The sequence below is a fragment of the Clostridium sp. UBA2485 genome (genome assembly GCF_002341865.1).
Taxonomy (GTDB): domain Bacteria; phylum Bacillota; class Clostridia; order Clostridiales; family Clostridiaceae; genus Clostridium_J.
Genome location: NZ_DDOV01000045.1, coordinates 1 through 57,671 on the forward strand (window position 1 = coordinate 1; position 57,671 = coordinate 57,671).

41 protein-coding genes, 1 pseudogene, 1 riboswitch and 2 other annotated features are annotated in these 57,671 nt (G+C 27.7%); of the genes and pseudogenes, 30 read left to right on the forward strand and 12 right to left on the reverse strand.

Annotated features, from left to right (window positions below):
* Positions 1–233 precede the first annotated feature (233 nt).
* Together B3603_RS08190 and truA are read left to right on the forward strand one after the other, a co-directional pair.
* Entirely contained in the window at positions 234–1,481 is a 1,248-nt protein-coding gene (locus B3603_RS08190; RefSeq protein ID WP_291563112.1) for an MFS transporter, read from the forward strand.
* A 41-nt stretch (positions 1,482–1,522) separates the two neighbouring features.
* Positions 1,523–2,251 carry a tRNA pseudouridine(38-40) synthase TruA gene (truA, locus tag B3603_RS08195; protein WP_291563116.1) on the forward strand — a complete coding sequence of 243 codons (729 nt, stop codon included), beginning with the start codon at positions 1,523–1,525 and terminating at the stop codon, positions 2,249–2,251.
* A gap of 49 nt (positions 2,252–2,300) precedes the next feature.
* On the opposite strand, the gene B3603_RS08200 is transcribed toward truA, so the two are convergent.
* Both B3603_RS08200 and B3603_RS08205 read right to left on the reverse strand, forming a co-directional pair.
* Positions 2,301–2,486, reverse strand: coding sequence for a hypothetical protein (locus tag B3603_RS08200; protein ID WP_039635019.1), 186 nt, complete (start codon positions 2,484–2,486; stop codon positions 2,301–2,303).
* A gap of 116 nt (positions 2,487–2,602) precedes the next feature.
* On the reverse strand, positions 2,603–2,791 hold the full coding sequence (locus B3603_RS08205; RefSeq protein ID WP_291563122.1) for an H-type small acid-soluble spore protein: 189 nt from the start codon (positions 2,789–2,791) through the stop codon (positions 2,603–2,605).
* Positions 2,792–3,086: 295 nt separating this feature from the next.
* Here B3603_RS08205 and B3603_RS08210 point away from each other — a divergent pair, with 295 nt between their 5' ends.
* Both B3603_RS08210 and B3603_RS08215 read left to right on the forward strand, forming a co-directional pair.
* Entirely contained in the window at positions 3,087–3,662 is a 576-nt protein-coding gene (locus tag B3603_RS08210) for a nucleoside recognition domain-containing protein (RefSeq protein WP_291563125.1), read from the forward strand.
* A gap of 63 nt (positions 3,663–3,725) precedes the next feature.
* On the forward strand, positions 3,726–4,247 hold the full coding sequence (locus B3603_RS08215; RefSeq protein WP_291563405.1) for a spore maturation protein: 522 nt from the start codon (positions 3,726–3,728) through the stop codon (positions 4,245–4,247).
* A gap of 226 nt (positions 4,248–4,473) precedes the next feature.
* On the opposite strand, the pseudogene B3603_RS08220 reads toward B3603_RS08215, so the two are convergent.
* Positions 4,474–5,839: pseudogene (locus tag B3603_RS08220) on the reverse strand (MATE family efflux transporter).
* Between the two features lie 215 nt (positions 5,840–6,054).
* On the opposite strand from B3603_RS08220, the gene B3603_RS08225 reads away from it, so the two are divergent.
* The 5 genes from B3603_RS08225 to rbr all read left to right on the forward strand — a co-directional run bounded on the left by B3603_RS08225 (position 6,055) and on the right by rbr (position 13,944).
* Positions 6,055–6,972 (forward strand): ABC transporter permease, encoded by a 918-nt coding sequence (locus B3603_RS08225; RefSeq protein WP_291563129.1) that lies wholly within the window; start codon positions 6,055–6,057, stop codon positions 6,970–6,972.
* Between the two features lie 15 nt (positions 6,973–6,987).
* Complete coding sequence (locus tag B3603_RS08230) at positions 6,988–8,619, forward strand: hypothetical protein (RefSeq protein ID WP_291563133.1); 1,632 nt, start codon at positions 6,988–6,990, stop codon at positions 8,617–8,619.
* A 143-nt stretch (positions 8,620–8,762) separates the two neighbouring features.
* On the forward strand, positions 8,763–10,385 hold the full coding sequence (locus B3603_RS08235; protein ID WP_291563136.1) for a hypothetical protein: 1,623 nt from the start codon (positions 8,763–8,765) through the stop codon (positions 10,383–10,385).
* A gap of 139 nt (positions 10,386–10,524) precedes the next feature.
* Positions 10,525–10,770: a binding site (T-box leader), on the forward strand.
* A gap of 133 nt (positions 10,771–10,903) precedes the next feature.
* Entirely contained in the window at positions 10,904–12,838 is a 1,935-nt protein-coding gene (gene metG, locus B3603_RS08240) for a methionine--tRNA ligase (RefSeq protein ID WP_291563140.1), read from the forward strand.
* Between the two features lie 518 nt (positions 12,839–13,356).
* Positions 13,357–13,944 carry a rubrerythrin gene (rbr, locus tag B3603_RS08245; protein ID WP_039635033.1) on the forward strand — a complete coding sequence of 196 codons (588 nt, stop codon included), beginning with the start codon at positions 13,357–13,359 and terminating at the stop codon, positions 13,942–13,944.
* 209 nt (positions 13,945–14,153) lie between these two features.
* On the opposite strand, the gene B3603_RS08250 is transcribed toward rbr, so the two are convergent.
* Positions 14,154–14,927, reverse strand: a complete 774-nt coding sequence (locus B3603_RS08250) for a histidinol phosphate phosphatase (RefSeq protein ID WP_291563145.1) — start codon at positions 14,925–14,927, stop codon at positions 14,154–14,156.
* 310 nt (positions 14,928–15,237) lie between these two features.
* Positions 15,238–16,422 (reverse strand): sodium/glutamate symporter, encoded by a 1,185-nt coding sequence (gene gltS / locus B3603_RS08255; RefSeq protein WP_291563148.1) that lies wholly within the window; start codon positions 16,420–16,422, stop codon positions 15,238–15,240.
* Positions 16,423–16,675: 253 nt separating this feature from the next.
* Here gltS and B3603_RS08260 point away from each other — a divergent pair, with 253 nt between their 5' ends.
* From B3603_RS08260 to B3603_RS08295, 8 genes are all read left to right on the forward strand, one after another.
* Complete coding sequence (locus tag B3603_RS08260; RefSeq protein WP_291563151.1) at positions 16,676–18,190, forward strand: DUF445 family protein; 1,515 nt, start codon at positions 16,676–16,678, stop codon at positions 18,188–18,190.
* 21 nt (positions 18,191–18,211) lie between these two features.
* Positions 18,212–18,976, forward strand: a complete 765-nt coding sequence (locus B3603_RS08265) for a TatD family hydrolase (RefSeq protein ID WP_291563154.1) — start codon at positions 18,212–18,214, stop codon at positions 18,974–18,976.
* A gap of 432 nt (positions 18,977–19,408) precedes the next feature.
* A complete protein-coding gene (locus tag B3603_RS08270; protein WP_291563157.1) occupies positions 19,409–20,425 on the forward strand; it encodes a 3D domain-containing protein in 1,017 nt (338 codons plus the stop codon).
* 610 nt (positions 20,426–21,035) lie between these two features.
* Positions 21,036–21,599, forward strand: a complete 564-nt coding sequence (rnmV, locus tag B3603_RS08275) for a ribonuclease M5 (RefSeq protein WP_291563160.1) — start codon at positions 21,036–21,038, stop codon at positions 21,597–21,599.
* Complete coding sequence (gene rsmA / locus B3603_RS08280; RefSeq protein WP_291563163.1) at positions 21,580–22,422, forward strand: 16S rRNA (adenine(1518)-N(6)/adenine(1519)-N(6))-dimethyltransferase RsmA; 843 nt, start codon at positions 21,580–21,582, stop codon at positions 22,420–22,422. Before rnmV ends, rsmA begins: the two co-directional genes overlap by 20 nt.
* Before the next feature lie 349 nt (positions 22,423–22,771).
* The gene (locus tag B3603_RS08285; RefSeq protein ID WP_291563166.1) at positions 22,772–24,568 is read left to right on the forward strand and encodes a hypothetical protein; all 1,797 of its coding nucleotides are present in this window, start codon (positions 22,772–22,774) and stop codon (positions 24,566–24,568) included.
* 347 nt (positions 24,569–24,915) lie between these two features.
* Positions 24,916–25,494, forward strand: coding sequence for a hypothetical protein (locus B3603_RS08290; RefSeq protein ID WP_291563169.1), 579 nt, complete (start codon positions 24,916–24,918; stop codon positions 25,492–25,494).
* A 104-nt stretch (positions 25,495–25,598) separates the two neighbouring features.
* Entirely contained in the window at positions 25,599–26,411 is an 813-nt protein-coding gene (locus B3603_RS08295) for a hypothetical protein (protein ID WP_291563172.1), read from the forward strand.
* A 22-nt stretch (positions 26,412–26,433) separates the two neighbouring features.
* Here B3603_RS08295 and thiT read toward each other — a convergent pair whose 3' ends face one another.
* Positions 26,434–27,063 carry an energy-coupled thiamine transporter ThiT gene (thiT, locus tag B3603_RS08300; RefSeq protein WP_291563175.1) on the reverse strand — a complete coding sequence of 210 codons (630 nt, stop codon included), beginning with the start codon at positions 27,061–27,063 and terminating at the stop codon, positions 26,434–26,436.
* A 187-nt stretch (positions 27,064–27,250) separates the two neighbouring features.
* Positions 27,251–27,351, reverse strand: a riboswitch (TPP riboswitch).
* A 55-nt stretch (positions 27,352–27,406) separates the two neighbouring features.
* Entirely contained in the window at positions 27,407–27,586 is a 180-nt protein-coding gene (locus B3603_RS08305) for a S1 RNA-binding domain-containing protein (RefSeq protein ID WP_291563178.1), read from the reverse strand.
* A gap of 230 nt (positions 27,587–27,816) precedes the next feature.
* Here B3603_RS08305 and B3603_RS08310 point away from each other — a divergent pair, with 230 nt between their 5' ends.
* Positions 27,817–28,917 (forward strand): GGDEF domain-containing protein, encoded by a 1,101-nt coding sequence (locus B3603_RS08310; RefSeq protein WP_291563181.1) that lies wholly within the window; start codon positions 27,817–27,819, stop codon positions 28,915–28,917.
* A 226-nt stretch (positions 28,918–29,143) separates the two neighbouring features.
* On the opposite strand, the gene B3603_RS08315 is transcribed toward B3603_RS08310, so the two are convergent.
* Positions 29,144–29,344 carry a cold-shock protein gene (locus tag B3603_RS08315; protein WP_291563184.1) on the reverse strand — a complete coding sequence of 67 codons (201 nt, stop codon included), beginning with the start codon at positions 29,342–29,344 and terminating at the stop codon, positions 29,144–29,146.
* Between the two features lie 338 nt (positions 29,345–29,682).
* Between B3603_RS08315 and nrdD the strand changes: the two genes are divergently transcribed.
* The 4 genes from nrdD (at position 29,683) to B3603_RS08335 (ending at position 33,590) form a co-directional block, all read left to right on the forward strand.
* Positions 29,683–31,806 (forward strand): anaerobic ribonucleoside-triphosphate reductase, encoded by a 2,124-nt coding sequence (nrdD, locus tag B3603_RS08320; protein ID WP_291563189.1) that lies wholly within the window; start codon positions 29,683–29,685, stop codon positions 31,804–31,806.
* A 295-nt stretch (positions 31,807–32,101) separates the two neighbouring features.
* Positions 32,102–32,614, forward strand: a complete 513-nt coding sequence (gene nrdG / locus B3603_RS08325; protein ID WP_291563192.1) for an anaerobic ribonucleoside-triphosphate reductase activating protein — start codon at positions 32,102–32,104, stop codon at positions 32,612–32,614.
* A gap of 266 nt (positions 32,615–32,880) precedes the next feature.
* A complete protein-coding gene (locus B3603_RS08330; RefSeq protein WP_291563195.1) occupies positions 32,881–33,282 on the forward strand; it encodes a nucleotidyltransferase substrate binding protein in 402 nt (133 codons plus the stop codon).
* Between the two features lie 2 nt (positions 33,283–33,284).
* Positions 33,285–33,590 carry a nucleotidyltransferase family protein gene (locus tag B3603_RS08335; protein ID WP_291563199.1) on the forward strand — a complete coding sequence of 102 codons (306 nt, stop codon included), beginning with the start codon at positions 33,285–33,287 and terminating at the stop codon, positions 33,588–33,590.
* 61 nt (positions 33,591–33,651) lie between these two features.
* Here the strand turns inward: B3603_RS08335 and B3603_RS08340 are convergent, their stop codons facing one another.
* Together B3603_RS08340 and B3603_RS08345 are read right to left on the reverse strand one after the other, a co-directional pair.
* The gene (locus tag B3603_RS08340) at positions 33,652–35,097 is read right to left on the reverse strand and encodes a UDP-N-acetylmuramoyl-L-alanyl-D-glutamate--2,6-diaminopimelate ligase (protein WP_291563204.1); all 1,446 of its coding nucleotides are present in this window, start codon (positions 35,095–35,097) and stop codon (positions 33,652–33,654) included.
* Between the two features lie 461 nt (positions 35,098–35,558).
* Positions 35,559–36,194, reverse strand: coding sequence for an MBL fold metallo-hydrolase (locus B3603_RS08345; RefSeq protein WP_291563208.1), 636 nt, complete (start codon positions 36,192–36,194; stop codon positions 35,559–35,561).
* Positions 36,195–36,622: 428 nt separating this feature from the next.
* Between B3603_RS08345 and B3603_RS08350 the strand changes: the two genes are divergently transcribed.
* The 4 genes from B3603_RS08350 to B3603_RS08365 all read left to right on the forward strand — a co-directional run bounded on the left by B3603_RS08350 (position 36,623) and on the right by B3603_RS08365 (position 45,472).
* Entirely contained in the window at positions 36,623–38,248 is a 1,626-nt protein-coding gene (locus tag B3603_RS08350; protein WP_291563210.1) for an exo-alpha-sialidase, read from the forward strand.
* Between the two features lie 277 nt (positions 38,249–38,525).
* Positions 38,526–38,744: a binding site (T-box leader), on the forward strand.
* Between the two features lie 142 nt (positions 38,745–38,886).
* A complete protein-coding gene (gene ileS / locus B3603_RS08355) occupies positions 38,887–41,991 on the forward strand; it encodes an isoleucine--tRNA ligase (RefSeq protein ID WP_291563213.1) in 3,105 nt (1,034 codons plus the stop codon).
* A gap of 1,204 nt (positions 41,992–43,195) precedes the next feature.
* A complete protein-coding gene (locus B3603_RS08360) occupies positions 43,196–44,191 on the forward strand; it encodes a LacI family DNA-binding transcriptional regulator (protein WP_291563217.1) in 996 nt (331 codons plus the stop codon).
* Positions 44,192–44,722: 531 nt separating this feature from the next.
* Positions 44,723–45,472, forward strand: a complete 750-nt coding sequence (locus tag B3603_RS08365; RefSeq protein WP_291563219.1) for a hypothetical protein — start codon at positions 44,723–44,725, stop codon at positions 45,470–45,472.
* A 137-nt stretch (positions 45,473–45,609) separates the two neighbouring features.
* On the opposite strand, the gene B3603_RS08370 is transcribed toward B3603_RS08365, so the two are convergent.
* Positions 45,610–47,097, reverse strand: a complete 1,488-nt coding sequence (locus tag B3603_RS08370) for a 4Fe-4S dicluster domain-containing protein (protein ID WP_291563222.1) — start codon at positions 47,095–47,097, stop codon at positions 45,610–45,612.
* Between the two features lie 981 nt (positions 47,098–48,078).
* On the opposite strand from B3603_RS08370, the gene B3603_RS08375 reads away from it, so the two are divergent.
* The 3 genes from B3603_RS08375 to B3603_RS08385 all read left to right on the forward strand — a co-directional run bounded on the left by B3603_RS08375 (position 48,079) and on the right by B3603_RS08385 (position 55,247).
* Positions 48,079–52,107 carry an AAA domain-containing protein gene (locus tag B3603_RS08375; RefSeq protein ID WP_291563226.1) on the forward strand — a complete coding sequence of 1,343 codons (4,029 nt, stop codon included), beginning with the start codon at positions 48,079–48,081 and terminating at the stop codon, positions 52,105–52,107.
* Positions 52,108–52,909: 802 nt separating this feature from the next.
* A complete protein-coding gene (locus B3603_RS08380; RefSeq protein ID WP_291563230.1) occupies positions 52,910–53,272 on the forward strand; it encodes a hypothetical protein in 363 nt (120 codons plus the stop codon).
* 271 nt (positions 53,273–53,543) lie between these two features.
* On the forward strand, positions 53,544–55,247 hold the full coding sequence (locus tag B3603_RS08385) for a phospho-sugar mutase (protein ID WP_291563233.1): 1,704 nt from the start codon (positions 53,544–53,546) through the stop codon (positions 55,245–55,247).
* Positions 55,248–55,405: 158 nt separating this feature from the next.
* Here B3603_RS08385 and B3603_RS08390 read toward each other — a convergent pair whose 3' ends face one another.
* Positions 55,406–55,672, reverse strand: coding sequence for a hypothetical protein (locus tag B3603_RS08390; protein ID WP_291563236.1), 267 nt, complete (start codon positions 55,670–55,672; stop codon positions 55,406–55,408).
* A 245-nt stretch (positions 55,673–55,917) separates the two neighbouring features.
* Between B3603_RS08390 and B3603_RS08395 the strand changes: the two genes are divergently transcribed.
* On the forward strand, positions 55,918–57,348 hold the full coding sequence (locus B3603_RS08395; protein WP_291563239.1) for a lipopolysaccharide biosynthesis protein: 1,431 nt from the start codon (positions 55,918–55,920) through the stop codon (positions 57,346–57,348).
* The last annotated feature ends 323 nt before the right edge of the window (positions 57,349–57,671 follow it).

Sequence of the window (57,671 nt, forward strand, 5' to 3'; positions counted from 1 at the left end):
TTGCATGATATTCGATAGGATTAGTATATGGATAAATTTGTGAATCAATTAAACCGCTTTTTTCATGTATCAATAGATTTGCCGAGTCCATCTATAATATTGCTCGGTTCAATTGTAAGTACCATAGTGGGATTTTTCCTTATTTTATTTGGTACGTTTAGGAAAATTGAGCTACTAATTTGTTTTGGTGTAGCAGTAATTCTATCAAATTTATGGGGGGGAAAGGGTCAAAAATGAAAATATTTAATAGAAATTTTAAATTAATGATTTTAGGGCAGATTATATCACTTTTTGGAGCGTCAATATTAAAGTTCTCTTTATCTCTATATATACTTGATTTAACAGGTAAAGCAGAAATTTTTGCTACAATCCTAGCTATTTCGACTATACCAATTATCATATTTTCACCAATCGGTGGCGCTATCGCTGATCGATTCAATCGCCGAAACCTAATGGTAATTTTTGATTTTTTAAGTAGCGCCATTGTTTTAGCTTTAATGCTGTCTTTATTCTATGGGAATAATTCGGTATTTTTCATAGGTGTGATAATGACGTTACTATCTGTTATAAGCACTATGTATCAACCTGCTGTTCAAGCCTCAATTCCAGTATTGGCTGACGAAGATAACCTGATAAAGGCAAATGGAATTGTATCCGGTGTAAGTGCACTAACGGGAATCATCGGTCCAATTTTAGGCGGTTTATTATATGGACTTATAGGGCTTGAAGCCATTGTAATTGTTAGCTGTAGTGCATTTTTCCTGTCAGCGGTAATGGAAATATTCATACAAATACCCTTTATAAAGAAGTCATATAGTGGACATATTGTAACGGCAATTTTTGTAGATATTAAAGAAGGTTTAGGCTATATATTGAATAAAAACCGTTTTGTCTTAAAAATCATGTTCATTGCTGCTGGGATAAACTTATTTTTATCTCCAATGATTTTAGTAGGTGTCCCTTATATTGTGAAGGTTGTAATGGGTGCTGATAGTACATTATTTGGTGTAACACAAGGTGCAATATCATTTAGTACGATTTTAGCAGCCATAGGAATTGGAGTTATTGGTAAAAAACTAAGAATAGATAATCTGTATTTGTGGTTTGTTGCTTGTGGACTTTTATTCATTCCAATGGCATTGTCAGTTAGCCTATTTGGATCAAATTTGGGATTTTGGATACCTTTTATCATTTTCACAGTATCAGCTATGCTAATACTTTTCGCAACAACAATTGCATCAATTTTCATTACCACAATCATACAAAAAGAAACGCCCAACGAATTACTTGGTAAGGTTATGGCAATTCTTTTTGCAGCAGCTACATGCGCAACTCCATTAGGTCAAATTATTTACGGTGCATTGCTGGACAGCTTTAATGATAGGGTTTACATAACTGTTTTAATTGCTGGAGCATTTACCTTGATTATGGCATTGGTTGCAAAGATAACATTAAGTTCTAAAAAAGCAAATTTTTTTTGAATTACATAAGAATATGTAGAGATCTAGCATAAAGGGGTTGTTTGAGAATTAACTTTTTAANNAGTAGATATAAAGGATGGCAAAGGCTTGGTGATAATGATAATACTATACAAGGAAAAATAGAAACAGTACTTTCTAAAATGACTAATGAAAAAATAGAGGTTATTGGTTGCGGAAGAACTGATGGAGGAGTACATGCGGAAAATTACATAGCAAATTTTCATACTAATTGTATGTTAAGCAAAGAAATGATGATTGATTATCTTTATGAATTTTTACCTGAAGATATAGTAGTTAAAGAGATAGAAGAAGTAGAAGAAAGATTTCATGCTAGATATAATGCTAAAGCTAAAACTTATATTTATAGGATAAATAATGGTAGATTTAGAAATGTTTTTAATAGAAAGTATGTTTACCATATAGATGAAAAATTAAATCTAGAAGATATGATAAAGGCAAGTAAAATATTAGTTGGAACTCATGATTTTCAAAGTTTTACTACACTAAAGCCAAAGAAAAAGTCTACAGTGAGAACTATAAATTATATTAATATAAACAAGAATGAAGATTTAATAGAGATAGAACTTAATGGAGATGGATTCTTATGGAATATGGTAAGAATTATAACAGGAACTCTTTTAGAAGTAGGAACTGGAAAAATATCAGTAGATGAGGTTGAAACTATATTAGATAAAAAGAAAAGAGAAGAAGCAGGTCCTATTGCACAAGCTAAAGGACTTTACTTAAAAGAAGTTATATATAATAACTAAAAAAAGGGGATAATTTTAAAAGTCGTGATTAAAAAATCACGACTTTTTATTATAATATTCCTTCTTCTTTTAATAGGTTTTCAATTTCTTGCATTTTTCTAGTTAGTTCTAAAAAGTTTTTCTTAACAAAATCTTCTGAAAGAGCATCTTCTTTTATACTTTTTTCTAGTTTTTCAATAGTATATAGCGCCTCATCGATATCTTTTTGAGCTAGTTGTAAATTGTTTTCCTTCATAAAAATCTCCTTTTAAATTAATCTTCTTGTTTTTTACGAATTATTTCTTAATAAAATGTTAGCATTGGATAGCATTAATTTCAAGTTAAAAATAAGTTTAATTAATAATTTATATACTATAAAATATTATTTTCTTCAGATAATTTACGAATAGGAACTACATAAGTTTCTAATATATCTAAATCTATAATTTTAGCTATTTCTTGCTTAGTATTTATATGATTTATCCAAACTATATGGTTATTAAAATATACAGGGATATTTTCATTAGATTCTTGAATTTCTAAAAGCCTACTAGTATCCATCTATGAATTCCTCCTATAAATTTAAAGTTTCATTTATAACTTAAACAACGGATATGTTTAGAATTTTAAATAAAAATTAATATTTAAAAATAAAAAAATTGTGGATGCTTCGTACTAAAGTTCACAATAGTATAATTTACATTAACTTTTTACATATTATAAAAGTTTGTACAAAGTGAAATTTTATAGTTCCATTCTTCATATATATTATTAATCTATTAATAAAAGTGTGCAGGTTATATGACTAAATGTTGCATTATAGATTAGAAAAATTAATTTTATGGAGGGAATTTGCATGATAAATGTAATATGGTTTCTTATACTAGCTATAGGTATAGGATTCGGCATATTAAATGGAGATGGAGAGATAGTTTCTAAAGCAATAGTATCAACTACTTCTTCAACAGTAGACTTAGTAATTGGACTTGTTGGAATGATGTGTCTGTGGTGTGGAGTTATGAAAATAGCAGAGAAAAGTGGACTAACCTCAAAACTTTCTAGAGTATTGACTCCTATATTAAAACTAATATTTAGAGATGCAGGTAAAGATGAAAAAGTAATGGGAGCTATAGCTATGAATCTTACTGCTAATATGTTTGGGCTTGGAAATGCTGCTACACCTTTTGGTATAAAAGCTATGGAGGAGATGGACAGACTAAATGTGGAGAAAGGTAGAGCCACCAATGACATGGTATTATTCCTAATTTTAAATGCCGCTTGTATTCAGTTTATTCCTACAACAGTGATATCTATAAGAGCAGCAGCAAACTCTCAAAATCCTGGAGCAATAATTTTGGCTGCTTTTACTACAACATTTTGTGCATCTATAATAGGGATAGTTCTTTGTAAATTATTACAAAAGCATTTTTAAAAAGTAGAATCAATTCTAGTTATCAATTAAAATAAGGAGAGTACTATGGATGTGAGAGTCTTAATTCAATATATAATAAAAGCTATTATTCCTATAATAATAATTTTAATTACAACCTATGGAATTTCTAAAAAGGTTAAAGTATATGAGTGTTTCATAGAAGGTGCAAAAGATGGAATAGGAATTTGCGTTAGAATATTTCCCTATCTTTTAGCAATGCTTTTAGCTATTAATGTATTTAGAGCATCAGGAGCTATGAATTTTTTAATTTCATTAATAAAGCCTGCAGTAGATGTAGTAGGAGTACCACCGGAGGTCGTACCTTTAGTTTTAATGAAACCTCTATCAGGAAGCGGAGCTATAGGAATTTTTACAGATATCGTAAAAGAGTATGGGCCAGATAGCTTTATAGGTACTTGTGCTTCTATAATTATGGGGTCTACAGAAACAATATTTTATACTTTAGCAGTTTATTATGGAGCAGTACAAATTAAAAAGATAAGACATACATTATGGGTGGCAGTATTAGTAGATATATGTGCAGTACTTATAGCAGTAAATGTAGCAAAGTTTATAATATACTAAAATCGTTCATTCTTAATTATTAGTCCTTAGTTTTATAAGTTGATATATTATTATAAGATCAAAATAAATTAAATAAGCACCTCTAAATATTTTAGAGGTGCACTGATTTAGACATCCTAAAAAATCTGTTTTGTATTATGACAATTAGCTCACAGCCTTGAAGGATTACTCTATTTCATATAACTTAAAAGGATTTAAGTTGATTAGGTGTGTCTATAAATTTTTATCAAATATTCTGCGTTGATTCAATAGGATATTCTTTTATTAGGCTATTAAATTTTCTTTTATAAGCAATATAAATTAGTACAGCATCAACTATCCATTGAATTACACAAATCCACCAAAAGTATGTTACTGAGCTTTGAGTTATATAAATGAAGTAAAATACTAATGGTAATCTAATACACCANNAGAGATACCTTAAATGGTATTTTTGTATTACCTATTCCTTTTAGAGCGCCTCCATATATCATGGAAATTGCCATACTAGGTTGTTGAAGTGCTGCTATCATTAAGCATTTAGCACCTAAGGAAATAACTTCAGCTTCACTACTATTTATAAATAGACCAATCAAAAATTTAGGCATAATTATAAACAACGAAGCTGTACAAATCATTGAAATTAATCCTAAAATTGCACAGTTATAAGCGTATTTCATGGCACCTTTGTAATCTTTTTCGCCATATTTATTTCCAACAATTGTCGTACATGCTACAGCAAATCCCCAGCCAGGCATATAAGATAGTGATTCTAGAGTTGAGGTTATTGTATTAGCAGAGAAAGCAACAGTTCCTAGCCTCATTATCATAAAAGTTGTAAATAACCTACTAATACTAAAAGCACCTTCTTGAAGTGATGCAGGTATAGACAACTTAAATAAGGTTTTAGTCTTTTCTATAGTTAAGGATTTTAAATATTTAAATTTAATTTTAATCTTAGACTTTTTAAAGGTATAGTATGTAGAAAATAAAAATCCACAAATTTGAGCAGTTATAGTTGCTAATGCAGCACCAGTAACTCCTAATTCAGGAGCACCAAACTTACCAAAAATTAGTATATAGTCTAAAGTCATGTTTATTAATATTACTATGAAGGATGTTATAAGAGGAATTTTTGTATTTCCATAAGCTCTTTGTATTGCTGAGTAAAGGCTAGTTATCATATTAAATACAATTCCAAAACAAACAATTCTTATATATCTCATAGCAATTTCTAAGACCTCAGGTTCACAACCGGCAGCAGTTAAGAGTTGTTTAGAAAAAATAAAAATTATAACAGTACAAATTATGCTAATTATAGTACCTACTACAAACCCAATAGTAGCATATTCCTCAGCAGTATCATATTCTTTAGCGCCATAACGTCTTGCTACAATAGAGGTTATGGCAACAGATACACCCATAGCTATAAAAATATTAGCAAAGGTATATAATATTTCTCCAGAAATACCAACAGTACTAACGGCTATTTGTCCTCCATATTGTCCAATCATAAGAGTATCTAAAACCCAAACCATCATGTACAAAACCATTTCTCCAACGGCAGGCAGTGCAATGGTAAGTACACTTTTAACTTCTTTTTTGTTTAACATATAATTACCTCCCCCCTTTAAATATCAACGTTATTTAATTATATCAGAAGCAAATTATACTGTTAATAACAAATGACAAAATAACAATATTTTTGTTATTATTATGAATATTATTAATAATTAGTAAATTAATTCTATATTTATTAAAAAATATGTAGAATATGGTATAACATATTTTAAAGAGGCGGGTATTTTAAACTTTAGGGGGAGAGTTTATGAAAGAATTAAAAAAGAAAGATTTTGAGGTTGTTGGTTGTAAGATTAAAGAAAAAGAAATAATGGGGGAGAGGAATTTAAGTTATTGGCAAAGTGTAAAAATAAAATTTTTTAAAAATAAATTTGCAATTTTAGCTACAATTATTTTATTAGCTGTAATTTTAATGACCATTTTTTCTCCGCTTTTTACAAAATTTGATTACTTCGAACCTGTTAAAGAGAAAAATTTAAGGCCAAATAGTATTCATTATTTTGGTACTACTGATGAAGGAAGAGATATTTTTGCAGGTGTATGGCAGGGAGCTAGAAGTTCATTAGGTATTAGTTTTATTATAGCATTTTTAAACTTATCTATAGGAATAGTTTATGGAGGTATTTGCAGCTTTTATGGTGGTATTATTGACGACATAATAATGAGAATACTAGAAATAGTAACCAGTGTGCCACTTATAGTAATAATAACGCTAATGTATCTTATTTTAGGACCTGGGCCTTTAAGTTTGATTCTTGCTATGACAATTAATGGATGGGGAAATGTTGCAAGGGTGATTAGAGGACAGCTATTACAAATAAAGGAACAGGAATATGTTTTAGCTGCAAAAGCATTAGGCGCTAGTACTTCTAGAATTATCTGTAATCATTTAATTAGAAATGTAATTAGCGTAGCAATAGTTACTATAACTATGGAAATTCCTAACGTAATTATACTAGAAGGATTATTAAGTTACGTTGGATTTGGTATGAGATATCCTCTATTAAGTTGGGGATCACTTATGTATAATACAGGGTTTTCACTTATGTTTTATCCATATCAAGTATTTATTCCAGCTTCTATTATGACCATAACTATAATTTGTTTTAATGTTATAGGGGATGTTTTAAGAGATGCATTAAATCCTCAAGAATCCATATTGTGATAGGGGGGATAAAGTATGAAAAGAAAGAGTTTCTATACTGCAGTTATATTAATATTTGTATGTATATTTGCATTTCATTATTATCTAAACTATAGGGAAGCAATTAAACCACCTTCAGAAGTATGGGCAAAGGAAGTATTAATATCTAAAGGAGATATTAAGCAATATCCTGCTTTAACTGGGTATAATGATAATTATATTGTTATTCATCAGAACGGAGATGATATAAAAGTAATAACAGTAGACAAGCTAGGTAAAGTGTTAAGGAAAAGTAATTTTAAAGCAGATGGGAAAGAACCTAGAGATTTAGGAGTGATTACTGATAATAAAAATATATATATTACTTATATGCTAACAGATATGTATTATAATACAGTAAAAATTTTAAAATTAAATGATAACTTAGAATTAATAGAAGAAAAACAAATTGATAAGATGAGAAGTAAACTTGATCTATCAGAAAATATATTATGTATTTTTTATGATGATCATATAGAATTTATTGATTTTCTTAAAAATTCTTCTTCTAAAATTAATTTAAATAATAAAGCAGAGATGCCTACAAGTATTCCTTATAAAGATAAATATTTAATAACATATATATCTGATAGAAGTGCATATAAGTATTTTTTTATAGATAAAAATGGACAAACAACTGAACCTAAAATTGCATTTGATGTACAGGGTGGATCCAATTCTTCTTTCATTTCAAATACTATTACTTATAAAGAAAATGATATATATGCAATTGTAGAGTATGTATATAAGAGTACAGAATATACTGTAAAAAACTTTAAATTTTCATTAGATAAAAATGATCTTTATATAAGTGATTTTAGGTTAATGGAAAATTTTAGTGATAATATAGATGAAATGAGGAAATTTAATGTAGATGTAACTAGTTTAGCTAATTATCCAAATCAAGAGGGAATGATTCTGGGGAGTTGTGGAAGAAAGGTTTTTAAGATGAAAGAACAACCTGATATAGTGGAAATTTCTATTGAAGATAATGAAAATTCAATAGGTGGACATTTTGATGATAAATATGGCGCTGTTATAAAAAATCCTGTATCAAATAGTAGGAATAACTCCATTTACCCTGTTAGCTATAAAAATGCAATAGTATTTTGTGAACCTATAGGAGATGATAGAAGCAATGTATATATTACTTCAAAAGATGAAGAATTTAAGTTAGTTAATAATAGGAGTAGACCAAGTGAAGCTATTTCTTCACTTATGAGTACTTCTGAAAGTATACTTTTTGGTGTTGCTTATGTAGTAATTTATGGCTCATTATGGATTATACCATCTCTTTCTTTAATTTCTCTTATTTCAATAATTGAATTTAAATTTAATAAAAATATAAGAAAGATATTATTTATATTTACTTATAGTTCAGCTTATCTATTAAAGCTTTATTTTATAAATAAACTATTCTATGTTAACCAAGCGATGCTTATACCATCTTTTTTTAGCTTAAATGTAGGAATAGCATGTACATTATTAATTAGCTTAGTTTGTTTAAGTTATGGATATAAAAGCTATAGTGAGAATTTAGATTATAATGTAATTGTATTAAGTTTCTCAAAACCAATATTAATAGACTCACTTTTAACTTTAATATTATTTGTTGGTTTTATTATGTAAAAACATAAGCTTTATATTGTAGGATATGACTTTTATATAAAGAAATTAAGATTGCTATTGAATATTAAGATAAAAGAAAAATTTTTATTAGAAATTTATATATAATTGTATACTTTAGAACTATAGAAAGTAGAGGGGTATATGTGAAGAGGGGAAAATTTTACACAATTGTAGTTGGGATAATTATAGCTATATTTTGTTTTCACTATAGTTTAAATTATAAAGAAGCTATAAAGCCACCAAGTGAAAAATGGGGTAAGGAAGTATTTTTGTCACAAGGAAACATAACAGAGTTTCCAGATATAATTGAATATAAGGGCAATTATGTGGTTGCCCATCAAGATAGTGATAGTATCAAGGTAATGCTAATAGATAAATTAGGGAAAAAAATTAAAGAGTCTCAATTTATAGCGTCTGATAGTGAACCAAGAGATATTGATATTATTACAGACAATAAGAATATTTATATAAACTTCTTATTAACAGGTGCTGATAAAAACACTATTGAAATATTAAAGTTAGATGATGATTTAAATCTAGTAGACAAAACAAGTATAAAAAATGTAATTAATAAAACAAAAGTTTCAGAAAATATAGTAGCAGTTTTTTATGATGGATATGTTGAAATAAGGGATTATTTAATAAATAAAGTTTCAAGAGTGAATATAGGTGATAATATAAGGTTACCGGTAAGTGCAAAATATAAGAATAAATATCTACTTGGTTATATAATGGAGTTAGATGAATTTTACTACATTTGGATAGAAGATGGTAAAGTTACAGAGCCTAAACTAGGTGGAAATTTAAATGAAATCTCAAAGGTAAAATTTAGAAATGCTACAATGGCAATTGATGAAGAAAATGTTTATGTTTTAATAGAGTATATATTTCAAGGTAAGGAATTTGGATTTAACCTTTTGAATTTTCCTGTCAACAGTGAAAAAGCTAGTCGTTATGGACCATTTGGAGTAAAAATAGGAACAGATAAAAATAAAATTGCTTCGGATTATGATGTTGATATAGGTACTGTAGCTACCTATGGTGAAGAGCTAGGTACATTTTTAGTTAGTACTAGTAGAACAGCAGAAAAATTAAAAAATCAAACAGATATAGTTAAGATGAAAATATCAAAAGATAAAAAGGATATGTCTGGTGAAGTTTTGTATAGAGGAGACTTTAAAGAACCATTATCAAGAAGTAAAAAAGTATCTATAAATCCAGTAAATTATAAAGATTCAGTAATTTTTATTGATTCTGTTGAAGAAGGTAAAGCAAAACTTTATATTACATCAAAAGATTCAGAGTTTATAAACGAAAATTCTGGAAATAGAAAAGAGGAGGCAATAAGTGCATTTATTCAAACTTTAGAGGGAATGTTTTTCGGAGCTGTTTATATAGTTTCTATGGGACTTATATGGATCATACCAGGTATGTCTATAGTATCTCTTGTAGCTCTCATAGAATATAGATTGAGTAAAAGGCTAAGAAAAATAATGTATTTTGTGATATATGGTATTATTTTTACTATAAAATTTTATTTTATAAATAAAGCTTTTCACATTAGTAGAGCAAATTTGTTACCTAATTATTATAATAGTGTTGTTGGCTTTTTATTTATGTTTACCATAAGCCTACTTTGTGCTCTATATGGATATGGCAAATATAAAAAAGATTTAGAACACAATGTTATAGCATTAAGAATTCCATCTGCATTGATTGTTGATAGTATTGTAACTTTAATGTTATATGTAAGTTTTATAAAATAGTAAATACATTTGCTATAATGTAGATATCTTTATTGGAGCAGTATCTATAGATAAAAAATGAATTACTTTAATAAAATACTTAGAAATTTTATTATATTGACATAAAAACTACTTTATCATATCATAATAGTAATAATAAGATAATGCTATGAAAAGAAGAGTAATAAAGTTAAGTGTTTTAAAGAGAGCTAGATTAGGTGAAAGCTAGTAGCATAAAGCTTTATGAATATGGCCTTGGAGCAGACCTTTTGAGCAAGAGTGAGGAAGGTACGGGAGCAACCGATATATTGCAGGGTGATAAAAGCTTTTTGCCAGTCACTTAATGAGGTACTTATTGCGAAATAAGTATAAAATAGGGTGGTAACACGTATATAACGTCTCTATATGGAAAAATTTCTATATAGAGACTTTTTTATTATGAAATTATAAAAAGAGATTAATAATTAATTTCTTTTTCAATTTGAATCTCTTAAAAGGTAGAGTGAAAGTTTATATTTTAAAATACAGGAGGAAAAAGCATGAGCAAAAAAACATATTATATTACTACACCAATTTATTATCCATCTGCAAATCTTCATATAGGAAATACTTATACAACTGTTGCAGCAGATGCTTTAGCACGATTTAAAAGATTAACAGGTCATGAGGTAATGTTTTTAACAGGAACAGATGAACATGGTCAAAAATTACAAAGAATAGCGGAGGAAAAAGGTGTTACACCAATAGAATATATTGATGAAATTGTAGCAGGGATAAAAGAACTGTGGAATATTATGGATATAAAATATGATAAATTTATAAGAACTACTGAGAATTATCATAAAAAAGCAGTTCAAAAAATATTTAATCAACTTCATGAGCAGGGAGATATTTATAAAAGCTCTTATGAGGGATGGTATTGTACTCCTTGTGAGTCTTTCTGGACAGAAACACAATTATCTAATGGAAACTGCCCAGACTGTGGAAGACCAGTTGAAAAAGCTAAGGAAGAGGCATATTTCTTTAAAATGTCTAAGTATGCGGATAAATTACTTGAGTATATAGAAGCTCATCCGGAATTTATTCAACCAGAATCAAGAAAAAATGAAATGGTTAATAACTTTTTAAAGCCAGGGTTACAAGACCTTTGTGTATCAAGAACTTCATTTACTTGGGGAATTCCAGTAGAGTTTGATCCAAGTCATGTTATATATGTATGGATTGATGCCCTTTCAAACTATATAACTGCATTAGGATATAATAGCGAAGACACAGAGCTTTATAATAAATTTTGGCCAGCGGATGTTCATTTAATCGGTAAGGATATATTAAGATTCCATACTATTTACTGGCCTATAATGCTTATGGCTTTAGGATTACCGTTACCTAAACAGGTATTTGGCCATGGATGGTTATTAGTTGATGGAGGCAAAATGTCTAAATCCAAAGGTAATGTAGTAGATCCAGTAGTACTTGTTAATCATTTTGGAGTAGATGCTGTTAGATATTATTTACTACATGAAATACCATTTGGTTCAGATGGCTTATTTAATAATGAAATATTTATTAAGAAAACAAATTCAGATTTAGCTAATGATCTTGGAAATCTAGTTTCAAGAACAGCTACAATGATAGAAAAATATTTCAATGGAGTAATACCTTCACCAGATATTAAAGAAGCTGTAGATGAAGAATTAATTTCATTAGCTCTTGAAACTCCTATATTAGTTGAGAAGGCTATAGATGAATTAAATATATCTAATGCTTTAGATCATGTATGGGCATTAATAAGAAGAACAAATAAATATATAGATGAAACAACTCCATGGATACTTGGAAAAGATGAAGAGCAAAAGCCAAGACTTGCAACAGTTTTATATAATTTAGTAGAGTCATTAAGAATAGTTTCTGTATTAATATCATCTTTTTTACCAAGTACAAGTGAAAAAATTAATAGCCAATTAAATATTGCAGAAACAACATGGGAAAGCTTATCATCATTTAATGGAACAAAATCAGGAGTTAAAGTTTCTAAGGGAGAAGTGATGTTCCCAAGAATAGATGTGGAAGCTAAAATAGCTGAACTAGATAAGATATCTGAAGAAGCTAAAAAAGCAACTGAAGCACCAGTAATGGAGCCTATAAAAGAAGAAATCACAATTGATGACTTTGATAAAATAGATTTAAGAGTTGTTAAGGTTATAGAGTGTGAACCTATTAAAAAAGCTAAAAAATTACTTAAACTAAAGGTAGATTTAGGTGGAGAAATTCGTCAAGTTGTATCAGGAATAGCAATGAACTATAAACCGGAAGAACTAATAGGTAAAAATGTGGTATTAGTTGCTAATCTAAAACCAGTAACTTTGAGAGGAGAATTATCTCAAGGTATGATATTATGTGCAGCAACTGATGATGATAGCAAGTTATTTACAGTAGATCCAGGTCAACTACCAACAGGTAGTATAGTAAGATAAGTTATCTGAAAGAAAATAAGAAGTTGAATATGTTAGTCTATTTTATATAAGATAAGGCACTAGGTTCCACTCATAGCGTTGCTATGGGTAAGCTCTGACAATTTATCATAATGTAAAACAAGATAACATGCTAACTTATTATTTTTTAAGATGTTTAAAATAAAAAGAGTGTAATAATTATTACGCTCTTATTATTTTATCTTGCACTATATTAATATGTCATTATTTTGAAAAAATTATGAATACGGAAAAGTACAGCATGCAAATATCATAACTCNNATAACTCTTATTTTATAAAAGTTTATTGACGTATAAAAGTAGATTATTTAGGGTAACACGTAATTGCTGAAGTACTTTGAAAAAAAAGTTTTTATAATATTTGGAAAATATAGAAAAAAATATATTTATTTGTTACACTTATTGTATAAAGGTTCAATTACCAAATTAATTCATTATGAATTAATTTTGAGCTTTTAGGTAAAAATATGAAATGAGAAATTTTGAAGGAGTGTTGTTTTATGAAAAGTTTAGTTGGAAGCAGAACGGCGGATAATTTAGCTAAAGCTTTTGCAGGAGAATCTCAAGCTAGAAATAGGTATACTTATTATGCTAACATAGCACGTAAAGAAGGACATATGCATATTGCTGCGATATTTGAAGAAACAGCAGATAATGAAAGAGCTCATGCTAAGGTTTTTTTCAATCTATTAACAGAAGGATTAGGAAAAGCTCACATAAAGGTTGATGCAGAATACCCTATAGGAGTGGGAAATACATTACAAAATCTTGAATATGCAGCAGAAGGTGAGAAAGAAGAGTGGGGTACAGCATATCCTGAGTTTGCTAAAATTGCTAAAGAAGAAGGATATCCTGAAGTTGAGTTTGCTTTTAACCATATAATAGAGGTTGAAAAAGCTCATGAACAAAGATATTTAGATTTAATGAATGCGTTAAGAGAAGGTAGATTATATAAGAGAGAAGAGAAACAATATTGGAAATGTAGAAATTGTGGATATATACATGAAGGGGATGAAGCGCCTAAAGTTTGTCCTGCTTGCAAACATCCACAGGGATATTTCGAAATTATGTATGATACTAAAGCTTAGATAAGGCATCTTCAAAAAAATANNCTATTTTCCATCATACTGCGTTAACAGAACTCACTCATAGCTTAAACTATGAGCGAAATTTGTTTCCTTGTCTGACACAAAATAGACGTCGCATTTTTGACTAGCTATTTTATTTCAGATGCCTAAATTTATAATTGAGATAGATATTTTTAATAATGTAAAATAACTTAGAAAAGGTGTGATTATTAGTCACACCTTTTTATGTATTCAGCTTTTCTTTCCTTATAATAAATAGGAGATAATCCTACATACTCACAAACTTGTAGAGCTTGTTTAAAATTTAAACCAATAGACGATGGAATATGAGCATCAGAACCTATAGTTACATATTTCCCTCCAAGTTCCTTATATCTCTTATAAATATCTATAAGATTTTTAGTACTTAGCGAATTATTTAACCGTCTTGTGTTTATTTCTAAAGAGATTTCATAAGATAAACACAATTTTATAATCTCATCTATATGATCACTATATTCATTATAATATAGCTCTTTATCTTCATAAGGACAATATCTTGAGATAAAGTCTATATGGGCTAAAGTATTTATATAGTTATGAGTTTTTATAGAGTTTATCATATCTTCAAAATAAAGTGAGAATATTTCTTTTTTACTTCTTTCTTTATATAATGACTGATCAAAAGCATCTATTCCATTTACTGAATGTTGAGAACCTATTATTTGGTCAAAGGGATGACAGGAAATTAGTTCATTTTCTTTTTTATAGTGCATATCCATTCCTAATTCTATGCCTATTAATATATTATTACTTCTATAAGAATTATAGCATTTAAAGTATTCTTTTAAGTCTACTTTAAATTTTGTTTTATCAGGATAATTTAAATCTATATGATCCGTTATAACTATTCCTAAGTTTAAATTTTTAGCTGAATTAATAGCATCCTTTATATTCATCTTTGAATCACTAGAAAAGTCAGTATGAATATGAGTATCAAACATATTTGCACCATCCTTAAAGCATATTAAGTACATTATATCAGTAAAAGTATAAGAAAAATATAGTACTACTAATCTATAACTTGTTTAATGCAGATAATATGCAATTTATTGTAGAAGATGATAAATTGTGATAGATTTATTGAAAACAATAATAATTTAATATCCTTGATTTAATATTTTTTAGATGGCTTATTTTAAATCTTCAGTTAAAAAGACATGATAAAAATCATGTCTTTTGCAAAGTACATTCAAAAATTTAAAAAAGTGAAAAATTAAAAAAATTTAAAAAATAAGCATATACTGGAATTAATTAACTAAAAAGGTTTACAAAGAGAGTTATTACCAATGAATTTGAAAAGTCTACAAGAAAAGCACCTACCACTGGGAGTATAAAAAATGCTTTTGGTGAAGCTCCATACTTTGAAGTTATAGCCTCCATATTTGCCACTCCATTTGGTGTAGCACCCATTCCAAATCCACAATGACCTGCTGCCATAACAGCTGCATCATAATCTTGTCCCATAAGCCTAAAGGTTATAAAGTAAGCAAATATAGCCATTAATATTGCTTGTCCAATGAGTAAAATTAGTAGTGGACCTGCTGTACTTTTTAATTCCCATAGTTGTAAATTTATAAGAGCCATTGATAGAAATACATTTAAACTTATATTGCCAATAATATCTGCACATTTTGAGTTGATTTTCCATTTTCCTGTACTTTCTCCTGTATTTAATATTATCGCTGCTACAATCATAGCATCAATGTATGCAGGTAAAGTAATACCTATTTTAGTGAAAATCATTTCTAAGATAGTTCCAAGACCCATAGATATAAAGACAATAGAAGTAGTTTTAAATAATTCTTCGTAATTTACTTTTTCTTTAATCTCTGTATCTGTTGCTACAAAAGCATCAGCATTGTTTTTTAGCTTATTTTTATTAATTAAATTTTTAGCAATAGGTCCACCAATTAAGCTACCACATATAAGTCCAAAAGTAGCAGCTGCCGCAGCTGTAGTTGTCGCACCAGCTAGACCATAGTTAGATTCAAATAATGCCCCCCAAGTTGCACCAGTACCATGTCCACCAGTCATTGTTATTGAGCCAGATATAAGTCCTAATAGTGGGCTTACTCCTATAGCTTTAGAAAGAAAAACACCAAGTATGTCCTGAAATATTACTAATGATAAAGCTGCAATAAAAAATAATCCAACTTGAATTCCACCTTGTTTTATAAGTTTAAAACTTGCTCCAAGACCTATAGTAGTGAAGAAAGCGAGCATAAAAGGATTTTGTAAAGTTGAATCTAAAGAGATGGTCATTATATTGCTTTCAGTAAGTATTAAATTTAAGATGGCAAAAATAAGACCACCTACTACTGGTGAAGGTATACAAAATCTTTCTAGAATAGTTACCTTAGTTTTTATCCATCTACCTATGTAGTAGACAACTATTGCTAAGGCTAGAGTTTGAATCATGTCCAATTTTAACGTCATAATAATTTCCCCCTAGTAATTATTTATATAGATAACTTCATATTTTGAATTATATAATAATACTTAAAATTTAGTCAAATAGATTTTTTTAACATATATCCATCATACATATATCGACAACAACCATATCTTACCATATATTATTTAGAATTATCCAAAAAATTTATCATATTAAGTGCCTATATCTTAAGAGTTATGTTATTATATTTTGTATATTGAATTATGATTTTATATATTAAAAGGGAGTGAAGAAATGAAGTATATTATTGGATCAATGGTAGGTGCAGTAATAGGATACTTAACTAATTGGTTAGCTATAAAAATGTTGTTTAGACCTCATAAGGAATTGAGAATAGGTAGTTTTAAAATGCCTTTTACCCCAGGTCTTATTCCTAAAGAGAAAGAAAGAATATCAAAAAGTGTAGGAGAAACAGTAGGAGATCATTTACTAACTAAAGAAACAATATTAGAAGCTCTTTGTAACGATAATATCAATGAAGGAATTTCTAATTATGTAGGAGAGAAGTTTAAAGAATTACAGATTAGTGATATCACAATCGGGGATAAAGCAAAAGAGCTACTAAATGAAAACTATAATAAAATCTATTATGGAATAAGAGATAGCTTATCTAAATCCTTATTAGAGAATGTTAGAAGTACACAGTTTAAAAAAGGAATTTGTGAAGCTATAACTATAGAAATTAAAAATAAACTTCAAAGTAATCCGAGGGAGATTTTAAATAATAATACTTATAATACTGCAAAAGGAAATTTAGTAGTTAAGAGTAAAAATTATATAGATAGTGATGAGTTAAAGAAAAACATTGAAAAAATATTAAATGATAGGATGAAAGACTTAGATAATTGCGATAAATCATTAAATGACATTATACCCAAAGGATTGACAAGCAATTTAAAAATCTATACATATAATAAAAGATATGATATTTCATCTTATATTAAGACAGGGATAAAGAGTGAGAAAACAGAAGCCAAGATAAAGGATATAATAACTGAAGTTTTAAGTGGAATGAGCCCTATGATTGCTATGTTTATTAAATCAGATAGCATATATGAAAAAATAGTTAATGGAGCAGAAGAATTACTTTCACAAGAACAAAATATTACTGATATAGTAATGGTAATAAACGATATTATAGACAAAATCTTGGAAACAAAATTAAGCGAGATAGTTAATAATACATCTAAAGAAGGCAAAGATTCTGCCGTTGAAACTATATCTAATTTTTTCATAGAACAATTAAAGGAAAGTAATATAGTAGAAAATTTATTAAATAAATTAGAAGAGAAATTTTGCAGTATGGAAACTTTAGAAGAAGTACTGAAAAATATGGATTTTTCTTATGATGAAGTTATTAATAATATGATAATAAAAATTGTGGACAACACTGTATATAAAGAAGAATTTGTGGACAAAATTAAAACTATAATTGAATATGGACTTAATAGCGTGGTTAAAAAATCATCAAGAAGTTTATTAATAAATACTAATGGGGAAACAGTAAATAAACTTTCCAAAGTATTAATAGACCTATATAAGAAATTCATAGATAATAAAGCACCGCAGCTTATTGAGCGCTTTAATATAGCTAGAATTATAGAGGATAAAATAAATAGTTTTGATGTGATGTTCGTAGAAAAGTTAATATTGGATATTGCAAGTAAAGAGCTTAAGGCTATTACATGGCTAGGTGCATTATTAGGCGGGATAATGGGATTATTATCACCACTACTTTCATCATTATAAACAAAGGGAGAGGTAGGAAAAATGATATTTGATTCACATGCACATTATGATGATAAAGCTTTTAATAAAGATAGAGAAAATATTATAAGAGATATACAAGAAAAAGGAGTTATAGGGGTTTTAAACTGTGGTTCAGATTTAAGAGGGGTTAAAATTTCTGTTGATCTTTCTAATAAATATGAATTTATGTATGCTGCTATAGGTATACATCCTTCATATGCGGACATTGTAAATGAAGAATTAATTGAGGAGTTTAGAAAAATATCTAAAAATTCTAAAGTTAAAGCTATAGGAGAAATAGGACTGGATTATTATTGGGAAGAAAATCCTGAAAAAGAAGTTCAGAAAAAAGCATTTAGAATGCAAATGGAACTTGCAAAAGAATTAAATTTGCCTGTAGTTATTCATGATAGAGAGGCACATAAGGATACTTTAGATATACTAAAGGAATATCCTGAAGTTAAGGGGGTAGTCCACTGCTTTTCAGGCAGTGTAGAATTTGCAAGAGAGTGCTTGAAATTAGGATACTATATAGGTGTAACAGGAGTAGTTACATTTAAAAATGCAAAAGTAATAAAGGAAGTTGTTAAAGAAGTCCCTTTAGATAGATTACTTGTTGAAACAGACTGTCCTTATATGGCGCCTGCACCTTATAGAGGAAAGAGAAATCAATCCGATTATATAGAATATATAATAGAAAAGATAATGGAAATTAAAAATTTAAATAGAGAATCCGTGGAAATAAATACCATAAATAACACTAAAAGGTTGTTTAATATAAAATAATAGGGTATAATACGAATATATAAAATCCATTTTGTTGAAAAAAGTTCCTAAAAATCACAAAAGAATAAGGAAATTCAGTGGAATTAATGGAGTTAAATGGTTTTTAATATATATAATTCTATGATTTCCATGAAAAAAGCAGCAGTAAAAATGTTAATAAATTATGAACAAATCTTATTTCAAAGTAATATTTATATAATTTATTAAATATATTTAATCATAACATCATCAAAAAATATTTAATATGGTCTTCTACAAATCTACCCTTAAGGATTGATTTTTCTGCGATTATAAGTGCTGACCACATCATTGTAGGTATGAACACTACGTGTATTTACAGAATCAATTCAATGTAAAGGTACTTGAAATTTGACACAATTGCAAAACTTAGGTTATAATTTCGAAGTACTCTTGTCTAAGGGAGGTAATTTTATGATTATGAATGCAAAACTGAAGTTGAATACTTATTTTTCAACTTGGCAGAAGGCACTATTTATAGTAATGTTAGTATTATTAGGAATAACTATTACTATAATAAACATGAGAAAAACCATATCAATAGTTATTGATGGCCAGGAAGTACAAATTACAACATTATCAAATAATTTAGATACAATACTAGAAAATGAGGGTATTGTAGTAAGTAAATTTGATAAAGTATCTGTGGCATTAGACAGTGAAGTGAAAGATGGAGACAATATATATATAAATAAAGCTATAGATGTTGAAGTGAATGTTGATGGAAAGGTGTTAAAGATTAAGTCTGCAGAGGATAATGTAGAAAAAATGCTACAAGCAGAGAATATAGCTTTAAGTAAGCTTGATAAAATAATACCTGAGAAGTCAAAACTTCTACAGAATGGATTGAAAGTTCAAATAACAAGAGTAAATAAAAAAGTTAAAGATGAGGTTAAGCATTTAGATTTTGGAACAGAAGTTAGAAAAAATGAAGACTTGCCTCAAGGAACCCAGAATGTAGTCCAAAAAGGAGAAAAAGGCGAGAAATTAATCACAACAGAGGTTGTGTATGAAGATGGTAAAGAAATTTCTCGTAAAGTTTTAAATGAAAAGGTTAAAAAGCAACCTGTTAATCAAGTAGTTGATGTAGGAACATTAGGGGTCTTAAGACCTTCTCGTGGTGGCGAGGATTATTATACGGAAATGTTAACTATGTCATCTACGGCTTATACAGCTGATAGAGGAGATGACAATGGCGTTGCTGCTATAGGGGTAGAATGTGTTCGTGACCCAGATGGCTACAGTACAATTGCTGTAGATCCAAGAATTATTCCTCTCGGAACAAAAGTATATGTTGAGGGTTATGGATATGCTATAGCACAAGACACTGGAGGAGCTATCAAAGGAAATATAATTGATGTATATTTTAATACTTATAATGAAATGATCAATTGGGGTAGAAGAACAGTAAATGTTTATATTATTAAATAGGAGCTATGCTCCTATTTTTTTCTTGTCAGAATTTATATAGAGCTAGAATATATGTAGATAAATTACCTTAAAGACTAATGTACAACTTAGTCAATGGAAAATTGACGATGGACAACTTTTGAAAATTAAGAATTAAGTATGAAGAATGAAGGTGAAAATTAATTTTATCAAATTAATTTCTTTAACTGATTTTTTTACTAGCAATACAATTGCTAGTTTTTCCACCGCTAGGGAACAGTTTAATCAATAGAGAATTAAGAATGGATAATTGACAATTATAGTTGAAATTAATTTTGTAAATTAATTTCTTTAAATAGATCTTTTAATAGAAGTGACTATGTCACTTTAAAAATAAATCAATTAAAAACTTCTTCCATAAAGGAAAAGTATCAATAATTCTTCATTGTTAATTGTATAACTGAGAATTAAAAGCTTATTTTTATATTAAAAAGTATTTTTCAACATATAATAGAGATAATACCCACCCAACGACTACATATAGTTTTTTATATAAATTAAATTTGTATATAACTTTCAGTTGACATTAATAAATATATAGAAGAAAATTATAAATGACATAAAGGAATATGGAAATATATTGGAGGAGCAGATGATTAAAGAAGTTATTGTTGTAGAAGGAAGAGATGATATTACTGCTGTAAAAAGAGCTGTAGATGCAGAGCTTATAGCAGTAAGTGGATTTGGTATAAATCAAAGTATAATAAATAAGATAAAAGAAGCACAAAAAAGGCAGGGAGTTATAGTACTCACAGATCCTGATTTTGCTGGAGAGAAAATAAGAAAGATAATAGCGAAAAGAGTACCCAATGTTAAACATGCATATATAAGTCAAAAAGAAGGTACTAAAGATGGGGATATAGGAGTTGAAAATGCATCACCGGAAACTATAATAAAAGCATTACAAAATGCTAAGTGTGAAATGAAAGAAGTTCGAAAAGAATTTGATATTCAAGATATGTACTTCTTTAAGCTTACAGGGGATAGCAAATCTAAAGAAAGAAGAGATGCATTAGGTAGAGTTTTAGGCATAGGATATTGTAATGCATCTCAATTTGTAACTAGATTAAATAACTATGGTATATCTAAAGAAGAGTTTGTAGAAGCACTTAAAAAAATAGATAAGGAGATGGATTATGGAAAACTTAACGACTAAAGATATAGTGAATAAGTATGGTTTTAAGTTTACTAAAAGTTTAGGACAAAATTTTTTAACTGATGATAATGTTTTAAAGGATATTGTTTATGGAGCAGAGATTTCAAAGGAAGATTATGTTATAGAAATAGGGCCAGGTGTAGGAACCTTAACTAAAGAACTTTTAAAAAAGGCTAAAAAAGTAACTAGTATTGAGCTTGATGATAAATTAATACCTATACTACAAGAAGAGCTTAAAGAATATGACAATTTTGAACTTATACATAAAGATGCTTTAAAGGTAAACTATAATGAGCTTATAGGTGATGAACAGAGCGTAAAAGTTGTTGCGAATCTTCCATACTATGTAACAACTCCTATTATAGTTAATCTATTAAATGGTGATTATAATTTTAAATCTTTAACTATAATGATTCAAAAGGAAGTTGCGGAAAGAATAGATGCAGAGCATAGTACTAAAGAATATGGAGCTTTTTCATTATTAGTCCAATATTATTGTAATACAAAAATAATAAGAAGAGTGCCACCATCATGCTTTATACCATCCCCTAAGGTTGATTCTATAGTTATAAGATTGGATAAATTAAATAAGCCTCCTGTAGATGTAGAAGATGAAAAATTATTTTTTAATATAATACGTCAATCATTTAATATGAGAAGAAAGACACTATGGAATGGAATGAAAAACTTAAGTATGGATAAAGAGAAACTGCAAAGGGCTTTTGAAAAGGCAGGTATAGACCCTAATAGAAGAGGAGAAACTTTAACGATACAAGAGTTTGCTACATTAAGTAATAATATATTAGAAGAAAAAAAGAATTAAAAATTAGTTTGAAGAATCATTTTTGCTAATTAAAAATTTAGTTAGTAAAAATGATTTTTTTATTTTAAAAGAATTTGTAAATATTTGAAAAAAAATAATTAGTTAGAGATTACTTGTATAAGACTAAAAATATTTTAAGAAAGCGAAGAGGTATTTTTCATAATTAATAGCTAGTTAAAAATTAAATGTTTTTAACATTAAATAGAATATTATTTAATAAGTATAAATATAATCTACTATAAGACAAAATGGGAGGAGTTTAAACTTTATCTTGTATAGGTTTTTATCATTTTTTAAAGTTCCCTCTCATATATTTATAGTGTATAAATTTAAATGGAGGTAACGTGAAGTGACACCTAAAAAAAGTTATAGTAGATTCTTTATTATATTGCAAGAAGATGAAAAAGGATATTCTTTAGACCAAGATAAAGCTCCATCAGGTTATGCTAAATTAGAAATGAAAAATAATAAATGTAAATTGTCATATTATGTTCAAAACATGAATAAACAAAAAGGACCTTGCTATATGGTACTTATTTGCGATAAGAAAGATACTAAAAAAATAATGAAAATAGCTAAAATGAACATAGATGATTATGGCAGAGCCGATGTTACTTATGAATATGACATGGATAATATAGCAAATAGTGGTATAGGTGCTGATAAAATAGCAGGAGCAGCCATTGTTAAGTTTGATGGTAGCAAAATCACATGTGCAATGCATGGATTTATTACTTCAGATGTATCTAAGGATTGGAAGGAATATGAGGTTATTTCGGAAGAAGATATGAAACCTATGCCAAGAGAAGTTAAATTTGATGAATATGAGCAACAAATAGAAGCTGCAAAAGAAAATAATATAGAAGAAAGTAATATAGCACAAAGTAACATAGAAAAAAGTAATATAGAAGAAAGTGATATAGCACAAATTAATATAGAGGAAAGTAATATAGAAGAAAATATAGCTACTGTTAAGAAAGATATCGAAAACTCTGAATTAGATGAAGAAATGAGAAAGAAAAAACATAAGTCTGATTGTGAATGTAAAGAAAAAGATGATCATAAGAAAGAAGAAAAGAAAGAATATAAAAAAGAAGAGAAGAAGAAAGAGAAGAAAGAAGAAAAAATGCATGAGTGCAAAGATTATGAACACGATAAACATGATGATAAAGAGAAAAAAGAACATCATAAGGAAAAAGAGCATTGTGATGATCACAAAATGAAAAAGGATTGTGAACACATGAAAAAAGATCACGATCATGAAATGAAAAAAGATTGTGATTACATGGAAAAAGAATATGAGTATATGAACAAGCATTATGATTATAAAATAAAAAAAGATTGCGATTACATGGAAAAAGAATATGAGTATATGAAGGAAGATTGTGATCACATGAAAAAAGATCACGATCATAAAATGAAGAAAGAATATGAATATATGAAAAAAGACTGTGACCATATGAAGGAAGATCATGAACATATGAATAAACATTATGATCATATGAAAAAGGATTATGATCATATAAATAAATATTACGATCACATGAAAAAAGATTGTGATCATATGAAAAAAGACTATGGATATATGAATAAAGAGTATGATCATGAAATGAAAAAGCATTATGAGCATATGAAAGAAGATTATGATCACAAAATGAAACATGAGTGTTATCCTTATTATGAAGAACATGAAAAAATGTATAATAAAGATGATAACTACAAAAAAGACATGAAGAATATGATGACTAAATTCTTTAAAGATATAGTTAAAGAGTTTGAAAAAATGGATAAATATGATGATATTAAAAATTGTGTGTGGTATAAAGTTCCTGTTGAAAAAATGGAAGAAATGTATTGCATGCATGATTATAAAAAGTATACAGTGATTTATTATCCAATGATTTGTTATTATCCTTATATTGCAAAGCATAAGCATTTTATGATAGGTCATAAGTATGATAGTAATGGAATTTTAAAATATATCGTATATGCGTTACCTGGCAAAAAATCTGAGTCTGATCAACCATATGGAGGAAAGACAGGATTTGTAGCATGGATGCCACATAGGCATGATACAGAAATGGGATATTGGCTAATGTTCTATGATTTTAAAAATTCTACAGTAGTAGTACCAGTTAAAAGATAATATAAAAAAATAAAATGAGGGGAAAAATTCCCTTCATTTTTTATTATCGTTTAGTATCAACAAATTTTTGATATTGAGTAAATTAGTAAATACATTTATTTTACATATGAAAAATAATTTGTTAAGATTTTAAAACATATTGAATTGTAATATTTTATGTATATTACAATTCAATACGTAGAGGGTAGCTTTTTATATGATACAAAATATTCTTCTAATTTTTAATTAAGTATTTATTTTATAAGTCTTAAGATATAGCTAAAATTTAATAAAGTTACAATCTTTTCTAATAATTTAATATTAGCACTCATATATTATATTAATAATAATTTATGGAGGAAAATTTGATGAAGGTATTAACGATAAATAAGAGAAAAACTGGCTTAGCCATTATAATGGTTGGTCTTATGGTTTTAATAATTGGCCTTGGAAATTACTTTGAAGAAAAGCTAAAAATTGCTACATTGACTCAAAATAATATAGGATCCTTCAAGACATATAAAATAGAAGAAAAGATTACTTATGGATTACCTGAATCTTGGATTAATAGTGAGACTAAAGTAAACAATGAAAAAGTTAAATATCATAGTGATTTTATTTCTGATGACAATATAATTAAAGGGCATATAGAACTTTGGGACGAAAATGAGGACATACAGTCTATAATTAAGGAAAATAAAAAACATATAAAGGATATAGGGATTGATGATTATAAACTAGTTAAGTTAAACATAGGGAAAGACGAAGTTTATTCAATGCAATATAATATTTCTCTTTCTAAAGAAGATTTTTATAGAACATATGATTATTTTTTAAATTTGAATGGAAATAAAATAAAATCAAGTTTCTATATAAAAGATAAAAGTCACAAAGAAAATATTCCTATAATATTTGAAAATATAATGAAGACTTTTAAAGCCAATTAATATTTGATTTAATATCATATAAGTACTATAATTAAAAATATAAAAAATAAAAGAGAAGTATCATAAGCTTCTCTTTTATTAATTTTATAGTGTGGAGGAAAATTGTGTATAAGTTAAAGAAGTATGCAACGGTATTATTAATATTTCTAGTAAATGTATTTATATTTACTGGTTGTAGTATGCTAAAGAGCAATAACAATGCTTTTGAATTTATGAAAGAAAAAAGAGCAACTAAAATCACTATTCAAAGTACAAGAGATAAAAGTTATAAATTTACTGTTACTGATGTTGGAGTAGCACAGGAAATATATAAAATCTTATCAAGTGCTAAAGAAGTTGATACAAAAAGTCCACTAGAAGCAGATTATATTTTTGAAATTTATGAAGGACCTGATAAGGTTCATAAATTCAACTATATTGCTGGATTAGACAAAAATGATGGTGCAAATTTTTATAATGATGATAAAAACTATATAGTATCAAAAAGACTTGATAATGACATAATTAAAAATTTCTGGAATATAAGAAAACCTATAGATTTTCAAAATGTTTATTATGATACAATATACGAAGCAGTCGACATGTATAAAAAGAGTAAAGAAGACAATCCTAAAATAGGAATTAATATGAGTTCAGATTTAGAAATGTCAAAATTTATTTTATCTACTGATTTATTGAACTTTGAGCAAAGGTTTAATAAGATGTCTGATGTAACTTTAGTGAAGGATGCAAAGGTAGAAGGTTTTGATATAGTAATGAATATAAATACTGAAGGATATACTTCTACAAAATATAAAGCGATAATTACTTTTAAGGGACATGCTGGTGAGTATGAAACTAACTATTATGTAGTTAATAAATATGAAAAAGGCGAATGGAAAATAGGAATATACGAAAAAAAACCAGATGATTTTTAAATTTAAAAGCCTAGGGAGTTCCCTAGGCTCTTTTAAATTCTCTTTGTAATCTTTCAAGAGGAAGAACTGCTAGTATTAATACGCAGATTAACCCATCAAAGAATACGTATGAAATATTATATAAGAATGAATATACTAAAGGAGACATACCTTCTGGTGCATAGGCTGACCAAAATATAAAGCCAGAAATAAAGTGAAATACAAATCTTAGCGAGGTACCAAAAACTGTCCCTAATAATTTATTATTCTTAATTAAGCTTGAAAGACCTATTGCCATAAATGGTAGCACATAGTCAAATAATATTTGTATAGGATGGAGTATCTGAGCTGGACCAATTATAAAGTCTAATACTCCTCTTAAAAATCCAGTTAAAACTCCAACTACAGGGCCATAAATATAGGAAATAATTATAATTGGAACCATGCTTCCCAAAGTAACACTTCCACCATAAGGTGCATTAAAAGGCTTTATAAAGCTAAGTGCTAGGGATACACCTAAAGCTACACCAATTTGAGTTATCATGGATGTAGAAAATTTAATTTTTTTAATTTTTGTAAAAGCAATAATTATTATTAGAGCTCCTATTAATGTAAAAATTGTAGTACTACTACTTAAAATTTTTGATAAGTTTTCTTGTAATGCATTTAACATAGTTGAACCCCCCTTTTATTTTAGACATCTAAAATAATAAATCAAAGATGCTTTAAATATATGTTAAAAATAAAATTACTTTTAAAAGTGTATATTAAAGAAATATAAATCTAATAATTGCATATTATAAAGTGCTAAATATATAAAATACCTTATGCCAATATAGGCATAAGGTATATTAATTTCCATTTTAATATAGACGCTTTCCTACGCTGGCATTATCCAGTTCAGGTACAAGGGTTAATGAATTGTTCATCTCTCAGCCATAAGGCACCCCTAGCAATTTATTAGGTTTTTACTACAATTTCATTATATTATGTAACTAAAGAAAACACAATAAAAATTATAGGAAATCTATTATTTTATTATATAGCATAGTTGAAGAATTAGAAAAAGATACATCTACTTTGTCACCGACTTTTATATGATTAGGGAGTTTGCTTACAGATACATTTATAGTTATACCCTCTGTAAGTTCTACAAATGCATCTGTATTGTTCATATCTATTACTTTGCCAAACATTAAATCACCCTTTCAACTGTATTATAAATTTTGTATTAGACTAATAAATAGATTTAATTTAAAGATATACAAAACAATTTTCAAAAATCTTACATAAATATAAAATTTAAATTATTTTTCTACAAAACAAATACTCATATATATTATTTTTATCTTTTTTATAGCAAATATTCACAATTATTCTGTATAATTAAGAATAAACATATATGTTAAAAAGTGGGGTTAATATGTTGACAAATAATTTACTAGTAACGTTGGCTGGGGTATTAACACTAATATGTGTTATAGAGGGTTGCATAATATATAGCTATAAAAAAAGCTTAATAGAAAGAGAAAAAAGAAAAGAAGTTCTATATGCTGTTAGTGAAAAGATAATTTCCCTTAAAAATGAAAAAGAGGTCTATGATCTAATATTAAATACAGCTATAAAATTGGTACCTAAGGCGTCTAAAGGTAGCTTACTTAAAATAACAGAAGATGGAAGTGAATTTAGGTTTATATCTCTTCATGGATATTCTGATGATTTAAAAAAAATAATATTAAAAAAAGAGGAAATATATCTTCATAAAATAAATAATTTTAAGGATATTGCAATAATAGAAAATCCTAGAAATTTTAATGAAGTTTATATGGATCCTTCAAAAAAGTATATACTTATTTCAACAGAATCTTTAAATATACACAATACTTTAAGTGCACCTATATATTTAGATGGAGTTTTAACTGCAATATTAAATTTAGATAGTACTGTTATAGAAGAGGCTTTTTCAAGTGAAGATATACGAACAGTAAAATATATACTGAATGAATTTAGATTGGCAGTTAGAAGTCATTTGATTCAAGGAAAATTAAGGGAAAAAGCAACTTATGATAGTCTGACTTGCCTTTATAGCAGAGGTTATTTAGAACAGATAATAGAATATTATCTTAACGAATTTTATAATAAAAACTATACAAGTTCTATAGTTTTTATAGATATTAATAATTTTAAATATGTCAATGATAACTATGGACATACTATAGGTGATGAGTTATTGATAAGATTTTCTCAAGCATTAAGATCTCATATCAATAGCAATAATTTATATGGTAGACTAGGCGGAGATGAATTTTTAATATTATTAGATAAGTGTAGAGAAGATGAGGCAATTGAAATTATGGAAAATTTGAGAGAGATATGTAAAAATCATAGAGAACAAGACTATACTTTAGATTTTAGTTACGGAATTTTTGAAATAGCTGGAGGAGAAAAATATGATTTTAAGACTATAATCTGTAGTGCAGATAAGAAGATGTATAAGTATAAAAAGTTTAATAAAGAAATAGTTTAGGCATATGAAAAAACAACTAGTCAAAGGTAGGCATATATTTTGCATCACACAGGCTCAGAGGCTTCAAGCTATCATTAAGTTCTAACGGCTCAGTGTGATGAAAAGTAGACTAGTATACTGACTAGTTAATTTTTGAATATTACTTAAGCTATAAACACCCTTCATAATAATGTGAAGGGTGTAGCTGTTTATAAAGAAATAAAAATATTTAATTATATAAGCTAAATTATAACTTAACAACATTAGCTGCTTGGGGTCCTCTAGAACCTTCTACAACTTCAAATTGTACTTTGTCACCTTCTTCTAAAGTTTTGTATCCTTCTCCTTGAATTGAAGAGAAATGAATAAATACATCTTCCTCGCCTTCAACTGATAGAAAACCAAATCCTTTTTCAGAATTAAACCATTTAACTGTACCTGTTTTCATCTAAATTCCTCCTGAATAAAAAAATTTCACTTGTTATGATTGTACCATATTTACTATAATAATAAAGTTTAAGCTTAATATGGCTATAGTTAACATTGAATTTTCATTATAAATATAGCTTGAGCATTTTTAGATAGTTTTATACTTTAGATTAATGGATATTTTAAATAAATCTTTATGTCAATTATGATGTCCACATGAAAAAAGGAACAATTACAAGTTAAATGTAATTAATAAACCATAGTCCATTTTCATAGATATTTTTATAAATTGATATAATTTTTTTAGTAGAGTATAATTATCCGAGTGCAATATGTTGTGTTTTAGGGGGGTAATTTATGCTATATGTTGTTAAGCGAGATGGTAGAAGGGTTGAATTTAACTCTGTTAAGATAACTAATGCTATTAAAGGATCAGCAGAGGAAATATCTTATAATTTACTAGAAAGTGAAAAAATAGAGTTAACTCAAAAGATAATAAAAAGAATAGAGAATTTAAATGTAGAAGAATTAACAGTAGAAGAAATTCAAAATATAGTACAGAGTACTTTACTTGAAAATGGTCATAAGCCTATAGGTGTTGCTTATGGAAATTATAGAAAAGAGAGAACTAGAATTAGAGAAATAAAATCTGATTTGATGAAAGCTATAGAAAGAATAGGAGTAGAAACTGATAGAGACAATGCTAATGTTGGAAACAATTTTAGTTCTAAACTACTCAGAATAGCTAGTGAATCTAATAAATGGTATAACTTATCTACTATGCCTAAGCACCTATCAAAAGCCCATGAAAATGGAGATTTATACTACCACGATTTAGATAGTTATAATTTAACTATAAACTGCTTGCATATCCCTACTAAAGAAATTTTAGAAAGAGGTTTTAATACTGGATATGGTTATTTAAGAAAGGCTAAACGTATAGATTCAGCAGCAGAACTTTCTTGTATATTACTTCAATCTACTCAAAACGATATGTTTGGAGGACAATCCCATGCAGATTTTGATAATGACTTAGCTACTTTTGTAGAACCAACAAGAGAAGAAATAAGAAAAGAATTAAAAGAGTTAGGAATATCAGAAGAAGTATTAGAAGAAGCAGTAGAAAAAAAATTAAGAAGAATAATAGAGCAATCCATGCAGGGAGTTGTCTATAATTTGAATACAATGCATTCTAGAGCAGGTAGTCAAGTTCCTTTTTCTTCTATGAATATAGGAATACCTCAAAGTAAAGATGCAGCACTTATATGTGAAATATTCTTAAAAGAATACGAAAAAGGATTAGGTCGTGGAGAACAACCTATATTTCCTAATATAATATTTAGAGTTAAAAAAGGTGTAAATAGGGAAGAGGATGATCCATATTTCTATCTATTTAAGCTTGCATGTGAAGTAGCTAGTAAGAGAATGAATCCTACTTTCATGAATATAGATTCTGACTTTAATAAAGTTTATTATGATCAAGGAATCGTACCAGCTACTATGGGATGTAGAACTTATGTAATGAGTAATTGCAATGGAGAGCCAGGCACAAAAGGTAGAGGAAATATAGCACCAACTACAATAAATCTTCCGAGAGTTGGAATACTTGCAAAAAGTGATGTGAAAAAGTTTTTCTCACTACTAGAAAATAGATTAGAACAAGCAAGTGAAGCATTAATGCATAGATATAATGTACTTAAAAAGCTTAAAATAAAAGATTTACCTTTTGTTGCAGGTCAAGGACTTTTAAAGGGATCAGAAGGATTATCACAAGATGATTCAATTGAACCAATATTAAAGCAAGGTACATTTGCTATAGGTTTTATAGGACTTGCTGAAACTTTAGTGGCTTTGACTGGAAAGCATCATGGAGAAGATGAAGCTTCAAGAAACTTAGGGGTTGAAATAATAACTTTTATAAGAAACTTTACAGATAAGCTAACTAAAGAAACTGGCTTAAATTGGGGTTGTTATGCAACACCAGCAGAAGGATTAAGTGGAAGATTTATATTACAAGATAAAAAGATATTTGGAGAAATAGAGGGGGTAACGGATAAGGAATATTATACAAATAGTTATCACGTACCTGTAGGATTCCCAATATCTATAATAGATAAAATTCATATAGAAGCACCATATCATAAACTTTGTAATTCAGGCCATATAAGTTATTTAGAGGTTGATGATTACCCAAATGGTGACAATATAATGGATATAATTAAGTATGCCTATGAAAATACCAATATAAGCTATCTTGGAATTAATTTTCATATAAAATATTGTAGAGAATGTGGTACTTATTTGGATAGTGAAAAGTTTGAATGTACAACTTGTGGAAGTACAAACATTCAAGGTGTATCTAGAGTAACAGGGTATTTAAGTCTAGATGAAAGATTTGGGCCAGGAAAATATCATGAGAGAGAAGATAGAATTTCTCATACAGAAGACCATAAAAAAGTTTATAATATAAATAATAAATAATTAAAAGTACCAAGGAATATTTCTTGGTGCTTTTAATTTCTAAAATTAATATGTCTTGCTTTTAACTAGAAACAAGATATAGCAGAATAGTTGTTTTAAGAAGGCTTATTTCCAATATTTAAGTCTATAAAAAGCTTTAATTGTATATTTGTTTAGTAACTTTTATCTATGATAAAATATTTATTAAGATTACTTAAATGAAAAAATAAAGTTAAAATTAATGACTAAATTATATTATTAGTAAGATATATAAACAATTTGGAAAGACAGAAATTATAAGTATATAGGTGATTAAATGAATAAAACGGTAAAATTAGCAGGAATAATACATGAAAGTTTAACCAATGGACCAGGTATGAGACGAGTTTTATTTGCTCAAGGATGTATGCATAATTGTAAAGGTTGTTTTAATACTCATACTCATAGCTTTAACGATGGTCAAGCTTTTAATATTGATAATATTATTAGTGATATAAAGAAAAATCCATTAATTAAAGGAGTTACCTTTAGTGGAGGAGATCCTGTAGAACAAGCAGAGGCTTTTTCACAAATAGCGAAGGAAGTTAAGAAATTAAATAAAGATATATGGTGCTATACAGGATATACCTTTGAAGAAATTTTAAATAATAGTGATAAAAAAGTAGGATTGAGAGAATTAATTGAAAATATTGATGTACTTGTAGATGGAAAATTTGATATTAGTAAAAAAGATGATAATTTAAAGTATAGAGGATCATCAAATCAAAGAATAGTGGATGTAAAAGAGAGTTTATCAAAAGGAAAAACTATTATATTCGAAGAATACTAGAAGTTATATAGTTAGTTTAAGAGGTGTAATTTTGGATTTAGGTATATTTCTTTATTTCTAACGTACTTATGCAAAGGTCATATATAAATAAAGATAACCAAAACCTAAAAATATGTTAAGTGATTGTAATAGTAGCATGTAATTTTACATAATATATAGGTAATAATATATAGGTATAATTTAGCTTTACAAAATATGCATCTATAATATACAATTTTTAGTAAGAAATAAAATTAAGATATCATAAATAATAGAGGTGAATTAATTTGGAGAATCTAAAAGATATTAGATGGAGGCAACGATTTGAAAACTTTGAAAAATCATATAAACTTATGGAAAAATACTCTAAAGAAGAAATAAAAACAGAGTTAGAGAAAGCTGGTATGATTCAGTTTTTCGAGATGACATTTGAACTAGCTTGGAAGGTATTAAAAGATTATTTAGAGTCTGAGGAGTTTATGGTAAAAAGCCCCAGAGAAACAATAAAGCAAGCATTCCAAATAGGATTAATAGATAATGGTCATATATGGATTGACGCCCTTTCAAATAGAAATTTAACAACTCATACTTATGACGAAGCTTTAGCAGATAATATGGTAAAAGAAATTAAAGAATTATATTTCCCAGAATTAAAAAAAATGTATGATAAACTATCACAGGAATTGTAAGTATGTTTGGTTTATTAGATAGAGATATTAAATATATTTTACAAGCTATGAGTAAACTTAAAGAAATTGAAAGAGCCGTTATATTTGGAAGTAGAGCTATGGGAAATTATAAGAAAGGCTCAGATGTAGATATGGTTATTATGGGAAATAATATTACTAAAGATACAATACTTCAATTAGATGAATATCTTAATGAAATATATCCATTACCCTATTTTTTTGATATCATAAATTATAATGAAATATCCAATAAAAAATTAAAAGAGCATATAGACAAAGTTGGTAAAGAAATATATGTAAGAAAATAAGAGTATAAAAGACTACTTAATTGCAATTAAGTAGTCTTAATAATTTTTTTACATAGATTTCTTATATTCTTCTTTCTAGAAAGTCTATTGCAACCTCTTCATCTGTAAAATATAGTGTTCTATCTTTAACTTTCATAGAACTTTCATGACCACGACCAGCAATTAGAACAATATCATTCTTTTTAGCAATTGAAAGTGCCTTTTTAATTGCAGCAGGTCTATGTATTTCTACAGAATAATTATCAGAAGATATACCACTTTTAATGTCATTTATAATCTCTTCTGGATTTTCATTTTTAGGGTTGTCTGTAGTAATTATAACGTAATCACTTAAATCAGTAGCAATTTGTCCCATAATAGGGCGTTTATCTCTATCACCATTGCCTACACATCCAAATACAGTTATTATTCTTCCATCGGTATAAGATTTTACTGTATTTAATATTTTTTCTATAGCATCAGGAGAATGGGCAAAATCTATTATTATTTTATAATCAATAGGATATTCCTCACATACATATTGAAATCTACCTTCAATTATAGGAAGATTTTCAAGAGAGAATTTTATTAAATCCAAACTTACGCCTTCCAAAATTCCTACCATAGAAGCAGCTAAAGCATTATGAATATTATATAATCCTGCTATTTTTAAATTAATAGGTAAAGAATTCTCTTTATAATTAAGATAAAATGAGGAACCTTCTAAGGAAGAATATAATATTTTAGCGCTTATTGAAGCGTTATTTTTAAGTGAGTAAGTGTAACGATTTTTAAATTCAATTAAAAGTGATTTACCATACTCATTATCTATATTTATAATTGAATTCTTAGAATTTATAAATAGAATTTTTTTAGAGTGATAGTAGTTATAAAAATTTCCATGAAAATCTAAATGATCATGAGTTATATTAGTAAATACCCCATGTTCAAAAGTAATTCCGTATGTTCTCTTTAAAGCTAAGGAGTGAGAGGAGATTTCCATAATGCAGTGAGTAATATTATTGTCTACCATTTCTCTTAAAAGTTTATGAAGTTCTAAAGATTCAGGGGTTGTTTTATCTGTTTCAATTTTTTTATCACCTATATAATTACATATAGTACCTATTAATGCTGTTTTAAATCCTGCATTTTTTAAAATATTTCTTATCATATAACTAGTAGTAGTTTTTCCGTTAGTACCGGTTATTCCTATTATCTTAATATAATTTTTAGGATTACCATAGTAATTAGATGACATAATAGCAAGGGCTTCTCTTGTATCATCTACTTTAATTACTGTAATATGAGGGGAAATTTTAATGTTTTTATTGGTTATTATAACAGTTGCTCCTTTTAGTACAGCATCATTTATATATTTATTACCATCATCTAATGTTCCATTTATACATATAAACACATCATTAGAAATTATATTTCTAGAGTCGTATTTTAATTCATTTATAGATATATCTAAAGTTCCTTGAACTAATAAGTACTCTATTCCTATTAAGATATTTTTTAATATCATACTCTCACCTTCTTTTATTTACATATTATTATGGTGTAATTATATATCTCATATAAATTTATTTATGGAAAATGTGATTTTGATAAAATAACTTACCCCCAATACATTATAATAAATAATAAAATTAAAGAAGTTAAAAAATTATAACATTAGTATATGTTTTTAAGTATGATATTATTTCTATAATTATCATCTATTATATAAACGTTCTATAGTATAGATATACCATGTTGATCTTATTATATTTTTTAGAATAAACGTTATTTTTAAGTATTCTAATTAGCGCTATTAAATGCACAGTGCCAAGTTCATAATTATGAACTGAGCATTGTGCATTATTTTAAGTTGTAAATTGTATAATAGATAAGTTTCTGTAATTGTAATTTAAAAATATTTTAGCAAGTAAGCATATTTGTATAAGGATTAAGCTTTAATGTAATGACTATATTATAGTTGAAATTTTATGTTGTAAGTATTAGCACTTTATTTTTATCTTCATTCAATATATCTTCAACTATTATGGAGTTACTATTAATTCTCTCTCCACTTTTCATGTGAGTTAAGAAAGTTTCAACTCCATCTAGTGGAAAAGTTAGGCGAGGAGTTTTATAATGCATAGGTATAGTTATCTTACTTTGAATTGAGTTTGCGATATTAGCAGCTTCACTGCCGCTTATGGTATAGTTTCCACCTACAGGAATGAGAAGTATATCTACATCACCAATCATATCTAAGTCTTCAGCTGTTAATAGATGACCTAAATCTCCTAGATGGCAAATTTTATATCCATCCATTTCAATTATGAAAATTATATTTTCTCCACGCTTTGCTCCTTTAACCTCATCATGGAAAGATGGTATTCCTCTAATGGGAATATCACATTCATTAAAAAAGCCTACTTTATCTATGATTTTAGCTTCATTACCGATTACTTTAATGTAATTATGATCAAAGTGATCATGACTTATGGTAATTACATCTACTCTACCTTTAAAAACAGTATATCCTACAGTTTCGTCAAAAGGGTCTGTAAGAAGTTTTCTACCATCACTATCCTCAAGTAAAAAAGAAGCATGGCCAAGCCAAGTTAATTTCATTTTCATCTCTCCTTATAAATTATTTATTTTACATTTCCTTGTTAAATTTATCTTAATTATAGTATAGGATATAAATAATTGGAATTATTATAAATATTTAGGTAAAAGATTTTTAAGTTTATAAATAAAAAGTTTTTCTGTATTAATTGAAAAATTTAACTAAATATGTAATTTAATATCAGTTTTATTAAAGATTAAACCATATTTCATTTAATTATTAGCATTATTTTAAATATTATACTTGCATAAAACTCTAAAAAAGATATAACTTTATTCTTATTAAAATTAGTGAAAATGATACATAAAAACTGCAAGGGAGTTTTTGACTACCCCTTAAATATTTTAAGAATATTATAAAGTACAATTAAATATTTTCAATGTATTTAATTCTTAAAATAATAAAATAAATATTTTTGGGGGAAAATATAATGATAGATAATAGAAAAAAGCGTAGATGTCGTAGCCTTAGGCTTGTAGGAGAAAGGCAGTCAAATAGTTCTGCTAACGATATAAGGACAAGCCCTAATATTACTCAAAGTGAAACAACTATCTCATATTTTAAAAGATATATAGTAATGGGATTTAATAATTCTGGAGTTACTGGATTTAGTGGTTATGCTTATTCTAATGATAGAGGTAATACTTGGATTGATGGTGGTGAAGTATCATCTGTAGCAGGTAGTGCTACTGCAGGTGATCCAGTTCTGTCAGTAGATTCTGAGGGAAGATTCTATTATACCCATTTAGGAACCACAGGAGGTAACACTTTTATTCAAACTTCTATTGGCATTATTAATGAAACTACTAAAGCTGTAAATTTCAATACAGCTATAAGAATAAGTAACGGCACAAATGATGACAAACCGTGGGGAACCATCGGTGCTGATTTCAATAGACCTGGACAAGAAGCATTATATGTTGCTTGGACTGATTTTAATACTAATCAATTAATGTTTTCAAAACTATCAACTGGTACCAATCCACAAGTGCTTATTGCACCACAAGCAATAGCTAATGAAGTTAATTTTGGTGCTAATATTGTAGTTGATAAAGATGGAACAATATATGTTTTTTATGAAAATCGTGCTGTAACGCCAAGAACTCTAAGAATGGTTAGATCTACAAATGGTGGATTTAACTTTAGTTCACCTACTACAGTGGAAAACATTACGCCTGCATTTACAAATATAGTTCCTGTTATAGAAAGTGGCGTACTAGTAAATAGAGAAGTAATTATAGTTGAACTAAATAGGAAATATATAAGAACTTTTGAAATTCCTTCAGCAGCTATAGGACCAGATGGGGTTATTTATGTAGTTTGGAATGACGGAAGAAATCAACCTACTACTGGAGATGATATTTATATGGCCTATAGTGAAAACAAGGGAGTTAATTGGACTTTGGTAAGAGTAACTGATAATATAGCACATGAAATTCAACCTTCAGTTGCTGTTGATTGTCATGGTGCTCATATTCAATATACTCGTTTTGATGCTTCTAATGGCACAATTGGTCTTGGAAATAGTACTTTTGCATTATTTAAAAAGACATTCTCTCTTGAAAATGGATTAGGTCCAGAAACAATGGTAAGCACTTCCTTCTCACGAGTACCTGATAATGGATTACGTCCAAGTGGAACAGGAAATATATATACTAATTTTGATCCACGTGTAAGACCATTTTATATGGGTGAATATAATCAAATTATTATAGGACCTGGAAATACGCTACTCCATTCTTGGAGTGATAATAGGCATGATCCTATTAATGGAAACAATCCAGATGTTTTCTTTATACAAACAAGATCTACAAATCCACTTGGAAATAGTGAGCCTTGTGACTGTGATAAACATCATGAACATCATGATTGTGATGAGAATAATTATGGTAATAAAAATAAGATAGAAAATGAGTTCAATCCAATCAATATATTTGCACCACAAATTACCGTAAAATGTGAAGAAAAAGAACACTGCGATTATCATCATAGAAGAAAAGAGCATAGGTGCTGTCAGAAATATTATGATGGAATGGATTATCTGAGTATAGATTAAGTATTATAAAATTATTAATTTTAAAAATAGTTATAAAATCATCTTATAAAAAATTATAAAATTTAATTATAATCCACTCAAAGCTAGACAATTGACTATTTAATATAAGACTATTGACGTATATGTCAGTAGTCTTTTTATGAAAAAAGTAATTACAGTATTACATTAATATACTTTCTTAAATATCTTGAATATTTAAGATAAAAAAAGGATAGAAATAAATTGACAATAAAAATTTACTGTACTATAATTGATATAAAATTAATTTAGAAAATTTTAAAAGGCTAAGATTAGGAAAAGTACTTTAACAAGTAACTTACAGAGAGTGAGGATTTGGTGAAACCTCATAGTGATGGTTAAGGGAAAATCACCTAGGAGCTGAAGACTGAATTTTAGTAAGTTTGTCCGTATTTCTGCGTTAAAGGATAGAACATGTTAGTGTTTGAGTTTATGATATTACCATAGGTGGTATAGCGAAGTTCACTTCGTCCTATTTAGGACGGAGTTTTTTATTTTTTAAAATATATTTCATTATAGGAAGTATATATTGTGTTAATGATAATAATGAGGATTAATCTTATTATCGTTAGTATAGATTACAATAAAATATAGATTAAATATTAGGAAGGAGATTTACTATGTATAAGAAAATTGATTCTTCAAAGAGTTTTATGGATATTGAATTAGATGTATTAAAACTTTGGGAAGAAAAAAACGTAATTCAAAAGAATTTTGATTCAAATGAAGATGGTGAATATTTTACATTTTATGATGGTCCTCCAACAGCAAATGGTAAGCCTCATATAGGACACGTTATAACAAGAGTAATGAAAGACATAATTCCAAGATATAAGGTAATGAAGGGCTACAAGGTTTTAAGAAAAGCAGGATGGGATACCCATGGTCTTCCTGTAGAACTTGAAATAGAAAAGAAGCTTGGAATCTCAGGTAAACCAGAAATAGAAAAGTATGGTGTGGAAGAGTTTGTTAAACAATGTAAGGAAAGTGTATTTACATATGTTGAAATGTGGAGACAAATGTCTGAAAGATTAGCTTATTGGGTAGATATGGATGATCCATATGTAACTTTCCACAATGATTACATTGAATCAGTTTGGTGGGCATTAAAACAAATGTGGGATAAAGACTTAATTTATAAAGGTCATAAGATAATGCCATATTGTCCAAGATGTGGAACTACACTTTCATCTCATGAGGTTGCACAAGGATATAAGGATGTTAAAGATAGCTCCGTATATGTTAAATTCAAACTAAAAGATGAGAATAAATATGTATTAGTTTGGACAACAACTCCTTGGACATTACCAAGTAACGTAGCATTAGCGGTAAATAAAAAATATGATTATGTAGAAGTACTGCACAATGAAGAAAATATAATACTTTCAAGAACACTTTTAAATAAACTTGAGGGAGAATATGAAATTGTTGCGGAATTCAAAGGAGAAGCTCTACTTGGAAAAGAATATGAGCAAATGTTTAAATTTGAAACTCCAGAAGAAAAAGCATTCTATATAGTTCATGCAGATTATGTAACATTAACAGATGGTACAGGTATAGTTCATACAGCGCCTGCATATGGGGATGAGGATAACCAAACAGGTAAGCGTTACAATCTTCCAATGATAAACTTGGTTGATGCAGAAGGAAAATTTGTTGAAAAGGTAACTCCTTGGGCTGGTATCTTTGTTAAAAAAGCAGATGAGAAGATTGTTGCTTACTTAAAAGAGAACAATATTCTTTATAAAGGAGAAAAATTCCTACACTCATATCCACATTGTTGGAGATGTGATACACCACTTCTTTACTATCCAAGAGAGAGTTGGTTTGTAAGAATGTCTTCTGTTAGAGATCAATTATTAGAGAATAATAATAAAATTAATTGGATGCCAGATAACGTAAAAACAGGAAGAATGGGAAAATTCTTAGAGAATGTTATTGACTGGGGTATTTCAAGAAATAGATACTGGGGAACTCCACTTCCAATTTGGGAATGTGAGTGTGGTCACAGAGAAATGATAGGAAGTGTTAGCGAACTTCATGAAAAGGGAATAAATGTACCAGAAGGAATAGAGCTTCATAAGCCATATATAGATAACGTACATTTAAATTGTCCAAAATGTGCTAAAGAAATGACGAGAGTAGAAGAAGTTATTGACTGTTGGTTTGATTCAGGTTCAATGCCATTTGCTCAATATCATTATCCATTTGAAAATAAACAAATATTTGAGTCTAATTTCCCAGCACAATTTATATCAGAGGCAGTTGACCAAACAAGAGGATGGTTCTATACATTACTTGCTATATCAACAACTGTTTTTGAGAGAAATCCATTTGAAAATTGCATAGTACTTGGACACGTTTTAGATAAAGATGGATTAAAAATGTCTAAACATAAAGGAAATGTATTAAGTCCATTTACTGTACTAGAAAATCAAGGAGCAGATGCATTAAGGTGGTATTTCTATACAGCTAGTGCACCATGGCTACCTTCAAGATTTTATGAAGATGCAGTTATAGAAGCTCAAAGGAAATTTATAGGAACATTATGGAATGTTTATTCTTTCTATGTTCTATATGCAGAATTAGATAAATTTGATCCAACTAAGTATGAAGACTTTGTATCAGAAAACATAATGGATAAGTGGATGATGTCTAAACTTAATACTTTAGTTAAAAACATAGATGAACATTTAGAAAACTATAGAATCACTCAAGGTGCTAAAGAACTTGAAGATTTTGTAGATCAGCTTTCTAACTGGTATGTAAGAAGAAATAGAGCAAGATATTGGGTTGAAGATCTAACAGAGGATAAAATAGGAGCATATATGACTTTATATAGAGTATTAACAACTTTAGCTAAAGTAGCTTCTCCATTTATACCATTTGTTACAGAAGAGTTATATCAAAATTTAGTAGTTAATTTTGATAAAAATGCTGAAGAAAGTGTTCATTTATGCAAATGGCCTGAGTACAGAGAAGATTTAGTAGATAACTCATTAGAGATGGAAATGGATAAAGCATATAAAATAGTTAAGCTTGGAAGAAGTGCAAGAAATGGTGCTAATATTAAAAATAGACAGCCGTTATCTAAGATGCTTGTTTCAATAGGAACACTTCCAGAATATTATGGAGATATAGTTAAGGATGAACTTAATATAAAAGAAGTAGAACTTGGTGCTGACATTTCAAAATATGTTAACTTTCAAATAAAACCAAACTTACCTATACTCGGAAAAGCTTATGGTAAATTAATACCTGGTATAAGAAAAGCTATCGGTTCAATGAATCAAATGGAGCTTGCACAAGCTATAAACAATGGTAAAATTGTTAACATTAATGTAGATGGAACAGAGATAGAGTTAACATCTGAAAATCTACTTGTGACAATGCAAGGTTTAGAGGGATATGCTTTTGCAGGTGAAGGAGATATAGGAGTTGTACTTGATACTAATATTACAGATGAACTTAGAGAAGAAGGTCATGTAAGAGAAATATTAAGTAAAATTCAAAATATGAGAAAAGAAAGTGGCTTTGAGGTTGCAGATAAGATTAACATATATGTATCTGGAAATGAAATGCTTGAAAATATTATTAGAAAATTTGAAGAGCAAATTGCTAAAGATACATTAGCTGTTGAGATAGTGTATAATGCAGACTCTAATTATCAAGAAGTTAAGATAAATGGAGAAAGCTTAAACCTTGCTGTAGAAAAGTTAGCTTAAGAAATTAAAATAAGTTATTTTATTTGGCACGCTTTAAACCTTATTAATCAGATTCAAATTTGATTAATAAGGTTTTTTACATAGTAATATAAATTATAAAATAATGAAAAATTGATAATTATAGTTGAATTTAATTCACTTAATTTAAATAACAACTGTAGAACTAGTTTCAATATAGAAAATTACTGTGTAACTTCAAAAAAGAAATCAATTTAAAGCTTCTCCTATAAAGGAGAAGTATCTATAATTCTCCATTGCCCATTGTCAATTCTTCATTGTATAAGGTATGCTAGTAGTAAATTCTATATATTACAAAAGTGTAAGTACTATGAACATAAATGTAAGCTAAAAAAATTGTTAAAGAATTAAAAGTAATATAAAATTAATGGATAGACGATGAATTTGAATTTTTAGGAGATGACTAAGATATGCAAGACCCAATAAAATTTATAGCAATACTACTTATAGCTAACATACCATTATTTGTATTCATATATTTTAGTTTCTTTTCAAAGAAGAATAGAAGAGGCAAAGGAAAACACAGGAATAAGACCCAAAGACATTTGTTATTATTAATATTTACATACATAATTATATTAGCTATAGAGTTTATATCAGTATATAAACTATTACAGGTAATAAAATAAACAAATTTTTAAAATAGTATATATAAAATATATCCAATTGATTTTTAAGAAAAGTGGTTGATCACTTTTCTTTTTTATATTGAAAAAATAATATTGTAGTTATTAATATGCAAAATTAACAGGCAAAATAAGAAAATTATAACAATTATAAAAAAATATAGGAGCGTTTTATTAGAATTTGATTAAAATTTAATAAACAATAAAACTTTTTATCTTTAAAAAGCGTCTATATTATAGAGAAGAAAAATTACAAGTTTAAATTTATATTTATTTAAATGTAATTCATTTGTAACCAAATAAATTGCCCAATATATTATAGTTAAGTTAAAGATTGGGTGTAAGGAGAGGATAATATGTCAGAACTATTAATTATTTCTACAATAGTAATTTCAGTTTTAGCCTATACATTTTCAACAGTCTATTTTAAAGAAAAAGAAATTGAAAGATTAAGCTAATAGTTAACATAGAATACATTTTATTAGGAAAAACTATTGTAAATTATGTTTCTATAACTTACTATAAATAATAAAGCTTAATTTATAATAGGAGTGATTAACGTGGCGGCTTCAATAAAAGATGTAGCTAAAGAAGCGGGAGTTTCAATAGCAACTGTTTCTAGAGTTTTAAACGGAATAAATGTTGTAAACGAAGATACGAAAAGAAAAGTATTAGATGCAATAGACAAACTAGGATATAGACCAAATATTTTAGCAAGAAGTTTAAAGACACATAGGTCAAGTACAATAGGAATAATAATTCCTGATATTGCAAATTCTCTTTTCCCAGAAGTGGTTAGAGGTGCAGAGGATGTTGCAAATATTTATAACTATAACATAATGCTCTGCAATACAGATCTGGACTTAGAAAGGGAAAAAGAAAGCTTTAGAATGCTAAAAGAGAAGATGGTAGATGGGGTTGTTTATATAGGTAATGCTCTTGTAGATGAAGTTGAAGAGCTTATTAATGAACTTGAACTACCAATTGTATCTGTAGGTACAGGTGATAAGAAGGGTAAATACCCAAGTGTAACTATAGATAATTATAAAGCTGCATATGATGCAACTAATTATTTAATTGATAAGGGAAATAAAAAAGTTGCTTTTATAGGATTCTTCCCATCAATGTATGGTGGAAATTACGAGAAACTTTTCAAAGGTTATAAAAGTGCAGTAGAAGAAAAACTTGAATTTGATGAGTCTCTAGTTTATTTCTCTTCCTTAAATGCTCAAGAAGGATATAAAGGTATAAACACTATACTTGAGAATAATGAAGTAGATGCTGTATTTTGTGGAAGCGATGAAGTAGCAGTAGGTGTTATTAATGCGTTGAGAGAAAGAAATATATCTGTACCTGGTGACGTAGATGTTATGGGATTTAGTGATACGGATTTAGCCTCTATGTATTATCCAACCTTAACAACTATATCTCAGCCACTTTATGATATGGGATCAATAAGTATGAGATTACTTATAAAAATAATAAATAAGGAAGAAATAGATAAAAAATACTTCGTTCTACCTTATGAAATAATAGAGAGAAACTCTTGTAAATAGAAGGACTTTCCTTTAAAAAGTATTTTCTACAAAAAAATATTTTAAAAGTTTTTAAATGTTTTAAGAAAATAAATGAAAGTCTTGCAGTAGACAATATAAGTTAACAGGATTTGCGCAAGCAAATCCTGTTTTTGTTTAAATTTAGTGTAAGCTTAAATAATTTAATAACACAATTTTAAGAATTTATAGAATTTACAAACAAAATCTTAAAGTAGCACATTTATAGATATACCAGTTCTAAAATTATTTATTCTTGAAGTGATACAATCACTTNNCATTGTGAATTGTGAATTGAAACATTCAAGGGTGTAGCTATATTCAGCTATACACTAATTTTTAAAGTAGTTTATCTATATAGATGTTAGTTGTAACAATCCAGTAAAGCTCTAGTTATCCAGTTATAAGAAATATCTGATTTATCATAATTAAAAACCTATAAAAATTTTATGATTAATTCAATTAAGTATATTTTTAAATAATTTGTTTATATAAATATGGTCAGTAAAAAAATTGTATAAGGGGAATGGTAATATGAAGTATTTGGTAAGTGCAGCTGGAGGAAATACTACAGTAATTCAACTTATTGAAAATTCACAAACTAGAGAATGGTATAGCAGTAATGGCAATGAATTAATAAAAAAGTATGATAATTTTGAAGTTGAACAGTCTGGTTTTCTTATTCCAAAGGATTTACATTTTGAAATGGCTGGAGGTGAGTTTTGTGGAAATGCTTCTCGAGCTGCAGCAGCAGTTTTTTCAATATTAAGAAAAGAATCAATAGTTGACTTTACTGTTTCTGGATTTAATGGTATTGTTCATTCAACTGTAAATAAATATTCCGATAATGAATATAATGTTGAAAGTATATTTAATGGAATGAATATACTTTCAAAAGAAGTTAAATTTTCTAATGGTACACAAGCATTTTTAGTTGATCTTGGTGGAATCGTTCATATCGTTATTGAGGGGGAATTACCTAGTAACTATAAAGATATTCATAAGGAAGTTACTAGTGAATTAGGCCTTTTAAGCAGAAGTGCTGTAGGTGTAGTTTGGTATACAAAGAGAGAAAATAAACAAGTGAAAATTCATCCTATTATTTGGGTAAATCAAGTCAATACCTTTTATTATGAAACTTCATGTGGATCTGCTTCCATTGCAGTTGCTGTTGTTACTGGTATAAATGAAATTGAGCAAGTAACAGGAGAATTCATATTAACTAAAATCTCAAAAGAATTTGTATCATTAAAAAGCAAAATAAAAGTACTTTATATTGAGTAAAAATTGGCATCATTAAAGTTATTACATTTTGACTTAGGCTTTTAATAAATAGAAAAATGGATAAGAAAATTTTCTTATCCATTTTTCTATTTCGTAGAATTTAAATTTTTATTGGTATAATATAGAACTTTTTTATATTATAATCTTTCTAAATTTAAAGCTTCAAACTCTGCAATTTTTTCATTTTCAATTACTGATTTTCTAGTAGCTTGGTTATTTTGCTTTGTAAAAGTTAATTTTGTTGCTAGTGGTGGAAGAATTGTTCCAGCACCGCCTATACATCCACCTTCACACATCATACCTTCTATGAAATTTCCTGGTAATCGCCCAACTTTAGCCAATGACATAGCCTTTTTTATTTCCATAGGGCCACTAACTTTTACAGGTTTAAATTCTACATTTACATTTTGACTTTTAATATAATTCTCTATAGCAGCAGTTAATCCACCAGCAGCGGCAAAACCTCTACCATAAATTGAAGCACCATCTACATTAGAATCCTCACATTTTTCAGGATCCATATCGAATGCATCTAATAGTGCAGATAATTCTTCAAAGGTTAGAGCATAATCTATAATATCTTTTATAGGTTCTCTTCTTATTTCAGACTTTTTAGCAGTACATGGTCCTATAAATACAATTTTAGCCTCACTATCTAAAGATTTTATATATCTACCAGTGGCTATCATAGGTGAAACCGTTGTAGATATATGAGCTGTTTCAGTAGGAAATTTTTTTTCAATATAACTAAAGAAGCCTGGACAACAAGAGTTGGTCATATATTTATCACCATTCTCCATTTTATGAATAAATTCTTTACTTTCATGGGCAGTTACTACATCTGCTCCACAAGCAGCCTCATACATTTCTATAAATCCTATATTCTGAAGTGCAGTCTTTATTTGGCCCATTGATACTTTGGCGCCAAATTGCCCTGCAATTGCTGGAGCAACAATAGCATACATTTTTTCACCATGAGATATTCTTCTTGCTACAGGTTCAATTAGACTTTTATCAGAGATAGCACCAAAAGGACATGCAGTCATGCAGGCACCACATTGGATACAATCTTCATTTTTAATCATAGCTTGCCTATCTGTTGCTACAGAAAGTGCACCTGTAGGACAAACTATTTTGCATGGTCTTAAGACCTCAGAAATAGCTTCATAAGGGCATTGTTTTTTGCAAAGGCCACATTCTTTGCAAAGCTCTTGATTTATATAAGCTTTTCCACCTACTCGAACCATCGCTTTAGTAGGACAGACTTCCATGCATTTATGTGCAATACATCCTCTACAGGCTTCAGTTACAGTAAACTTGTTAATAGGGCATTTATCACAAGCAGCCTCTATAACATATATAATTTGATCATCATTTTTTATGTCTACAAGATCATCAAGGCTTTCACCAGAAGGTAAATAACCTGCAGCGAGTTTAGCTCTTTGTCCTACAATAGCTCTTTCTTTATAGATACAGCATCTATACTGAGGTTTATCTTTGTCTACTATACATTCGTGAATTTTTCCTAATTCTTCAAGTGTTAATTTGTTCTTTTTTGCTAAAATAGCAATACTTTTTAAAACATCATGTTTAACTTTTTTTAAATGTGTTTCAAAAATAAACATATACCTAATCCCCTTTAAATAATTTTATACCCATATAGTTTTAGTAATGAGGATTTCACCCTCAAGATTTCTAGATATATTATAACATAAAATCGTTAAAAAAATAACAAAATTTGAATGAAAAAAATCTAGAGTTGACGGAAAATTTTCATTTTTCTGAACTGTTCAGTTAAAGCATAAAACAAGTAATAAAATTTGAAGGATAATGCAATACAAGGCAAGAATAGAGGGAATTTATGACGAATTATTGTTATAAGTTTTTTTATAATTAAAAAAGTAGTACAATATTATAGATGTACTAGTTGTAAAACTAACGTATACATAAAAATAGTTGCTATTTTTAGTTCTCTAATTATAGCTATTTAATTCACAACTTAATTCAATTCACAATTCACAATTGTGGATATTTCTCAGTAAAACTGAGGAATTTAGAATTGATTCTCTTTGAAGTAACGTAGTCACTTCTTATAAAGAAACTAGCAGTTGTAGTATTTCCATAGTACTAGTTAAATTTATTGGTGTTGTTCCGAGCTATACTGTACCTCAGGGGAGCCGTAAAGGGCTTCACTATTGTTACCCAGAGGTGGAAAACTAGCAATAAAATTGTTAGCAAAAAACAGTTAAAGAAATTAGTTTGATTAAAACTAATTTCCACCATAATTGTCAATTGTCCATCGTCAATTCTCAATTGACTAAGTTGTGCATTAATTTTTAAGATAGTACTGTATATTGTAAAATCTTTTACAATATTATTGACATAAATTATAATGTAATTAAAGTTAGAAATTTTGAAAAAATAAATTCTAACTTATTTTATGACATACTAAGTTAGAGGAGTCATTGATAATACAACTATCAATGGAAGTTATGAGCTTGCTATAAAAATATTTGTAGTATATTTAAATGATTGTTTTAAAGGATTTATTATAAAAAATTAAAGTAGTTTACATAGAGTGAATAGTAAAATTGGAGGGTTTAGATTTGAGCAGTAATAAGAAAGTAGAGCAGATATTTACTTATTTGCATAGTATTAAAAATATCAATGATAAGCGAATAAGAAATATAAATGAATATGAGGAAGTATTCTTTGAATCTCATATATTAGATATAGATGGTTGTAATGTTATTAACAGTGAAAATAGAGATGAATGGTTGGAGATAAATAAAAATACTAAGGATATATACAATAAATTTTCTAAAATATATTTAAAATTACAGAAAAATAGTGAAAATTTAGAAGTTATATATGCTCATGGATTATTAATTGGACAAGTTGAAGATGTTAAAATAATGCATCCTATTTTTACTACAAAAATGGATTTGAGTTTTAATGATAAAAATAGTGTATTCTCATTAAAACCTTATAATAACTTAACTAACATAGAACTCGATATCTTAAGTGGTTTTGAGGCTTTTCCATTACAAAAAATAATTGAAGCTACTTCACAAATAAATTCTCTAGGTATAGATGCTAGAAATAAAGATGAAGTAACTGAGGCAATTGATAAAATTATAGATATTTTAGATATACAAAATAATAGTAATGATTATAAAAAACTAGATTCTTTATTAGATATGGAAGAAACTGGAGATGTAATTTTTTATGATGAACCTGTTATAATCTTTAGAAAAGTTGATACAAGACTGTGGAATATGGAATTAAACTCTATGCTTGAGGAGATAAGAAAGGGTTATAAGATTCCTAAGACTATAGAAGCGTTAGTTAATAATGAAAAACTTGAAATAGATGAAGTTACAGTAGAAAAATGGAAAGAGATAGGTGAAGATTTATTATTTCCACTACCATATAATGAAGATCAAAAAGAAATAACAAAGAGATTATCAGAAAATTTTGGAGTGGTAGTACAAGGGCCTCCAGGTACAGGCAAGAGTCATACTATAGTAAATTTAATTTGTCATCTTTTAGCTCATGGTAAGAGAGTATTAGTTACAAGTCAAACAGATAGAGCACTTAAAGTATTAAATAACAAGATACCAGAAGAAATTCGATCTCTTTGTATGAGTATATTAGGTGATGATGCAAAGGCTATGGAAGATTTAGATGATGCAGTACGCAAAATTACTGAAAATTTATCTTTAGACACTACTGAACTTAAAAAACAATTTAAACTTCTAAAATTTAAATTAAAACAGTGTAAGGATAATCAGGATAGAATTTATGAAAGTTTAAGAAAGATAGAGTATAGTGAAAATCATAATGTTACCTATAATAATGAAAATTATACTTTAATGGATATGGCAAAGTACATAAGAGAAAATAGCAAAGAACTAAGCTATATAGACGATAGTCTTTCTATAAAGGACAAATCTCCTTTAACCAATGAAGAATTTGAAGAATTTTTAGAGCTATTGGAAATATATTCTTTAATAGAGGTAGAGAACTATGAAAATACTAAAGAATATATGGACAAACTTCCTGAATTAATAGAGTTGGTAGAAAAAATAGATAAATATAGAGAGCTTTTAAGTGATATTTATATCCATAGAAAAGTTGTAAGTCAGTGGAGTGATAAGGAAGTTACCAGTTATTCTAATAACCATTTATTAAATTTATTAGATGAAGCCTATAAAAATATAGAAGAAATTGAGAATACTTATGTTTATACTATAATGAAAAATTATTATTGTAGTAAAGTTAAAGGAGATATATGGACAGAATTTATAGAGCACTGTGGAGATACTTTAAAAGAAGTTTCAAGATTAAAAAGTGAGCTTAATAAGCATAAAGTTCAACTTCCTGAAAATGTTGATATGAATAATTTCAAAAAGGACTTTGAAATAGTGGAAAAGGTTCTTAGAGAAAAAGGTAAGATAGGTGCTATCTTTAAATTACTTCATGGAAATGTTAAATATATATTAGACAGTGTGAAGATTGATTATGAACCTATATCTACACTGGAACATGCTGAAGTTATAAATAATTATATAAAATTATATAAATTAGAGCGTGATCTTAAAAATTATTATAATAATACTATGAAAGAGTATGGAGGAAGAATAATAACCCCTACTGATGTGAATTTCAATAGTATTATAGAAGATGCTATTGAAAAGATAACTATGGTGATTGAATGGGAAAACAATTATAAAGATAAAATTTTAGGGTTACTTAAAGCTAAACATTTTAATAGAGAAATAAATTTCTATGAAAAAGAGAGCTATAGCTATATTAAAGATTCTCTTCTTAGCTTAAAGGCAATTAAAGAATTTGAGGATTTAGCAGAGTACTTAGATGATAATATTAAAGCATTAAGAAAATATAATTGTTTTGAGGAGCTTGCAGATAAAATAGAAGAAAATAACAGTAGTTTTGTATTAAAATATTATGAGCGTATAAGTTATTTAAATAAAAGCTCTCAAGATATAGAAAAGTTAATGAAGTTTAGAGATATGCTTATGGATAGTTGCCCTAAATTTACAAAATACATTTTAGTTCATCAAAGAGAAACCTTAAAATCAAACTTTAAAAACTTTGAAGGGGCTTTTAAACATAAAGTATGGAACGATTATATAACTACAGAGCTTGATGTTGATATTAAAAGTTTAGAAAGAGCGCTTTATGAAGAAAAGGCAATTGAAGATAAGCTAGTTAAAGAAATAGTTTGTAAGCAAAGTTGGTATAATCAAATATTGAGAACTACTGAATTACAGAAGAGAAGTTTGTTTACTTGGATGGAAGCTATAAAAAGAATAGGTAAGGGTACTGGTACCCAAGCGGTTAAATACAGAAAAATTGCTCAAAGAGAAATGGAAAATTGTAAAGATGTTATTCCTGTATGGATAATGCCTATAAACAGAGTTATTGAGAACTTAAAGATAAATGAAAATTTATTTGATGTTATAATAGTAGATGAAAGTAGTCAAAGTGACATTACTGCATTAACTGCATTGATGAGAGCAGAAAGAGCAGTAATAGTTGGTGATGAAAAACAAATAAGTCCAGAAGCAATAGGCAAGGATAGCTCAATGGTAGAAAAATTAATTGAAACTCATCTTAAAGGAATTCCACATGCAGAGTGGTTTGATTTAAAAACAAGTTTATATAATACAGCATTAAGAATTTTCCCTAACAGGCTAATTTTAAAGGAGCATTTTAGAAGTGTTGATGAGATTATAGGATTCAGTAATAAACTATGTTATTCTAATGAAATTGTACCTCTAAGATGTGGCAAAAACGATAATCCATTAGAACAGCCTATAGTTACTGTTAAAGTAGAAGAAGCTTTTAGAGATGAAAGTAAGGCCATAAATATAAAAGAAGCCTATGCTATAGTGGATAAGATTATTGAATGCTGTAATGATTCTAAATATGAAAATATGACCATGGGAGTAGTATCTCTCTTAGGAGATGCACAAGCAGAGTTCATTGAAAATCTTATAATTGAGAAACTAGGTATTGAAGAAATGGTTAAGAGGAGAATAGTTTGTGGAGATGCTTATTCATTCCAAGGGGATGAAAGAGACGTAATGTTCTTATCTTTTGTTATAGCGGATAATGTAAAATATGGAGTGCTTTCTAAGGATTCAGATATAAGAAGATTTAATGTTGCAGCAAGTAGGGCGAGAAATCAAATGTGGTTATTCCACTCTATAGAGCTCGAGGATTTAAATCCTAAGGGAGTAAGACATAACTTATTAGAATATGCTATGGAGTATGAAGAATGTACTACTAAAAGAGAAGAAACTGGACACTATATTCTTACAACCTTCGAAGAAGATGTGTTAAAGGAGCTTAAGGATCTCAATATAGAGGTAATTCCTAAAGTTAAAGTAGGTAAATACGAAATAGATTTTGTAATAAAGGCTAAACATAAAATTGCTATTGAATGTTTAGGTTCGAGAAGAGAAGAAAAATATTCATGGAAAGAATCTTTCGAACGCCAACATACTCTAGAAAGGGTAGGTTGGAGATTTTATAAGATTAGAAGTAGCGAATTTTACTTAAATCCTAAAGAAACTATAAAAAGACTATATGATTCTGTAAGTTAATACAAAAGTGCTAATAATTAGTATAAATTATTAGCACTTTTTATATATTTAAACTTTTTATCAAATCTGCAATATATTTTAAATATATTGCATTTAGCAGTTTTAATTATGGAATATGTATTATGAATTGATTATTATTAGGGGGGCAATAATATTATATATATAGATAAACTATTTTAAAAATTAATGTATAGCTGAATATAGTTACACTCTTAAGTATTTCGATTCACAATGCAAAATTCACAATTATGGTGGAAATTAATTCTTTATGAATTAATTTCTTAAACTAATTTTTACTAGCAATATATTGCTAGTTCTTTATAAGAAGTGATTATATCACTTCAAAAATGAATAATTTTAAATTTCTCAGCTTTTGCTGAGAAATTTCCACAATTGTGAATTGTGAACTGTGAATTGTAAATTCAGTAGTTTAACTATAATACTAAAAAATATCAATTATTTTCATATATATTAATTTTAGATCTGGTATATCTATAGTAAATATATTTAGTTCTTAAAAAGTGCTTTATAATTAAGATGAGTATTGGAATTTAAAAGGATATAACTGGCAAAAGACTTAAAAGGTTAAGAATATATAGGCACTATGGCTGATATTGGAAATTAATTTTAAAAAAGTTGTATCATTAAAAGCAATAATTAATATTGCGAAAGGATAACTAAAAGGATTAGAATAAATCATATATAGATATGATACTTAAAATTTTAATGTAAATATAATGAAGAAAAACGAGTAAGAATATACTTGCTTTTCTTTAATTTAGAAATAAAGGAGCTTCAAGATATGAATAATAGGGAAGACATACTATGGTTAATGTTTAAGAATAGTGATGGAGAAAAGATTAAAGTTGGAGAACTTGTAAAGAAAAAATCTAAATTTTACTTTAAATATGATGTTGAAGGCGTAAAAAAAGCAATGGATTATGGATTTACACCACTTCCAAACCTACCTAGAATAAATTCAGAGTATTTTAGAGAAGAAATGTTTAGAACTTTTGCTGATAGGGTAGAAGCAAGGTTATTAAATGATGAAGAAATCTTTGACTTAATAAAAACTACAGGTGCAAAGCTTGATGAGGATGAATTAGAGTTTTTTAATCCTGAAATAAAAGAAGAAGTTGAAGAAACTGAAGAGAAAGTAGAATAGTTTAAAATAATATTTTGTGGAAAATATGCAATATTTTGACGGTTTTTCATATACTGATATAAGAAACATGTACTACAATGTGTACATGTTTCTTTTCTCTATGGAAATTGATACCTTTATTTTTAAGCAAGGCATGTTTAAAAGGTAATTAACCAGTATACTAAAATATTCATTATACTTTTGAATAGTTATTTTAGAGATCTATATAGTAAATAAAGTTTAGTAACGGTTTTTTAATATAGCTTTTTATTAATTAAAATTAGGAGGAAATATGCTATATAAAGAAAAGTATAATTTATGGTTGAATTCTAATTCAGTAGATGAAAAAACAAAATTTGAGCTTAAAGCCATTGATGAAAATGAAATAAAAGATAGATTTTACAAGGATTTAGATTTTGGCACTGGAGGATTAAGGGGAATTATAGGGGCAGGTACTAATAGATTAAATATTTATACTATAGGCAAGGTAACAGAAGGTTTAAGCAATTATCTAACAAAAAAATATAAAGAAAATATTTCTATAGCTATAGCATATGATTCAAGGCATATGTCTTATGAATTCTCAGAGTTTGCAGCCAGAGTTTTTTGTGGAAATAATATAAAGGTATATATATTTGATACTTTAACTTCAACACCTATTCTTTCTTATGCTGTTAGGGAATTAAATTGTAAAGCGGGTATAGTTATAACTGCTTCTCACAATCCTAAAGAATACAACGGTTATAAAGTTTATAATGAAAGTGGAGTTCAGATAACTGATAAAGCAGCAGAAGAAATTCTATACCATATTAGTTTAATTAAAGATTTTGATGATATAAAAAAGATTTCAAAGAATGAGGCTTTAAACAAAGGGTTATTAAATTATATTGGAGAAGATATATATTCTTCTTATTTACAAAAGGTTAAAAATGTAACTATAAGAAAGCAATTAATAAAAGAAAATAGTAGAGAATTAAATATTATTTATACTCCGCTGCATGGTGCAGGAAATGTTCCTATTAGAAGGTTATTTAAGGAACTAGGTTATAAAAATACTTTTGTAGTTAAAGATCAGGAAAAACCTGATGGAAATTTTCCAACGGCACCTTATCCTAATCCAGAGAATCCCAAGGTTTTTAATATAGCCTTAGAATTAGCTAAAGATATTAACCCTGATGTTATATTAGGGACAGACCCTGATTGTGATAGGATAGGTGTTATGGCTAAATACCATACAGGAGAATATAAACTATTAACAGGGAATGAATTAGGAACACTTTTAAGTCATTATATTTTAACCTCATTAAGAGAAATAAATGAGATTCCTTCTAATGGGGTAATAATTAAAACCATTGTAACTACGGACATGGTTAAACCTATAGGTGAAGAATTTGAAGTAGAAATTTTAGAAGTTCTTACAGGCTTTAAATATATAGGTGAGCTTATCGAGGAATTAAAGATTAAAAAATTTATTTTTGGCTTTGAAGAAAGTTATGGATATTTATGTGGAGATTTTGTAAGAGACAAAGATGGAATAATTGGGGCAATACTTGTATGTGAGATGGCACTTTATTATAAAACTAAAGGTATATCATTATATGAAGCCTTAACAAAGCTTTATGAAGAGTATGGATATTATAAAGAAGAATTAATATCTTTAGAGTTTAATGGAATTGAAGGAGTAAATAAAATTAATAATATAATGAATTCTTTTAGGAAAGATATAACTCGCATAAGTAAATACAATGTAAAAGAAATTGAAGACTATAAATTAGGATTTGTTAAGACTTTAGAGAATAATAGTATAAAAAATATAAATTTACCTAAATCAAATGTTATCAAGTTTATATTGGAGGATGGCTCTTGGATTGTTATAAGACCTTCTGGTACAGAACCTAAGATAAAAATTTATATATCAGCTAGAGGAAATTCTCTTAAATCTTGTGAAGAAAAATTGAGTAACTTAAAACAATATGTAATGAATAAGTTAGAGTGAATAAGAGATATAAGCTAATAGTTGAAAATAAATTTTGTACTTTAGAAATTAAAAATGCGTTTTAGCATTTATAAATTTTTTTTGATTCTACCTAATATATAAAAAACGTNNACGTTTTTTATATATTAGGTAGGATTTATGAAATGAAATTTTTATTCTTAATACTTTGAATAGTATTCATAATCATTATGTATATAGTTTGTATTGTTACTATCAATAGATAGGTCTTCGTGAAATTCATTTAAATATACATTAGCATTAAAATCACAATTGCATTGATTTTCCACAGGTAAATAATGATAAGCCCAATCTCTTACCGTATCGTTTTTTTCATAAGTTAATTCAATATCATAGGAGATACTATGAAAATTATTATGGTTTTCAGATTCTAATGGATAAACTAAAGGAATGGATTTTTTCTTCATGAGAAAACCTCCTTAATACTCTTTATAACTATATATTGTTCAAAATATAAAGAATTTATGTATAAGGCTTAAAATTTTGTAGAAAAGGGTTTAAAGCACAAAAGTAGAATATAGGTATAAAAGTTATAGAATAATCTTGTTTAAACTAAGCCTTATAGTTTAGTTTATTTTTTTAAATTATAAAATTAAATTCTCCATTATTTTTTATAATGGATTTTACCAGATAGGATTTAAGGGGTTTAATTATGAGTAAGAATAATTTATTTAAAAAATTTTTATCATTTTCTATTGGAAGCTGGATAGCTATTATAATAGGGATTGTTCAATCAATGATTGTCACAAGACTTATAAAAACTTACGATTTAGGTGTTTTTAAAATGTTTGAAATGTATACAAGCTTTGCTATGGCTTGTATTATTTGTGGTACTGACAGTGCTTTTATTAGATTTTTTTATGATGAGGGTGAAAATCATAGAAAGAATTTACTTTTTAACTGTTTAAAAATACCGTTTATAGTTAATTTTATTTCTATTTTATTCTTAATTATATTTGGAAATGCGGTTAGTTCATATGTATTTGAAGGAAATAAAAAAGGGGTAATATTATTAGCGCTACATACTACTTTTTTAATGCTTAATAGATTCTCCACCACTATAATTAGAATGAAACAAAAGGGAAAAACATTTTCGGCATTAATAGTAGCACAGAAAATTTCAAATTTAATTTTTATAATAGTTTATAGTATTAGCTATGGAAGTAATTCTATGACCTTACCATATGCAGCTTTTTTCTCAAATTTAGTAGTAACACTTATTGCTATATCAGTAGAATTAGAAATATGGAATCCTTTCACTTTAAAAAAGCATCAGAATGATAAAATTCAAAAAGAAATTTTGAATTATGGCGTTCCATTAGCTTTTACAACATTAATATCAATTTTATTTCAAATGACAGATACAGGAACTATAGAGTATTTTTGTGGAAAATCAGAAGTTGGAGTTTATGCTTCAGCAGGATTTGTTATAACAATAATTGATATAGTTAAAAATTCTTTTTCTACATTTTGGACACCTGTGGCTTTTGAAAAATATAAAAATGAACCGGAAAATGTAAAATTTTTCGAGAACATGAATCAAATTATAACCATAGTCATGTTTTTAGGAGGAATACTCTTAATACTTTTTAGAGATTTAATAATACTTATTCTTGGTCCAGAATATAGAGTAGCAAGATTTATTATTCCATTTTTAACACTTATGCCAATAATGTACGCCATATCTGAAACAACTGTTATAGGAATTAATTTTCTTAAAAATCCTAAAGCTCATATTCATATTTCAGTAGTGTGCTTTGTATTAAACTTAATAGGAAACATTATATTAGTTCCTATCTATGGAGGAAAGGGAGCGGCTATTTCTACAGGGCTTTCTAACATTATATTTTTTATAATGAGAACTTCCATTTCGTTAAAATATTTTAAAGTAAATTATCACTTAAAGAAATTTTCAATTATAACATTGGCATTTACATCTTATGTACTATATGCAACTTTTAATAAGGTTAATATGATTTATATATTTATAGGAATTGGAGAGCTTTTATTATTATATATACTTTATAAAGATTATATAAATAGGGGAATATCAATATTTATTAAAAAGTATATTAAGAAATAGTTTATATATACTACAGCAAAATTAAAAACATCTTAATTTATTATATGAAAGATTAAGATGCTTTAACTAATTGAGAATTGATAGTTGACAATTATGGACATTTCTCAATTACACTGAGAAATTTAGAATTAAATTCAACCTCAAATGTCAATTGTCCTCGTCAATTCTCCATTGACAAAGTTGTTAATTAAAATATTTAAAGGCATAGCTATACTTAGATATACAATAACTTTTTAACCATTATGACTATATGTTAAGGGAACTAAAATATTGACATAATAATATAGAAGTATAAAATAAAGTTATATGTCTTTTAAGACAAC

Excerpts from the sequence above, each read along its gene's own strand:
- B3603_RS08190 (WP_291563112.1), top strand. The coding sequence starts at position 234 with ATGAAAATATTTAATAGAAATTTTAAATTAATGATTTTAGGGCAGATT.
- B3603_RS08200 (WP_039635019.1), bottom strand. The coding sequence starts at position 2,486 with ATGAAGGAAAACAATTTACAACTAGCTCAAAAAGATATCGATGAGGCG.
- B3603_RS08205 (WP_291563122.1), bottom strand. The coding sequence starts at position 2,791 with ATGGATACTAGTAGGCTTTTAGAAATTCAAGAATCTAATGAAAATATC.
- B3603_RS08210 (WP_291563125.1), top strand. The coding sequence starts at position 3,087 with ATGATAAATGTAATATGGTTTCTTATACTAGCTATAGGTATAGGATTC.
- B3603_RS08225 (WP_291563129.1), top strand. The coding sequence starts at position 6,055 with ATGAAAGAATTAAAAAAGAAAGATTTTGAGGTTGTTGGTTGTAAGATT.
- B3603_RS08230 (WP_291563133.1), top strand. The coding sequence starts at position 6,988 with ATGAAAAGAAAGAGTTTCTATACTGCAGTTATATTAATATTTGTATGT.
- metG (WP_291563140.1), top strand. The coding sequence starts at position 10,904 with ATGAGCAAAAAAACATATTATATTACTACACCAATTTATTATCCATCT.
- rbr (WP_039635033.1), top strand. The coding sequence starts at position 13,357 with ATGAAAAGTTTAGTTGGAAGCAGAACGGCGGATAATTTAGCTAAAGCT.
- B3603_RS08250 (WP_291563145.1), bottom strand. The coding sequence starts at position 14,927 with ATGTTTGATACTCATATTCATACTGACTTTTCTAGTGATTCAAAGATG.
- gltS (WP_291563148.1), bottom strand. The coding sequence starts at position 16,422 with ATGACGTTAAAATTGGACATGATTCAAACTCTAGCCTTAGCAATAGTT.
- B3603_RS08260 (WP_291563151.1), top strand. The coding sequence starts at position 16,676 with ATGAAGTATATTATTGGATCAATGGTAGGTGCAGTAATAGGATACTTA.
- B3603_RS08265 (WP_291563154.1), top strand. The coding sequence starts at position 18,212 with ATGATATTTGATTCACATGCACATTATGATGATAAAGCTTTTAATAAA.
- B3603_RS08270 (WP_291563157.1), top strand. The coding sequence starts at position 19,409 with ATGATTATGAATGCAAAACTGAAGTTGAATACTTATTTTTCAACTTGG.
- rnmV (WP_291563160.1), top strand. The coding sequence starts at position 21,036 with ATGATTAAAGAAGTTATTGTTGTAGAAGGAAGAGATGATATTACTGCT.
- rsmA (WP_291563163.1), top strand. The coding sequence starts at position 21,580 with ATGGAAAACTTAACGACTAAAGATATAGTGAATAAGTATGGTTTTAAG.
- B3603_RS08290 (WP_291563169.1), top strand. The coding sequence starts at position 24,916 with ATGAAGGTATTAACGATAAATAAGAGAAAAACTGGCTTAGCCATTATA.
- thiT (WP_291563175.1), bottom strand. The coding sequence starts at position 27,063 with ATGTTAAATGCATTACAAGAAAACTTATCAAAAATTTTAAGTAGTAGT.
- B3603_RS08305 (WP_291563178.1), bottom strand. The coding sequence starts at position 27,586 with ATGTTTGGCAAAGTAATAGATATGAACAATACAGATGCATTTGTAGAA.
- B3603_RS08315 (WP_291563184.1), bottom strand. The coding sequence starts at position 29,344 with ATGAAAACAGGTACAGTTAAATGGTTTAATTCTGAAAAAGGATTTGGT.
- nrdD (WP_291563189.1), top strand. The coding sequence starts at position 29,683 with ATGCTATATGTTGTTAAGCGAGATGGTAGAAGGGTTGAATTTAACTCT.
- nrdG (WP_291563192.1), top strand. The coding sequence starts at position 32,102 with ATGAATAAAACGGTAAAATTAGCAGGAATAATACATGAAAGTTTAACC.
- B3603_RS08335 (WP_291563199.1), top strand. The coding sequence starts at position 33,285 with ATGTTTGGTTTATTAGATAGAGATATTAAATATATTTTACAAGCTATG.
- B3603_RS08340 (WP_291563204.1), bottom strand. The coding sequence starts at position 35,097 with ATGATATTAAAAAATATCTTAATAGGAATAGAGTACTTATTAGTTCAA.
- B3603_RS08345 (WP_291563208.1), bottom strand. The coding sequence starts at position 36,194 with ATGAAATTAACTTGGCTTGGCCATGCTTCTTTTTTACTTGAGGATAGT.
- B3603_RS08350 (WP_291563210.1), top strand. The coding sequence starts at position 36,623 with ATGATAGATAATAGAAAAAAGCGTAGATGTCGTAGCCTTAGGCTTGTA.
- ileS (WP_291563213.1), top strand. The coding sequence starts at position 38,887 with ATGTATAAGAAAATTGATTCTTCAAAGAGTTTTATGGATATTGAATTA.
- B3603_RS08365 (WP_291563219.1), top strand. The coding sequence starts at position 44,723 with ATGAAGTATTTGGTAAGTGCAGCTGGAGGAAATACTACAGTAATTCAA.
- B3603_RS08370 (WP_291563222.1), bottom strand. The coding sequence starts at position 47,097 with ATGTTTATTTTTGAAACACATTTAAAAAAAGTTAAACATGATGTTTTA.
- B3603_RS08380 (WP_291563230.1), top strand. The coding sequence starts at position 52,910 with ATGAATAATAGGGAAGACATACTATGGTTAATGTTTAAGAATAGTGAT.
- B3603_RS08385 (WP_291563233.1), top strand. The coding sequence starts at position 53,544 with ATGCTATATAAAGAAAAGTATAATTTATGGTTGAATTCTAATTCAGTA.
- B3603_RS08390 (WP_291563236.1), bottom strand. The coding sequence starts at position 55,672 with ATGAAGAAAAAATCCATTCCTTTAGTTTATCCATTAGAATCTGAAAAC.
- B3603_RS08395 (WP_291563239.1), top strand. The coding sequence starts at position 55,918 with ATGAGTAAGAATAATTTATTTAAAAAATTTTTATCATTTTCTATTGGA.